Genomic DNA, 51,670 nt, shown 5'->3' on the forward strand with positions numbered 1-51,670 from the left:
TTAAATTTCATTACAGAAATAAATTATAGATTAGCTTTTGCATTCTCTGCTTCCTGCTCCATTTCTAAAATAGAATAAGCTTGAAAAAGTTTCTTCCAGATTTCCTTATTCTTCTGACCTTGTTCTGCGAGGTTTTCAAAAAGAGGGATAGAAGCCGATAAATATTGTTTGATCTTTTCTTGCAATTTCTTTTGGTGTTCTTCCGATACTAATGGTAGCAGCTTTTGATATTGCGATGCACTGTTGAAGTAAAAAGTAGCTGTGCGTTCTTGAATTTCCAGGTTGCCCGGATTCGCATCAGAAATCTTATTAAATTGTTCTTTAGCTTGGGAAAATAGGGTATCGACACTATCAAAGGCTGTTTCGTCAAGTGAATCACCCTGTTTTAGAGCGGCAGTAACAGAATCGACTTTTGATTTTCCCAAGAAATATAATTCGGTAGCCAATGATTGGGCGTAGACTATATTCTGTGGTTCATCTTTGATCAGCTGCTCCAGCAGTTCTACGGCTTTCTGATGTTCTCCTGCATTAATGTAAGCATTTGAAAGTCCGTGAAGTAAATTTAAATTTCTGCTTGAAAAGGACTCGGCTTGTTCATAAATCCTAATGGCTTTTTTGGGATTGTTATTTTCGAGATATAAAAAAGCCAGTTGTTCTAAAAGAAGGGTGGGAGCATTTTCAATTTTTTTCCGAGCAGTTTCTAAGGTTTTAATTGCTTCTTTTTGTTGTTGGTTTTTGTATAACGTGCGTGCTTTCATTGTGTAGGAGACAGCACTGTCAGGGATAACAACCGTTGCATTATTGAAATGAGCAATAGCTCTTTCGTAGTTGGGTTGTCCCGCATTTTTGTCCTGCAACAATTTAATGCCCTGATTATGTTCTAAACTCCAGGTCACGTTGAGTAAGTCGCTTACCTTATTCTCTGAGTCTGCAGTATTATCATATAGATTCTCGGCTCGGTCTAAAACCTGACGAGCAATTGTGTATGGGGATATGCGTTCAGAGGGGTCTTCTTTCTTTTGGGCAAGTTGTGTGAGGAGTTTACCCTTTTGAAAATATAAATCTGCTTGCTCGGGATTTGAGGAAATATCCTTATCCAGAGATTTGATCTGTTGTTGAATCTGCTGTTCAGAAAGGTTTGCAGCATTAGCGGATTCTTGGTTTGAGGGTTGTAATGTAGAGCAACTAATAAAGAACCCGAATGCAAGCACTAAGCTTGCAATTCGGGTGTAATAATGAATCATAAAGAAGTTTGTAGGTTGTTAAATTGTATGGTGTTTATTATTCCTTCATTCCAGCTTTCTCCATCGCTTCTTTTGCCTTTTCATCCATACCTAAGAAGGTGTAAATTTGGAATAGGCTTCTCCAGTAATTTTTGTTATCCGGGTCAAGTTCTACAGCTTTTTCGTAATACTTCATGGCTTGACGGATATTTTCTTTTCCAACTTTGTCAAGCCTTGCAGCCTCTTTGTTATCTGTTGTCCGGTTACGGCGGTCAAAATAGGTTTTCGCTTTATTTTGATAGATAACGCCCAGTGTTTCGTAAGCGGCAGGATCATTAGGACGGTATTCAAGAGCTACTTTTATTTCCTCTTCAGCTCTTTTAGTGAGCTCATTCATTTCTTTCATCAGCTTTTCATTTTCGCTGCTGAGAGATTCAATCTTACTTTTTATTTCTTCTTTATCAGATTGGTCTGCTTGGTTGAATTGTTTTTGCAGCTTCATAATTTCTTGCGAATTGGTATTCAGTGAGTCCCTTATCCGCAAAGCTTGTTGATAAAGTTTGGTACCCATTACTAAGCGGTACTGTGGGTTTTTGGGATCTTGCTCAACAAGTTTATTGAGAGTGGCAATGGCTTTTTCGTCTTCTCCAACTCTACCATAAGCATCGGCAAGTGCAGAAGCAATACGTTCACTACCGGGATATCGTTCTTGTCCTTCTTCAAAAACTTCTACTACCTTATCATGTTTGTCTAAATTGTAGTAGTAATTGCCTAAGTGGAGATAGTCAACGGTATCGATCTCTGACTCAGGAATCATATTCATGTACTTGTCTTTGGCAGAAACAGCTTCTTCAAATTCTTTATTTCTGGCAGAAATCTGAGCATAGACATTCCAGGAACTGGCACTGTCTGGTAAAACCTTGGTTGCATTTTTCAGGTGTTGCATAGAGAGTTTCATCGGATTATCGACCGTACTCATAACACTGTCATTGGTAGCAAGGTCAATCCCTCGTTGAAATTCGGTCTGCCATATGGCAACTTTAACGCCGGATATATTATTAATCTTACTGGGTACATTTTCAGATGTATCAGCAACGCTTTTCGCCGTTTCAAAAGCTTTATTCATTTGTTCATAATAATCCGCACGTTCTGTGGGATCATCTTGTGATCTGGCAAGCTCTCCCAAAGCAACAGCTTTGTAATAATATCCTAGCGGATCGCCCGGATATTGTTCGATAGATTTTTCAGCTGAAGCAATAGCAGCTTCAAAATCCTGATTTTTAAGATTATTTTGAGCTTCGTCGGCTAGCGGATTCGAACTTCCGCATCCTATCAAAATAACCGTAAGCAACGTTACAAGTAAATGTGGTAATTTTTTAATAAACATGGTTTCTGATTGCTATAAATTCAATGTTATTAGAATATTCATTTGTGATTGCAGAAAGTAATCATATATAGTCCTTTCTGCAATATTAATGCATAATTTTATTATATTGCACGCTTACAAATTACAGTCTATTAACCCAGGTATCAATTTATATGTTCGGCAGCAGTCATTTCGATAGTCACCATTACAACGGTTTCGAATATCTCAATATTTCAAAGGGAACAGAGGACTCCGCGAACCTGGTCTTTTTACACGGTATGTTTGGGGGATTAAGCAATTATGATGCTTTGGTTGAATATATAGATGACTATAATATTTACGTGCCCGCGATTCCTATCTATGAGTTTAAGGCCCGAAAGCTGACATTTACAAATATGGCCAAATGGCTGCATTCATTTATGGAGGCTTTAGAGATTAAAAATCCTATTTTACTGGGTAATTCTATGGGAGGTCATCTGGCCCTCGAGTATACGGTACAACACCCGGAGAATGTGGAGGCTCTAATTTTGACCGGAAGTTCCGGACTACAGGAAAGAGATTTTGGTTCTACCTTTCCTCGTCGCAACGATCGTGATTATGTGCGTAAACAGGCAGCTATTACATTTTATGATGATGATTTTGTGACTGAAGAGCTCATGGATGAAATTATGGAAGTGATAAATGACCGGTCGAATTTATTGAATGTATTAGCTATAGCCCGGGAAACACATGAATACAATATGAAAGATTATTTGCCTGATATTGATCAGGAGGTCTTGCTGATTTGGGGGAAACAAGATGAGATTACGCCTCCCGATGTTGCGGAGGAGTTTCATGAGGCTTTGCCAAACTCCCAACTCAAATGGATAGACCAGTGTGGTCATGCTCCCATGATGGAGCATCCCGAAAAATTCGCTTTATATTTAAATGAGTTTTTAACTGAGTTGAAAAATAAAAATGCAACGTCAATAAAATAGTATTTACACATTATGAAGAAAATCATTCATACTTCAAATGCTCCGGAAGCTATAGGCCCTTACAGTCAGGCTGTTGTTCATGATAACTTGGTATATTGTTCGGGACAAATAGGACTGGATCCCGATAGCATGGAGTTTGTCGGAGACGATGTTAGCTCTCAGTCAGAACAAGTCATGAAAAATTTACAAGCTGTTTTGGACGAAGCCGGTTCCGGTTTTGACAAGGTCATTAAATGCAGCATTTTTCTGGATGATATGGATAACTTTGGAACCGTTAATGAAATTTATGGCAATTACTTTGAGAGTGATCCACCTGCCCGAGAAACGGTTGCGGTTAAAACGTTACCTAAAAACTGCAAGGTTGAGATTGGCTGTATTGCACATCTTTGATTAACAGGATAGTTTTCTATAAAGCAGGAGGGAGAAGCTGTCAGACAGTTTCTCCCTTTTTTATTTATTTTCCATTTCAAAAATCCGCTCTGCTTTGTTTCCCATTTCATCATAGGCAATAACCTTAATTTTTACAGATTCAGAAGGCGTAAAATTAGGGTGATAATAGACAAAGCGATCATTCTCAGGTTCAAACTCAGCAATTCCCTGATTGCCATTAACGAATATTTTTGACCTGCCATAATTAATTCCGGAAAGTTTATCTACAGCATCTATATAGATAATCCATTTAGCATCTGGACGTTGCTGTATGCGTGGATTTTTTATTTCAGGAGCTGATAAATCTTTTTTCAAAGAAAAGTGACCCAAGGTTTCGGCCCTGCCGATGATATGTGACCTTGTAAAGGTTGTAGGTATTAATTCCCACTTGTCATCCTCCTGATCAAAACTGTAAAACGAGAGTTTAGATGTATCGATTAAAGCACTATCACGGGCGGTATAAAATGAGAATTCATTGTTAACGGGGTAGGCGTTAGGTATTACATCCACAGTTAGGGAATCTTTGGTAAAACTATTAACAGACATGCCCACCGAAACAGTATCGTAAAAAGTTTGCTTGGGAAATACTGCAAAGTGGTTTTGATCTGCAGTAGAAATAAAAGAGAGGGATTGAGGCGTAATTCGGTAGAGTTGCAGTGGCCCCGACTCCGGAGTATTAACAAAGAGAGATTTTTGTTCTTTTAGATCTACAACAATACCGTTGGCATGTTCAATAAGTTCTTCTTTATCAGCAATTACAAGAGTGGTGTGTTCATATTGGTTATAGGGGATCGTAACCCAATCCGAAAACCAGTGCCACTGTTCGGGGGATACAGCATTGAGCGATGAGTTACGATTCGTGAATGAACGATTCTGTTTTTGTTGTAGATCCTCTTGGACATTAAGAGTGAGTTTGGCGGTAGAAGTATTGTCGTAATAATCTTTTGCTGTGATGGTAACTTGATGCGTTCCCACTGGCAGATTTAGGACGCCATTTTGACTATTCGTCTCATAAAACGGTAGGGAGTTTCCATCGGCTATATATAGTCGCTGAAATCCTTTGTCCGTATTCTTTAAAATGGGATATACGCGATCAATGAACATCTGGTGGGTTTCATTGTACGAAAAACTGTCTACCTTGGAACTAAAAAAATGTTCGCCATTTACGTTAAGATTGAGATCATAAACGGCATAACTGTTATGAACATTATTGGATTGATCAAAGGCATTGAGACCTAAGCCAATGGGTCCTTGAGCTGTAATAGTACCAAAGCTGTATGATCCATTTTCAAGTTTTGACCTTTTGGTATAGATGGCATTTACTCCTTCTATGGTAGATTTGGGACTGAGTGGCTCTACAGAAAGGTCCCTGATTTGGGGAGGAATATTGTCTTTCACGGATAAGTTCGTCAGCAGGGGATTAAATGGCTTGTGTGTGGGCGTACGAAGCTCAAAATGAAGGTGGGGCGGGCCAATACCCGATGCGCCACTGTATCCAATAAGATCACCTTGTTTAATCGTAATATTTCGCCATCCCCAGAACTTTTCTATTTCAAATTGATAATCCTCGGCAAAACGAACAGAATCAGCTAGCTGCTGAAGCTTATTATTAAAAGAGAGGAGGTGGGCATATACAGAGTAGGAGCCATCATCGTGTTTTAAGTAGATGACTTTTCCGTAGCCTCTTGGTCCAATAGCAACGCGGTCAACAATGCCATCACGGGTAGCGTAAACTTCATATCCCTTTCGTCCCCAGGTTTTGATGTCCAAAGCAGCATGAAAGTGCGCCGCTCGTGTTTCCCCAAAAGTGGAAGATAGATACCTGCTGGCATCCGTTGGCCAGGCATAGTGGGCTTGGGTTGGATCAAAAGAATGCGACTCCTGGGCTGATAACGGGTGAGCAACAAGCCCAATAAAAAGAGTGATAACAAATAGAAGGCGAATATTCATCGGTTATTCTACGGTTACAGAAATTGTTGCCAGTCCATTACTTAAAGAAGCCTTAATGGTATCTCCCGTGGTTATAGCTGATACTCCTTTGGGCGTACCGGTTAAGATGATGTCGCCGGGTTGCAGGGTAAAAATAGTCGATAAATAGTGGATAAGATCAGCCACAGTGTGAATCATCAGCTTGGTACTGTCCGATTGCCGACCCTCGTTATTTACTGATATTTGTAAATGTAGATTCTGGGGATCTTCAATCAGATCCTTTTCGACGAACGTACTCAGTGGAGCAAAAGTATCAAATCCCTTGGCAACGGTCCACGGATGACCTTTTTCTTTGGCCTTTTGCTGAATGTCGCGAGCGGTTACATCAATCCCGATACCGTATCCCCCGACATATTCTAAAGCTTCTTCTTTTGGGATATCTTTGCCCGTTTTGTCAATTGCAACAGCTAGTTCCACCTCATGTTGTACATTCTCGCTTTGGTGAGGGATCTGAATTTTGTCACCATCAAAAATGATGCTGCCGGTTGGCTTTAAAAAGACAAGCGGCTGGCTTGGAACTTCGTTGTTGAGTTCTTTAGCGTGCTCAACATAGTTACGGCCGATGCAAAATAGGTTATGAAATTGTAGATGGGGCAGCCCCGGTATTTTTTTCTTTTCCATAGAGAGCAATATAAAAAAAGCCTTGGTCTCATGAGAAACCAAGGCTTAAAAATCTGGTAAAAAGTACTGTTATGAAACAGGCTCAACACTTACATATTTACGTCCACCGGAGCGAACGCGGAAGGTAACCTGTCCGTCAGCTTTGGCAAAGAGCGTGTCATCGCCGCCACGGCCTACATTATCGCCAGGGTGGAATTTAGTACCACGCTGTCGTACGATAATATGACCGGCTTTAACAACTTCTCCGCCGTATTTCTTAACTCCAAGTCGTTTCGAAATCGAATCACGACCGTTCTTTGTAGAACCTTGTCCTTTCTTATGCGCCATAACAATCTAAAATTTCTGAATTATCCTTCTTGCTTACTGTTCCATGCATCCAAAACGGTAACCCGCTCTTCATCATCGGGAACAAATCCTTTAAGATCTTCAAGATCAGTATTTCGGATATGACTGATAGCCTCTTTGGCCGTCATATCAGTAGATACTTGTTCTGTCTCCTCAGACTTAGAAGTATCTTTCGTTTTTTCAGCTTTTTTCTTGCTTCCACTGCCTGAAGTAGAAATACTGTTGATCTCGATTTGGGACATCGGCTGGCGGTGTCCGCGCTTAACTTGATATCCCTTGCGACGTTTCTTTTTGAAAACGATAACTTTGTCTGACTTAACATTGTCAAGCAAAGTTGCTTCAACAGCAGCACCTTCAACAACAGGTTGACCTACTGTTACATTACCGTCGTCATTTGTTAATAACACTTCATCAAAAGTAAGCTTTTGATCAGCTTCATCACTTTGCTTGTCAACAAACAGGACATCGCCTTCTGAAACGCGATATTGATGTCCACCTATCTTTACTACTGCGTACATCTAATTGTCTAATTTTGTGTTGTAAATTCTTTTGGCTACAGAATGCCAAATATAAGCTTTTCGACATTCAAAGCAAAGCTAAAAATCTTATGAATTATAGTTGTTAAAATTGTATTATTATCAATGAATTACATTCAATAAAGAAGAAACAGTTATGGAGAAGAATTTACCTGATTTGCACGAGCAAGCTTTTATGTTCAAAAATGAGAAACGCTTTCAACGGGACGGGGGACGAGCCTGGATCAAGGATTCACAACTTCATGAAGCTCGCAAAGACGGAAACGGCAAATTGAAAACCATCAGCAAAAAAAAGGAAACCGATCGCGTAGAAGAAGCCAAGGATCACAATCCCTCTCTCTAATCTTTTGCAACTCAATTATTTAACATGAAATATGTCCGACTTCGGTCTTGGATAGTATTGATAACTCTGGTGGTCGGTGTTATTATTCTATTTACTTATTCCCGCGGTGATTCGGGGCCTTATAAAAGTGCGAATCCCATTACAGACTCGTTGCTTACTGCAACCTACCCGGTTTTATACGAAGCCGTGACCCAGCGGGATATAGAATCCCTCGAGCCGTTTTTATCTCATGAACATCCCGAAGTACGAAAGCAAGCATGGCGGGCATTTGCCAATACTCCTATCGATTCGGTTGACCAATTTATTGATCTTGCTATTGAACAGAATTCCGAGGCCTCTTGGTTTGGGATAAGCAAGCATGCTATCACCGGAAATAAGCTTAGAGAGCTTGAACAAAACTGGATAGAGCATGCCGAATTACGTTCGGGGATTTCAAGGGTGCTTGGCCGGCAGGGAGATGAACAAACGCTTTCCTTTTTAGTCGATCAGCTGAATAAAAATTTAGCGGATAGTGAATATCATACGGCACTGGCGGTGGGACGGTTAATCCAGCAATTTGATGTAGCTCAGGATTCGCAAATTCGGATTATTCAAAAAGCATTTGATACCGAAAATTATGAAGCTACCCGTGCTTATTTGTATGGATGGTATCGCGGTGATGAATCCGAATTATCTGCTGTTGCACAAGATACGTTATTTAGTCGATGGCAACTGATGGGCACGGGAATAAGTCGGAATGTGGATCAGTATGTAAATAAAATTCTGCCCGAGCGTACAACGCATACCATGACTATTTTTTACAATGGTGAGCAGATGCTGGATCATGAAGTTCAGCTGGCATATGAGTTGGCCACCTCGATTGGCAAAGTATCGCTGAATGATCAGAATTCATTAGCAGCTAAAATTTTGTTGACAAATGAAAATGCGCATGTACAGGTTCGAACGCTGGAAAGTTTGCGCGGGAGAATTAATGAGGGTGATGATTTGTATCAATTCATCAATGAGGAGATGTTGACTGATGAACGTTTAGCCGATGCTGTTTGGCTGCAGGCATTGGCGACAATACAGGAGGTGGATAATCAAATTGTAAAGGAGCACCATGGCCGGCTTGAAACTATTTCCGAGAAAAACCCTTATTTGTGGCCCGAGGTGTTGGGAATTTATCAGCAGCATGAATCCACTGAAAATTACCTGCAGCGTATTGGAGATTTGGTCAGCCAAGGCGAGCAACTACCAGCAATGTATGCATTGCAAAGTCTGAGAAGTTTTGTGCAGGGTACTCAAGACAGTGGTGAAGAATACAGACAGCAAATTCGCACTATTGTTTTTGATGCACTGGATCTCGGGGATCGTGGTGTAAGCTATATGGCAGGCTCGTTATTGGAAAATGAATCACTTTTTGGACCCGAGGATTTTGATCGAATAAACGGGAGCCTGTCGACCTTTTCGCTGCCTGGTGATATCGAAGTGTATCAGATATTTGGCTCGGTATATAAAGAACGATTTGAGGAGCAGGCCGAGCCAGTAATTGACTCACTTGCTTCTAAAAATTATGTACCATTGAATCGCTCGCTGGCAGATGCCGGGTGGGAGGTCGAGGTGCCGGAAGAGTCAAAAACTGATTTTCGCTTGCCTGACTGGGATCGGCTTTGGGAGCTGGGGCCGAAGCCAACGTTGCTTATGCAAACGGAGAAAGGGAGAATTCATATTGAGATGAATACGCTCAGTGCTCCGGCTACGGTAGCAATGATTGATAGCCTGAACAGGGCGGGACACTATGATGACGTGCCGTTTCACCGAGTGGTTCCAAACTTTGTGATACAAGGTGGAGATATTGAACGGCAGGATGGTTTCGGCGGTCCTGATTTTGTGATTCCTACTGAGGCATCACAAAAGGGATTTGTACGGGGTTCGGTAGGGATTGCCAGTGCAGGACCTGATACCGAGGGCAGTCAATATTTTATGATGCACCAGTGGAAGCCCCATCTAAATGGTAATTATACGCTTTTTGGTAAGGTCACAGACGGAATGGATGTGGTGGATAAAATTGTGAAAGGGGATAAAGTACTATCGACTACCTGGTATTAGGGGCTGATTATCGAGTGTTTCCGGATCTTTGAATATTAGTCTGGTATGAAACTCCCCGTTTTCGCCCATCGGATCAATATTGTTAAGGCGCCGTAGTTGCATAACTAACTTTTGGTCGAACGATTCTCCTTTTTTTAGCAACGACTGGAATTCTTTTTTAACTGCGCTGATTTTTATTTCTACCGGCTTCAGAAGTAATATAGGAAGGAGGTCGTTTAGATCTTTTTGCCATATTGGAAAAATACAGGAATATCCCATTTCGCTAAACACTTTTTCGCGCCATTGGCGAATATCTTCCAGATACCAATCGCCAAATATGAGATTTTCAATAGGCTCCTCTAATTCATTAAGAGCATTTTCGATGCGTTCCAGATAAATTTCATTCGGGCAGTTGGAAGGTAGACCGACGGAGATTAAATCCAGGTCAAGATAATCTGCCTGTTCCTTTATTTCGGTTAGCGGGATGTTTTGATGGGGCACAACGTCGGTAGATTCATCATAGGTTGTAAGCAGTTTTAGTTCTGCTTCAGGGTGTGATTCCCTGAAAAAGTGCAGAGCCAAATAAGCATCTTTGCCGCCGCTCCAAAAAAGAATATTCATACTGTAATAATTTAAAAATCAGTGTTTGTAATTAAAGTAAGATCGATTCTGAATTCTGATTGCTGAATTCCTATATTAGGGCGCAAGTTCAGATGCTAAGATAAAAATATTCATTAACGTTTTAATTTAAGATAGGTTTTGATGAGCAGCGAGATTCAAAAAGTACATCTGCGAACCAAGGGGATACTTCCCGTTCAAAAATTACGTGTATTGGCAAATGCGGGCATAATTTCTCATGCTGATGGATATCCATTGCAGGATGATCAGTTTCAGCCCAACTCAATAGATTTGCGTTTGGGGGAAAAGGCCTACCGGGTTCGATGCAGTTTTTTGCCCGAAGATGAATCGGTAGATCAAAAGTTGGAGAAGCTTAGTCAGTACGATTTTTCGATAACCGATGGAGCTATTTTAGAACCCAATTGTGTATATATTATTCCGCTGCTCGAGGAGTTGCATTTACCGTCTCATATCTCGCCACAGAAAACACTGTTCAACGGTAACGAAAACGGTGTAGACTACCAGATTGTATCCGGAGAGCACCTTTCTGCCAAAGCTAATCCCAAGAGTACAACGGGGCGTCTTGATGTCTTTACGCGCGTAATTACGGATTATTCCCACCGATTCGAGGAAATCCGATCAGGCTATAAAGGGCAAATGTATCTGGAGGTTGTCCCCAAGTCATTTCCAATAAAAATTAAGACAGGGCAACGTCTAAATCAGCTGAGAATTCGTCATGGCTATACCGTGCTTTCGGATCAGGATATTTTGCGAACACACAGTTCCGATCCGCTCCTTTTTACCGAAGGCGGTGATCCTGTTAATGTGGATGAGTTAAAGGTCAATAATGGACTTTTTCTGAGTGTCAATTTGCATGCTTCGGAAGATCAGGTTGTAGGATACAAGGCTAAAAAGCACCGTGATTACATCGATCTCGATAATATTGATTATTACGAGGTTTCGGAGTTTTGGGAACCCATCTACCATCAACCGGATGATCATCTCATTTTAGAACCGGAAGCCTTTTATATCTTTGCTTCTAAAGAGCGATGTCGTATTCCGGAATATTTAGCTGCTGAAATGATTGCCTACGATACGGGATCGGGTGAGCTGCGAACGCATTATGCCGGTTTTTTTGACAGCGGCTTTGGCGGACGTGTGGAGGACAAAGGAGCCCGTGCTGTACTCGAAGTACGTTCGCACGATGTGCCATTTTTAATTGAAGATGGACAAACCTTTTGTAGTATGAAGTTTGAACCGAATACCGAAGTTCCTGAATTTGTGTACGGTGATGACAGTAAGAGCAATTACCAGGGGCAAGAACTTCGGTTAGGAAAACATTTTAAACAATAGGGGGTTAATAGCTGAATTATTATGGCTCCAAATAATGTAACAGAATGTATTTGTCACGATCGGGAGTTTATCGAGATAAAGCAGTATGCCAATCAAAATAATATTACCTCGCTCGATGAGCTTCAAAATCAGAATTATTGTAGCAATAGCTGTGGCCTTTGTGCTCCATATGTTGAAATTGTTTTGGAAACCGGTCAGACGGAATTTAAGCCTGGAGAACCGTTTCGAAAAAAGCGATAAGTGATGAATATTTTCTATGCACCGCCGTCACAGATAAATAATGGCTATGCTGAGCTTTTGGATCAGGAAGCGATTCACGCCTCAAAGGTGATGAGGGCCCGAGAAGGTGACAAGTTAACGATCGTAGATGGGGAGGGGGGCCACTACCGGGGAATCATTCGCCGGATTACAAAGAAATCAGTGCAAGTAGAAATTGAAGATGCGCAACATCATTCCCGCCCCAAACCACACCTTGTTTTAGGGATGGGAATTATAAAGAAAAGAGATCGCTTAGAATTTGCTGTTGAAAAAGCTATTGAATTAGGGGCAGCTCAAATATGTCTATTTAGAAGTGAGCATACCATCAAAGAAAATGTGCGCATGGACCGACTGGAGTCGCTGGCAATTTCGGCTATGAAGCAAAGTCTGCAGGCTCACCTGAGTACAATCGAGGTCTACCATTCGCTGGATGTGATGCTGGAATCGGTTTTTGCAGACAATATATTGGTTGCCCACGAAAAGGTGGATGAAGCTAAGGGAGATATTAACTACAAAAGCGTTCGTAATTCCGAGAGAACACTGTTATTGGTTGGACCGGAGGGAGGTTTTTCGGAATCTGAAATTCGTGATCTTACAGATAAAGGGGGAGAGTTAGTGTCACTTGGACCCAATAGATTGCGTGCAGAAACGGCTGCTATAGCTTTTATGAGTCAATTTTTGTAAATAGAAAAGCCCGACTCATAGAGCCGGGCTGATAAATTTTTGTTGAAAATTTAGTATCGATCAGTCGATGGCGTTGTATGCGTAGCTGCATACTCTTCCAACTTTGCTACCTCATCCCACATTTTCATTGCTTCGTCAATGGTTTCATCAAGCTTATTTCTAACGGGATAATATTTTTTGAGTCCCCAAACCTGCCGCGCCAACTCTGCTTTTATGAGTCCGCGAGGCATCCATTCGATTTCTTCTAAATGTCCTTCAGGAACAAATAAGGTGTCAGATTTGAAAGTCTGGTTTAGAAAGTGTATCTGTTACAACCATATTTTTTTCTTTAAGACGGCTGAAAACTTCATCCATCTGTTCTTCCGACCATTCGAAATCTTTATTGAACCGGTCAAAATTGTCTTCCCACTCTTGTCGGAATGAATCCCCATTTTCATCCAGGTAGTCGCGAACAAAATTAAAGCCAACCCGGTTACGAAGCATATAGTTAGCTACAATTTTGGATTGTGCTGTATCTGGTTGTACAACATGATCGGGTACAATTCCCCCGCCACCGTAAACGGTTCTTCCGGCATCTGTTGAATATTTTAGGGAATCTGGCACATGAGAAACGAATTCCATGGCATCACCTTTGGCATCTACACCCCGCTGATAAATTTCATAGGCGTATTCTTCACCGCCTTTTTTATTATAGGGTTTCTGTATTAATCGGCCGGAGGGAGTATAATACTTGGATATGGTAACACGGATTTTGCTGGAATCAACCAGTTCGTATTGTTGCTGAACCAGTCCTTTACCGAATGTACGTCGTCCTACAATCCAACCGCGATCGTGATCCTGAACAGCACCGCTTACAATTTCACTAGCAGAGGCTGATCCCTCATCAACAAGAATCATAAGCGGTTTATCTTTAAAGAAACCATCGCGGCGCGAGTAATAGGCCGAGGTAAACCGAGTGTGCCGACTTTTTGTAGAAACAATTTTTGTGCCCCTGGGAAAGAATTCCTCGGTAATGGCAACGGCCTGACTTAGATAGCCGCCGGGATTGCCTCTCAAGTCTAACAGCAGGCGTTCCATCCCTTTATCCTGGAGCTTTTTCATTGCGTCCATAAATTCTTGATGGGTCGTTTGGATAAACTTATCCATCTTGATATAGCCGGTTTTTTCATCCATCATATAGGCAGCGCCGATGGAGTAGAGGGGGATGTCATCGCGAACAATGGTAAACTCGATGGGATCTTTTACGTTTGGACGTTTAATAGTGACATCAACCTCAGAGCCTTTTGGACCTCGCAAGGTATTACGGACATCTTCATTCGTAAAACCAATGGCACTTTCCCCGTTAATTTTGATGATGCGATCTCCGGAACGAATGCCCAGCGCGTCACTGGGTCCGCCGGCAATAGCCGTAATAACGGTAATGGTATCTTGTATCACATTGAACTGAACACCAATACCCTGGAATTTGCCTGAAAACTCATCATCAATATCATCACTTAGTGATGGTTCAATATAAACCGAGTGTGGATCCAATCCCTTAAACATGGATTGCAAGGCATCTTCGGTCCTTGCAGTCATATCTTCATCGGGATAGTTATTGGTGATATACAGATATGCCTGCTCGAACTTGTCAACCGATTTGCCGAGGTTTTTGATTTCTAAATCTTCAAAAGTAGTATCGGCCGGGGTACCTTCAAGATTTGCCGTACTGTCTGATAAGTTTTTAACTAATCCTTTTACACTGTTTTTGTACAGTTCTGTTACATCAACTGGATCAACATAATTGTCGATTATTCGCCGTTGAGCCTGCACATATTTTTTGATGTTTTTCTGTAGGGTATCATCTCCGGGAACGACAGTTTCTACGCCGGCAAACCAGAAAGAGGATAAAACAAATAGTGTTACTATATTGGGGATGATAAACTTTTTCATGCTCATAGTGCAAAAGATATTGGTGATTGTATTGCAAAAATTACTTCCTGAAAAGTACTGTTAAAGAATGAACATATTAAATAGGCAAATGAGTATTAGCCATATAATTTGTAAGTAGCTGATTAATTTGATTTTTGTCAACGTACAATTACAGAATATATTGACTTAAATCTTTGTCCTTAACAAGATCATCCAGCTGTTTGTTCACATAGTCTTTGTCGATGGTGATATCGCCGGAGCTAATATCATCGGGAACAGCAAATAATAGTTCATCCAGCAGTGATGACAAAATAGTATGTAGCCTTCGGGCGCCGATATTTTCTACCCGATCGTTTACCTGCGCGGCAATAGAAGCAACTTCCTTGAGTGCGTCTTCGGTAAATTCAATATCTACGCCTTCAGATTTTAACATTGCTTGATACTGCTTGGTTAACGCATTTTTTGGCTGCGTTAGAATATCAAAGAAATCCTCTTCAGTAAGGGAGTTAAGCTCTACGCGGATAGGAAAACGTCCCTGCAGTTCGGGAATCAGATCCGAAGGTTTGGAGACGTGAAAGGCTCCCGAACCAATAAACAGCATGTGATCAGTTTTTACCATGCCATGTTTGGTCGATACATTACTGCCTTCGACAATGGGAAGCATATCACGTTGCACACCCTGCCGGCTTACATCAGGTCCACCACCGCCACCGCCTTTACTATTGTTGGATGATTCGGCCACCTTGTCGATTTCATCAATAAAGATAATACCCTGTTTCTGTACGCGTTCAAGTCCTTCTTGTACAGCTGATTCATGATCAATCAGCTTCTCCGCTTCTTCTTCCAAAAGAATTTCGCGGGCTTCTTCAATCGTAACTTTTCGTTTGGTTTTGTTTTGTCCACCCAGGTTGCCCAACATATCCTGCAGATTAATGCCCATTTCTTCCATACCACCCTGGGGACCAAAGACCTGCATCATTGGGGAACGACTCGATTTTTGAACTTCAATTTCTATTTCGCGCTCATCTAACTCTCCATTGCGGAGCTTCTCGCGAAACTTTTTACGCGTGCGTTCATTCAGTTCCTCATCAGAAGCACTTTGGGGATTAAAATCCTGATCAGTTGAATTGGCATCAAATCCCGGAGAGCTGTTATTTGCTCCTTGATTTTTCTTGACAGGAGGGATGAGGATATCCAATATTCGTTCTTCGACAACCTCCCGGGCTTCTTCTTCCACACGATCGCGCATTTCGGTTTTTACCATGTCGATGGCAATATCCGTAAGATCGCGAATCATTGACTCTACATCGCGTCCCACATAGCCAACCTCGGTAAATTTACTTGCCTCCACTTTGATAAAGGGAGCTTCTGCAAGCTTGGCCAGACGTCGAGCAATTTCTGTTTTACCAACGCCGGTGGGGCCAATCAATAGAATATTATTTGGCAGAATTTCATCTCTGATTTCTTCATCAGCATTCATACGTCGCCAGCGGTTTCGCAAGGCAATGGAAACCGATCGTTTGGCGTCGTCTTGACCAATAATATATTTGTTCAATTCCGCTACAACTTGTTGCGGGGTAAGATTTTTCTGTGTTACTGTCTTTTGTAAAGTACTCATCAATCTTCAATTTCTAATATACTCAGGTTATGATTTGTATAGATACAGATATCTGCTGCAATATCGAGTGCTTTTTCCACTATCTCACGGGCTGACAGATCGGGAGCATTCGCTTTTAATGCCCGTGCAGCAGCAAGCGCAAAGCTTCCGCCGCTGCCGATAGCTAAAATTTGATCATCGGGTTCAATAACGTCACCCTGACCCGAAATCAGCAGAGCCTGGTCTTTACTCATTACGACCAAAAGAGCTTCAAGTTTTCGTAAAAATTTATCCTGCCGCCATTCTTTAGCCATCTCAACGGCGGCGCGTTTTAAATTACCATTATACTGCTTTAGTTTTTCCTCGTATTTCTCAAAAAGCGTAAAGGCATCGGCTGTAGACCCGGCAAAGCCGGCAGCAATTTTGCCTTCATAAAGGTGCCGCACTTTGTTAACGGTAGCTTTCATCACGGTATTTTCCATGGTTGCCTGACCGTCGCCACCGAGGGCAGCCTCACCATTGTGGATAATGCCTAATACTGTTGTTGCTTTAATCTCAGGTAAACTCATTAAATGCTATTCTGTTTCAATTCTTTTGGGATTAAGATATATCGTTTAGGAGTCAGACTTATAGTACTTCGATTTAGAACTTCCTCCTGAGCGAGATGGACGCGGCTTACGCTTGTCTCGTTTCTGACGTCCACCAGATCCATTTTCTTTCTTATAATAATCCAGGTCGCCACGACCCGGGCGGTCATCCAGAGCATCCAATTCACTTGTTTCGTTAGCAATAAGCTCATCGATGTTGTTCTCCTGCATAACCACATCCGTAATGTCGATATCGGAACCGGCGATGGTTGCTTTATATTCGTTCAATGAAATAGAATCATCTGCGACGAGCGTAATTTTTAGCCAATAACGGATCATCCATTTTCGACGGATGCTAAGTAATCCTTTTTCCAGATATGCCTTTAGGTAAGGGTTGATATAAATATCAACGGCACGATAATCGGTAGTAGTACGGAACTTGCTTAGCCATGCGTCAAGATCGGCAATAATCGTATTTTTTGTGACTACGCTGCCCGATCCACCGCATGTAGGGCACACTTTTGATACGGAGTTAACCACACTTGGCCGGATTCGCTGGCGCGTAATTTGGACAAGCCCAAAGTCGCTCATACCAATAACATTGGTCTTGGCGGGATCTTTTTTGAATTCTTTTTTAAGCTCATCATAAATTTTCTTGCGATTTTTATCATTGCGCAGATCTATAAAGTCAACAACAATAATTCCACCAATATCTCGCAGGCGCAACTGCTTGGCAACTTCACGTGCTGCTTCAAGGTTTGTTTTTAGTGAGTTGTCTTCCTGTTTCTCCTTGGCAGCATAAGGGCCGGAGTTTACATCCACCACATACATGGCTTCAGTCTGTTCAAATATGAGGTATCCACCGGATGGCATGCGAACGCGTGGACTAAATATTGAATCCACGTCCTTTGCAACCTTCATGAAATCAAAGATGTGTTCACGTCCCTTATAAAGCTCTACGTTGGGAAGCATCTGCGGTGCAACCTGGCTGACATACGATTTAATTTTTTTGTGCATCTCGGGATCGTCAACCAGAACGCGGTCGTATTGTTTGGCGAAAAGATCACGAACCAAACTTTCGGTCATATCAAGATCCTTGTAAAGAAGCTCAGGAGGATCAGCTGTTTCAAGACGCTCCAGAATGCGCTCCCATTTCTTGAGCACATCACGCATATCATCCTCTATAGATTGCTCATCCTGTCCTTTGGCAACCGTACGAATAATAACTCCAAATCCATCGGGTACCATAGAGCCTACGATGCTCTTAAGGCGCCGACGCTCTTTATAGTTATTAATTTTACGGGATACGGCTACGTAATCTCCCATGGGAATAAGCACGAGAAAACGACCCGCTACAGTTATATCCGTTGAGATACGCGGACCTTTGGAGCCAATAGGTTCTTTGACAATTTGAACCAACAGCTTTTGACCGGGATTTAGAATTTTTCCCGCCCAGTTCTGCTTTTCATAGTTGGATATCTGATCAAAGTCCGTCTTTTTAAGCTCATCGCGCACATTCTTGTGAATGGCATCACGTCCGTTAAGCATCTGAACATATTCTTTCAGATGATCGCCGGCATCAGAAAAGTGCAGAAAAGCATCCTTTGGAGTACCCATGTCAATAAATGCTGCACGGATACCGCTCATCACCTTGTGGACTTTCGCCAGGTATATATTACCTACCGTACGCTGGTTTTCATCAGATTCTATAAAAAGTTGGGCAAGTTCGCCGTTTTCCAGCAAAGCTATCCGGGTCTGCTTTCCCGAAGCGTGAATAATGATTTGATTTTTCATTGAAATATTCTTCTTTCACGCAGTTGCTGTCCTCCGGACGTATAATCCTGATCAGTAAATCAAAAGTGTTCATAGTAACAACAGTCTTACAGTTCGTTCGTCTTAGCGGGATTTCAGCAACCGCTAAATTAAAATTCCTGTTAGGAGAAAAATTTGTTTGTGTAATAAGGTCGTATTCAGAGGAGGGTATATCTTGCAGAAGACTATCACAAGAAATTAGCGAGTTCATAAACTTCGCCGCATTCTTCAAAAAGAAGTTCAAATGCCTTCGAAAAGTGAATAAAATCTTAAATAGTGCTTGTGAATAAATAATATGCTGCAAAAGGTAAACCTAAATTTTTAATATCTCTGAATACTTGGTAAAAAAGTATCACATTAATATACAAGTAGTTTTGCTATTATGTAAACGGGAAATTTTGAAATGGAGTTCGCTAAGGATGGATTAATAAATTTTATATACGATAAGGGGCTCAGATGAAAGTGATTGGAATATTTTTAACATTTTTTATTCTACTGCGTAAGAGTTAACGCACTGTTTCTCTTTTAAAAAATACTTTTTAGGATGAATCCGATGCAAAAATTTCTTTCTGATATTGATATAACAAAGTTGCTACCCTTCCTAATATTGTTGTTCACTGTCTCTGTAATGCCGATGCAGGCACAAGACCAAGAGCCTATTAAGGTACTATTTTTGGGGACTACCCATCTTGATAATCCCGGGAGGGATGCGATAAATATGAAAGTTCCCGATGTATTGACGGATGAAAAGCAGGAAGAACTAAAGGAGATCCGCGATGCGTTGGCTGACTTCAATCCTAATAAGGTGGCCCTGGAAGTTCAAATGAAGCATCAGTCAGCTTTTGATTCACTCTACCAAGAGTTTCGAGCTGGTAAACTTGATACGTTTTCGACCGGTGATTTTGTATCGAAGCGTAGCGAGCAGTTTCAAATTGGATTTAAGCTGGCCAATAGGCTAAATCATGATCATTTATATGCCGTAGATCATTATATACCCATGAAGATGGGTAAAGTGATGGAGTTTGCAAAGGAGCATGAGCCCGAATTTTTAGAATATTTTGAGAGGTATCAAAACGGTCATCATATTTCAACTCAAGACAGCTTATTACAAAATGGTACCTTGCTTGAGTTGTATCAGTACATGAATACCGAAGAAAGTGTCAAGAAGTATCACGAACCGTATGTGCGGTCACTATCCTTGGCAGATGACAGCTCTTTTGTCGGGGCGGATGTGACGGCCGATTATCACCGGAGAAATTTGCGCATTTTTGCAAACCTGATGAAAATTGCCGAGCCGGGCGACCGTATTTTTATAATGTTTGGTGCCGGCCATTCGCCTTTTATACGTCCGCTTCTTAAAGATTCGCCACGCATCGAATTTGTTGATCCGATGGATTATCTAAAGTGAGTGAAGGATATTTTTTGCTGGAGTTTTACTCCTCTTGTTGAGTCCGTGTAATATTAGCCCCAACATTGGTAAGTTTCTCCTCCAGATCCTCGTAGCCGCGATCAAGATGATAAATTCGCAGCACATCCGTTTTTCCTTTGGCTACCATGCCGGCCAGAACTAAACTTACGCTGGCGCGCAGGTCGGTACTCATCACCGAAGCTCCTTTTAATTCAGTTTTACCACTAATGTGAGCTGTGTTTTTCTCTACATCAATATCGGCTCCCAATCGCACCAATTCGGGCACGTAGCTGAAGCGATCGTCATAAATCGTATCCGTTACTTTTGATTCTCCGTTTGCCTGTGTCATCATGGTGGCCCATTGCGCCTGCAGATCGGTAGGGAAGCCGGGATACACTTTTGTTTTTATTGAAGTTGGATTGATCTCTTTTGGTGCTTGAATGTGAATAGACTCACCGTTAATCGTCATTTCAGCGCCAATTTCACGGAAGGTCTCAGGAAAATGTCCGAGATCATCAACATCTACATTGGTAAGCGTAACGTTTGATTGCGGATGCATAGCTGCAGCAATCATAAAAGTGCCGGTTTCAATGCGGTCAGAAGCGTTACGGGCAGTAATCCCCTGAAGGCTGTCTACTTTTCGGATGGTTAAGGTGCGCGTGCCGATACCTTCAATATCGGCCCCCATTTCGGCCAGCTTTTTGCAGAGCAGCACTACATCCGGTTCTTTGGCGGCATTTTTGATCGTAAATTCTTTGGCTCGCAAGACGGATGCCAATACGAGGTTTACCGTTGCTCCAACGCTGCTGGGTTCGAGTCTGAAGGTACCCCCTTCCAGCTCCTCGGGAGCCTTTGCAATCACGTATCCTTGATCGAGCTGGATATCAGCGCCCATTTCACGCATGCCATCGAGGTGGAGGTCAACGGGACGCGGTCCCCACGCGCAGCCGCCGGGCAATGATACCTTGGCTTCGCCAAACTTGCCGAGCAGGGCACCCAGCATATAGAACGAAGCTCGCATTTTTCGAACGAGTTCATAGGGAGCTTCGTAGTGTGTTAAGTTTTTGGAATCAATAGTGAGTACGCCCTCATCCTCATCAAAATCCACACGACAACCGGTAACGCGAATCACATTATTAAAGGTATAGATGTCGCGAAGTTTTGGTACGTTTGTGATGGTCGTAGGCGAATCACCTAAAATAGCTGCCGCCATAAGGGGCAACGCTGCATTTTTTGATCCGCTGATTGGAATAGTGCCTTGGAGAGGGGTAGGTCCTTCAATTACAAATTTATCCACTTGCTTCTATTTCTAAGATTAGAGCGTCTTTTTCGAGTGAGTCTCCCTGTTCTACATCGATAGATGATATTATGCCTTTGATGGGAGCTTTGAGTTCATTTTCCATCTTCATGGCTTCCAGAATAGCAACTGGGTCGCCGAGTTCTACTTCATCGCCTTCTTCGACCAGTACTTCCAGAATTTTACCGGGCATGGGGGCGTAGAGTTCTCCTTCGCCAATTTCTCCGACCGTTTTGAATCCCATGCGATCCAGTAACAGATCCTGTTCATTGCGAACATCCACTGAGTGCCAGTTGCCATTGAGGGTAAACGTTACTGTATGCTTGTCATATGATACATTATCGATTTTGTAAAGTCTTGTTCCCATTCGGAGCAAATAACGCCCGTTTTCCTGGCGGTGAAACTCATAAGATTGTGATTCATCATCGAAAATAACCTCGTTGGCATCTTCAACAATTTCCAGTTCCGTAGTAGATTCATCAAATACAGCTTCAAATTTCATAATCAGTTCGATTTTATTTCTGCAAGTCCCTTGCTAGTTGCTTGAAAAGTAAAATCCTGCAGGTTATCAGTATCATAAAAACTTGTAAGGGCAATTTTGTTGCCGCTGCGTTCATAGGCCTCTACAAAACCAAAACTTAGCAGGTTAATCAGGTCATCGCGCAGTTCTCCCTGCAGCAATCCCGTTTCCTCCATAATAACCTGGAATTTTTCCGGAAAGATGAGTCGTTCGAGCACTCTTTTTTCGGTTTTGGTTATTTTATGCTTGCCCATAGTGTGTTTGCTTTTGAAAGAGCTTGAAAATAGGAGGGAGATTGCTCTTTAACAACTTACTCGGAGCCAATTTTTATATCCCCGTAAGTAATCACATTTAGATCGCCGTCGAGGATGCGAATTCTGTAGAGACCGTTGGCTTGACTTCCACCCGATTTACCAGAAATTTCTTGTCCATTTAGTTGGATTGTTACCAGAGATGGTGATGAGATATCATCGCGAACGGCTATTGGGGGTTTTCCTGCCTCCGAAACGAGCTCAAAGGAATACACTTCTAAACGGTCAAGGTTATCTATATTACTGAGGTAGATGTTGATCGTTAAATTCTGATTAAAATCCATTGGATTCGGATAGGGAGGCTGAAAACTTGAGATACCCGTACCTATATTTATTAATCCCCTGTACATGGGACTAATACGCCAGTCATCGGGGTCATTATTAGTAATTTCTCCTTGGGTTGGAGTAGCAGTAAAGTTACTTGGGGCAGAAAGTGATTGGTTTTCAAATTCCCGCTGATCATTACTTTTAGAACATCCTGCAACAATCAGGAATCCTGCTAAAAATAAAAGAGTTAAGTATTGTGAAAATTTGGTTGATAACATAAACGAAAATTCCTGTAAGATACTTCTAATAATATTTCAATTTCATCTATATAATAGGGAACTTTGGACGCTTATATAAAACAAATTTACGATTTTATTTTGAAAATATTGAAGCAGTCTGCTATTACTGGATTTGCTATTATCTGCTTAGTTGGTGGGTTGGCATTCCCATCGGACGTACAGGCACAAGATTCGCTACTGACATATGACCATCCCGACAGGCCGCCTACTATGGAAGAATTGGTGCAGTGGAAGGAGGTGTTCACCTACAAAGTAAAGTTCGGTTTTTTTAAGCTGGGTGAGGTGAAAACAACAATAATAAAGGATACTACTTATCATGGACAAAAAATCTGGTGGCTCCGAACAGTTATAACGTCAAATTCAGGGATCCCTTTTGTCGGGGAAGAGGAAAATCACTATAACACCTTTATGGTAGAAACCGACAGTACGCCATACACAAAGCTCTACTGGCGGGATGATGTGGATGAGAATGAGTTTGAGGCAGAAGTATATGAGTATGATTATGAAAACGAGAAAGTGTATGTCTTAGAGAATATGACCCCGGTTGACACTCTGGCGCTAACTGAGCCTTCAAGTTCGGGTCAGCTTATTTTCTATTATTCACGGCTCTTTGCAGGAACCGGTAAAAACTATCGCCTGCCGGTATATTTGGAGCGCGAAAAAGGGTACATAAATGCTATGAATAGCACCGAAACGGTAATGCGTAAATACGATGCTTTTGATAAGCCTGTTGAAACATATTTTAGTGAGGGAGATGCAGATATTGACGGCCCTTTTGGATTTCGAGGAAAATATAAGGCGTGGTATGTCGCTGATGATTTGCGAGTCCCCGCCGAAGCTCACGCCAAGGTTTGGCTGGGCAATGTTAAAGTGCAACTTATTGATTATAAAAAAGAACGCAGATAACTAATGAAGATACAGTTTAAGAAGTTAGCTCACGCTGAGGATTTACCTCTTCCTTCCTATGAATCAGAATTTGCGGCGGGGATGGATATTCGCGCCGCTCTTGAAAAACCGATTACCCTGCAGCCGGGTGAGCGGCAGTTGATCCCATCGGGATTGAAAATGGCTATGCCACAGGGATATGAAGCACAGATGCGTCCCCGAAGCGGATTGGCTTATCGTCACGGTATTACCATGTTAAATACACCCGGAACTATTGATGCAGACTATCGTGGTGAGTTGAAAATGCTGGCGGTAAATTTGGGAGATGAAGGAATTTACCATCAATCACGGAGACCGTATCGCCCAGATGGTGATTGCGCCCGTGATTCAGGCGGAGGTAGGTGAAGTCGAAATCCTTTCCAAAACCGAACGCGGCGATGGGGGCTTTGGTAGTACGGGGGTTAAATAGTTTTGAATTAATAGTTATTTGTTATTGGTAAGGTTGGTAATTTACGAATAACAGATAACCAATAGCTTGCTCGATAATTTATTGACCCACTTTTGATTTCTCCCTGTTCTGCAGGGAGAAAAACTCCTTGATTGAGTTAGATCAACTATTTTAAGTTTTTTTCTAATTTTTATTGAGAGGGCTTACAAATTTTAAAAATCAACCATAAGCCTGAAGATGAATCATCAGGCTGAATATATCTTTTGGAAGCTCACTTAAAGTGAGCTTTAAAATTATAGACCACAGATTTATCTGTGGCAAAAAGAATTTATGCTTGAAAAGATACGACCATACATAGATCTGGTTTCAAACAACCAAAACTATCGCCGGTTGTGGTTAAGCCAGATTGTATCCAACTTTGGGGATTGGTTTGGGATCTTAGCCGTTTATGCGCTTATCACCAAATATTCCGATTCGGAATTTTTATTGGGGCTTATTATCGTGGTAAAGATGATGAGCCTGGCCACCTTTTCTCCCTTTGCGGGATATATTACAGACCGTTTTGACCGGCGTCAATTGATGATTCTTTGTGATCTGCTGCGCGGTGTTATCGTTTTGGGATTATTGCTGGTGGTATCATACGAGACCCTCTGGCTAGCGTATGTGTTAACGGCCTTTCAGATGATGTTATCGGCTGTTTTTGAGCCTGCTAAAACCTCATCGATCCCAAATGTTACTACAGAAAAAGAGCTGGTGGATGCCAATGTATTATCAGCGGCGAGCTGGAGCATTATTTTTACAATTGGCATGGGGATTGGAGGGCTGGCAACCGCATGGCTGGGTACTGATCTTGTATTTATTATCAATGCGTGTAGTTATGTACTGTCAGCTTGGTTTATTTACCGGGCCATTATTCCGCAAAAGAAGATGGATGCGGCCGAGCGCAAGCGCACTCGCAATCCATTAACTGGAATAAAAGAGGGATTTCAGTACCTGTTACGCACGCACAAAGTATTACGTCCTACGCTGGCTAAGGGATGTTTTACCATGTTCCTGGGTGCGTTGACCTACATGCTTATTTTAGTTTCTGAGGATGTGTTGATGATGGGCAGTGTCGGACTTGGACTGCTTTATTCGGCCCGGGGTGTAGGAACCGGCATTGGTCCTGTGGTTGGGCGACGAATTTTTAATCAGGAAAGTAGTTGGGTGCGGGCGATGGGATTTTGTATGATTTTTGCCGGATTAATGTATTCAGTAGTTGGACTTACGACCAGCTTAGGCCTGATGTTGCTCTTTGTTTTTATCGCTCATGCTGCGTCCGGAGCTAACTGGGTGATGAGTACGGTGTTATTACAGCGTCGCACCCCCGATACTTTTAGAGGGCGTATCTTTAGCACCGAATGGTTGCTGTTTACGCTGGCGCAATCGGCATCAGTTCTAATGGCTTCGTGGATTCTCGAGAATGGTTGGCTTAGCATTCAGCAGGCGATGGTTGTATTTGCATTGGGGCTGTCGGTGATAGGAATGATCTGGCATTATACAATTACCCAGCAGGAACAATCATATCAAGAAAAGCACACCAAGAAATCTGTTGCGCAGGCACTGAAGTAGCTGAAAGGCTACTCAAAGTGTTTTTTCTCTTTTTCAAAATCCTCATCCGAAACAAGTCCCTGTTGCCACAGTCCCGTTAAATAATCCATGCGTTCCATCGTACCGGGACCGCGGTCGGGTTGTTCGGGCTTTGTATGTTCTTCCTTTTTTTGAAGTTCTTTTTGGATAGAGATCGCTTTTTCAAGGGTATCTTTTAAAGCGAACGGATCAGCTATGCCGCGAAGAGTCATTGAGGTAGCTGTAGTTTCAAGCTTGATATCTCCAATAGACGTTTTCTTTTGCAGCCAGCTTTGTTGTACAGATACACTTTCGATATTTACCAGGTCAATATTGCGCTGATATTTGTCATCTTGCGAAGAAATCTTCGTGTCGGTAAATGTATACTTGTATGTTTTCTGTCTCTTATAAACCCAATATAGCCCTATCAAACCAACTCCAAAAAGAGGAATGAATAATACCGAAAGGATATATCCGAGCAGGTGATTTCTCCAGCTGGGCTCTAGTGTAATGGATCTATTTGAAGTTTGATTAGCCATAGTAGTTGGACTTTATATCAGTTTATTTATCTGATGTAAACTTAGGTAAAATTCCGGAAAGACTAAGGCGAAAAGACTAATTTTTCCAATACAGATTTCGTATATTATCAGGCTTTCATAATCATCCGCCTCGTATCGAGGTAATTTTTTTGTTCATGAGATTAAAACCCTGGAAATATATTGTTGCTGTCTGGATGACGGCTGTTATCAGTGTCGGTTTTCTGATTCCCATTCCCGATATCCCTATTCTTAAAGAGTCGGCGCGTAACCTGTTTTTGCATGTACCCATGTGGCTTACCATGTCGGTCTGTTTTGCAGCGGGACTTTATTACAGTATTCGCTATTTGAACAACCCAATCATGAAGTTCGATCGCAAAGCCGAAACCGCAACGCAGATAGGGCTTATTTTTGGAATTTGTGGATTGTTAACCGGATCAATTTGGGCGCGTTTTACCTGGGGAACCTGGTGGACGTTTGCTGAACCTCGCATGAACCTTTCGGCGTTGGGAATGATGATTTATGTGGCCTATTTTGTGCTGCGAACTGCTTTTGATAATCCCGAGAAAAGAGCTAAGATTGCGGCTGTATTTAACGTATTTGCTGCTACCACCATCCCGTTTTTGCTGTATATCATTCCACGTCAGTTACCAAGCCTGCATCCGGGAGCGGATGGAAATCCCGCATTCAGTGAAATTACGGCCCCTGAACTGCGATATATTTTCTATCCTGCGGTAATTGGATTTATTGGACTCGCCATTTGGTTGAATGATATTGTGAATCGCTACAAAACTGTAAAGTATTTAACTGATCAACAACGAACATGAAATTTTTACCAGCTCAGGCACAAGAAGATACCGTTGCTGTCGTTGATACATTGACAGAAAGCTACTCCCAAAAGTGGGATGGTACGGCCGGACTGGATCAGGCAAGTCCGCTCATTCAAACGGCGGCCTCGTACGACCTCATATTTATTGTACTTGGGGTCAGCCTCATTATTTGGTTTGTGCTTCTGTTTTTTATCATCCGGGTAGATAAGAAAGTGAATAAACTGGAAAAAGAAATTGAAAAGTCTAACGTAGAAGGAACGTCATGAAGCCTAAGCTGATTATCGGAATAATTGCTATTGTCGGGTTTACATCACTGCTGATGTATAACTTTGGGAACAGCATCAGTACGTACGTAAATTTTGAACAGGCTGCTGGAATGGAAGGCGCCCATGTGGTAGGTAAGTGGGATGATTCTAAAGATTATGGATTTTCTATGGAAACCAAGCAGTTTTCCTTTTATATGGAAGATGAGGACGGCAATGTTCGCCGGGTTGTTTATCCCAAGCCCAAGCCCAATAATTTCGAAGAGGCTGATCAGCTGGTTGTAATCGGTGAGATGCAAAACGGCGTTTTTTATGCCAATGATATGTTGATGAAATGCCCTTCTAAATATAATAATACCGATGAGGCCGAATTTGAAAGAGCAACAGCCTCAAAATAGTTAACACTTCATGATTGGATTTTTAGGAGACCTTTTTGTTAATGCCGCATTGGTAAGTGCGATACTGGCGGCTATTGGATACTTTATATATGCCCGGAACGATACCTATAAGCACTTTAAAATATCGAATTGGCTGTTCGGCTTACAGGGATTTTTTCTGCTGATTGCATCTGGACTGCTACTCTATATCATTCTTACGCACCAGTTCAATTTCTATTATGTCTATAATTATACCAGCAGTGATCTACAGCTCAAATACCTGATATCAGCCTTTTGGGGCGGACAGGAGGGTAGTTTTATGCTATGGATTTTGTTCTCCATCATGATTGGGCTGGGATTGATGAAATGGACTGACGAACCATACCGCGGGCCGGTACTGTTTTTCCTGACGCTAACACAGATTTTCTTATTGTCAATGGTCTCAGGAATTTCTATCGGTGACTTCCAGCTGGGAGCTTCACCATTCCGCTCGCTGGCTGAAGCCATGCCCAACGCTCCGTTTTTGCAATCCAATCCCGATTTTGTACCGCAGGATGGGAAAGGGTTGAACGATCTGCTTAAAAGTCCCTGGATGATGATTCACCCGCCTATCTTATTTACTGGTTTTGCCATGATGACGGTGCCGTACTGTTTTGCGATGGCCGCCCTCTGGAAGCGTAAATATAATGAGTGGGTAGGTCCCGCGCTGCCGTGGACCCTGGGTGCTAATGTAGCCCTTTTAACAGCCATTTTTCTGGGCGGATACTGGGCATATGTCACCCTTTCATTTGGCGGATATTGGGCTTGGGATCCTGTTGAAAATGCCTCTTTTGTACCATGGCTGCTGGGGACTGCAGGCATCCATACCATGATTATCCAGCGTAAAAGCTCGACCTCGCAAAAGGCCTCTATCATTTTTGCGATTTTGGCTTATGTAGCTATTGTTTATGAGACCTTTTTGACGCGTTCCGGTATTCTGGCTGATTCTTCCGTGCACAGTTTTGTTGATTTAGGGCTTTATAATCAGCTCGTTGTATTTATGGGAGCTGTTACGATCATTGGATTGGGCCTGTTTTTCTATCGATATAAAGAGCTGCCATCCCAGGAAAATGAGTCAAAATTGCTGAGCCGCGAGTTTATGACCTTTGCGGGGGCGATGATGTTATTCTTGATTGGTCTGGTGATAATTCTTGGAACGAGTTCACCGATTATCGGGCGCTTGTTTGTAGAAAATCCTACGCCACCTGAAGTCAGCTTTTATAACGAATGGACGATGCCGCTGGCTATTATTGCTGCTATCATGACGGTATTGGGGCAGTTTTTATTCTGGAAACGCCAAGACGCAGAGTCGCTGGCCGCTGACTTGTTGTGGCCGGTTGCAATAAGCTGTGTTGCAACACTGGCTACCATCATTATAGGAGATGTTCGTGATATCTATTATATGGTTTATCTCTTGGCAGCTTGGTTTGCTGTGATTGGGAATTCGGTGATTATATATCGACTGGTCCGTCAAAAGCCGTTACTTATTGGTGGAACACTAAGTCATGTTGGGTTTGGAGTTCTTTTGCTTGGAATATTGGCATCATCAGCCTATAACGAAATGCTTTTAGATGATTCCGTTAAAAAATATAACGCCGCCATTGAGCGTGGCGAAGTAACTGATGAGCAGGGCTTCCAAAAAACACAGAAGGTGAACTTTTTGGAATTAAAACTTAATAAGCCCAAGGTTGTTGATGATCGCTATAAAGTCACCTATGAAGGATATACCCTTAAGAATCAGGAGCGCCCAGGCCAGCAGGAGTATCGTATAAAATTTGAGCCGGCTGATGGGGAAGGAGAGCAATTTGTATTGAACCCACAGGTGTATCCGATGTTGTCATCTTCTTCGCAATCTGATATCCAATGGTCAGTTGATCCGGATGTACGGACTGGTTTAATGAGTGATATCTATTTGTATGTAGCGGGAAGTTCGTTTGTAGAGCGAAGAAATGAAGAGGCCAAAGAAGCTGCAGAGAAGCGAAGGGGCAATGCTTCAACAAAAGAGGATTCTGTCCAGGTGCAGGAAGTAAGTATTGCACGCGGCGAAACTATAAAAGTGGGAGAATTTGATCTTAGTTTTGACGATTATGTTGAAGTGGAAAATCAACAGTTGAAAGACAGCACGATAGTAGCTATCCGGGCCAACCTTGAACTAACACAACGGGGAAGTGATTCTTCGGTACCGCTTCGACCATTGTTTTCTATCTATGTGCAGGATGGAGAAAACTGGACTTACGCTCCGCCTATTTCCATACCCGGTTATGAGGATGCAAGCATTCAGTTTACAAGCGTGGATCCCTCAAATGGTGGTATTGATCTTAAAATACGCGGTATCGATACGCAAGTTGAAGAGCAATGGGTGCTGCTTGTTGCTGAGGAAAAACCGTTTATTTCTGTAGTGTGGCTGGGTACCTTTTTGCTGATGGCTGGATTTAGCATATCTATTTTCCGACATTGGGATAGAGAACGAAAATAATCCCCCTGATTATGCGCCAGTATATACCGGTTTTGTTGCTACTAATAGCATTTGTTACGGCAAGTGCTGACCGGTCTTTGGCGCAACAACCTGATCCCAAAATAGCATTCCTAAAATCGCTGGCCGTACCCGGTTGGGGACACCATCATATAGATAAGGATAATTGGCAGCGTGGGCAGTATCACCTTGCCGCCGATGCTGTTTTGATTTTAAGTTTCGCTGGCTTTTCGATCCACTCGAACAATCTGCAGCAGAATTGGTTTGCCTACGGGCGTCAGCATGCCGGTGTTCCGATTGAGGGACGAAGCCGGCAGTTTCAGTTGGCTGTTGGGGATTATAACAGCCTGGAAGCCTATAATGATTTTCAGGCTCGCAGCCGAAATTGGGATCAGCTTTTTGACGATGTGCCTCAAAATCGCTGGCAGTGGTCGGACCGGGCTGAGCGACAGAAATATCGCGATTTGCGCAGTCGTTTTGAGCGCATAGATCAGCAATTGCCTGCACTACTGGGATTGATGGTTGTGAATAGGGTTATTAGCGGTATCAGTGCCTATAATCGTGCCAAGAAAAAGCAGAAATCAAACGTGAGTAGTTCGCTGTTTTTGTCCCCTTATCAATATGCTGATGGACTGGTTGCCAATCTAAGGATAACATTTTAGCCATGCCCCAATATAAGATTTCGATAGAATTTGAGGGCACCCGTTACAGCGGGTGGCAAAAGCAGCCGAATAGCAATACGGTGGAAGAAGAGATCGAGTCTGCGCTATCCCAAATTTTACCTCAGCCCATTGATGTGATCGGCCAGGGACGAACCGACAGTGGAGTACATGCCGAGGAGCAGGTTGCTCATTTTGATTATCCCGATGAACTTGATTCTGACAGAATATTGTATGCCCTCTTGGGCGTGCTGCCGCACGATATAGCCGTTTGGGATATAAAGCAGGTTTCGGATGATTTTCATGCCCGGTTTGATGCTACGGCGCGTCGGTACCGGTATCAAATAATACGCCGGCCGGCTCCGCTGCTAAGGTCTGTATCGGAGATGGTGCTCGATGATCTGGATTTGGATGCGATGCATTACTGCGCACAAAAAGTTGAAGGCACACATAACTTTGACAGTTTTACAAAGCCAGATAACGAAAATCCGGATTCGGTTTGTGAAGTCATGCATTCGTCTTTTACTGAAGATCAGTATCTGCTATGTTATCATATCGAAGCCAACCGTTTTGTCCGACATATGGTACGCAGGTTGGTAGGCACGATGATAGAGGTAGGGAAGGGCAAACGAACAGTCCAGGAATTTGAGGATATGATTGAAAATCCCAAGTAAGCAGAAGAACGGTCACGGCGCCGCTTCACAGGGACTTATTTTGGAAAAAGTTAAGTATGAAAAAAGCTAAAAAAAATTCTTGACTTGAGTTGCCTTAATCTATTATATTTGTGCTCTCTTTGAAACGGTTGAAAGATCTTTTAAAAGAGATATATTCCTCGGTAGCTCAGCGGCAGAGCAATCGGCTGTTAACCGATGGGTCGTAGGTTCGAATCCTACCCGGGGAGCCATCACATAATGAAGTGCGAACAGATAGGTCATTTTGCTTATCTGTATCGCACTTTATTATTTCTTGCCATTCTGCTTCAAGCCATTCATCACATATATATGAGATGATTATTTCTCCCTCATCTTTATTTCCTCTACCATTACTTACAACATTTGATTCTACCTCCCGAATCAGAGTTTGGACTAATTCTTTTTGCTCATCTAAATCTCTATTGTCTAATTCTTTATTGAATTCTTTAATAATCTCGATATGTGAGGATGTATCAATAATTCGGGAATTCTTTATTTGATCTAACTCTTCTTTAATTCTTCTTATTTCAGAGTCAAGGTTATCACGCTGTGTTTTTAGTTCTGTTAGTTTTTCATCCCACAGTTCTTTGGTGGTCATATCGTTTAGAATAGTTTCTTGGATCTTATTAATATTTGATACGACCTTTTTCTTATTATTGCGAACACCATGAAGTTCTGATTCTAGATCTCCAATTTTGTCTTCAGAATTGAACTCCACTCTCTCTTTAAAAGCTTCTAATAGTTTGGGCTGTTCGAGAAAAGCTTTTAGTGTGCTAAGTACAAAATCATCAACAGTTTGATGAGGTAATAATTTTGGGTTATGGTTTTTGGACTTACCCTGTTTATTCTTTTTTACACATCTGTAATAATGGTTAGTGCGGCCATCTCTTTTTACATAATAAGGTGTCATTGAATAATCGCAAAGTCCGCAACTTATTATACCTTCAAGTAAGTTAGGGGAGTTACCTTTTGTGTATTTTTTAGATTGATTATCATTTGCAGAACGAATTTCTTTAGCTTTCTTGAATTTTTCTTTTTCAACTATTGAGTCAAATTGGGTTTCAAAATATTTTCCTTCATATTCTAACTCCCCGATATAAAGTCGCCTATCAAGAATACGATATAGGGCATCATTTGTAAATTTACTACCGCCCCGGATAGTGCCTTTTTTTGTACGCCATTGTTTATTTCTATAGCCTTGGTTATTTAATTTTTCCCTAATCTCTGGTACAGATTTGTGTTTTAAATATAGATCAAAAATGTAATTTACAGTTTCTGCTTCTTCTTCATTTACTAGGAGCTTATTTTCTTTTCTGTCATATCCTAACGGAATATAACCTCCCGTCCAGTGTCCATTTTTGATTGCGGTAGCTCTCTGCTCTTTTGTTCTTTTCGAATTCATATCACTTTCGAATTGAGCAAAAACCATGAGTATATTTCTCATGGTCCGTCCCATTAAGGTAGTCGTATCAATAGGTTCAGTAACGAAAGAAATATCAACATCCCATTTATTTAGATCTTCAATTAAATTGTGGAAATCTTTGACACTGCGACTTATCCGATCTAAACGTGTGGTTACAATTAATTCGAATTTACCTGCTTCGGCATCTTCAAGTAAGCGCTGAAGCTCAGGTCGATCTAAATCACGCCCTGATTTAGTGTCTGAATACACGTCATAAATCTCATATCCTTTTTCAGATAGCCATCCCTTGCATAATTGTTTTTGAGTGTCATGTGAGCTTTGATCATTTTTTGTGACTGTTTGATCGAAGGTTGAGACTCTGCAATAAATAGCCGCTTTTTTTAAGACCTTTAGGTCTTCTTCTGAAAAAATTGGAGTTTTGCTATCTCAAATCGTTAGAGATGAGATAGATAATAATCCTAATATTCTAAAACTGGTGCTTTTACTTAGTGATATCAACTTAATAAAATTGATATGGACTAAAAATCGGGGTTCTTATTTGTTTAATAAATTCAGTGATAATTGAGGTATAATTGGATAATTAATTAACTGAGAAATGAAAAGATATAGACCTTAATGATTTACTTCTTTTACTTTTTTGGAAAAAGTGTTGAAATATCGAGTTTTTCAAATTACGGATTTTTGTCAATATCAAGGGGGAGAAAAAAATATACATAATGCATTTTAAGCCTTCTACCTTAGCTTGTAAGAGCCTTCAAAGATATAAGGCATATGTGTTACCTATTACATTTCGACCAAATAATAGAAAAGTTCCTTATCTTGATATAAAGGGCTTTTTTTATGCTTTATACCATTTCTTTTAAAGAGCCCAAATGCATGGAAATGCACAGAAATGCAGAAAAGTTGTACAATAATATCCTTTTTTATTAATCAATGATAATTTGCCATCCCCCTTTCATTATTTTTGATTGAGTTTTTAATAGTAGTTCTAAGACGGTTAAATGGAAAAGGAAGGGTAGATGATGTGTTAGCGGTCTAGAAAAGCTATGCGAGCTAATCTGATACAATAGGTGTAGTTTCGATTACCATCGTCTCCAATAAAGAAAAGGATGAAATGAAAGATAAGGCAGAGGAATAGAATAGTGTTTTATAGGGTAAGGATTACGTGTAAGAGTACTTAAATATACAAGGGACATTATTATCCCCTACTAAGTGTTGGGCTATACAAAAATTCTAAAAATCTTTAACCAATTCTCTACATGCTTTTTCAATTACTTCATAATTAGAAGAATCAGTTTGATCTTTTAATTCTCTTGCTAGCTTTTTTGATTAACTGAGACATGCCAACATCCAAGTTCTGAAAATTGTCACTCTCTTCAATTTTGGATAGGACTTCCTTCACTATATCAATCTTGGTCTGTTCTACCTCATCCATGATACTTGAACATTTTTAAATGTTATCGATGTATACTCAGTGAGACAACTTGGGGTAGTTTGAGAGTCAAATGTAATGTTAATTTTTGGTGATTTAAATATTAATTTCTACTGTAATAAACTGCATCATGAGGGTAATCAAGTGCAATTTCATTCATCTTATTCCAAAGTACTCGTAACATAACTTCAATACCTGTTTCCTTTCTCAATTCAGCACCACTTAATCCAGCATTTCCAGTAATATGAATCATGGTTGAATCTAGATGATCTTACAGATGCATTAAGATCAGAAAAACCACCAATTCCACCAGTATCATCAAAACTTTTCCTACCTGTTTTTAACACCTTTAACTTGTCACTGGTGTTTTCAATGCCAAAGCCATAATCGGGTAGATGTCGAGCAAAACCTTCATAAGCTTCATGTGGAGTTTGATGAGCTTTTAATAGAATGGTATCTGCTTTTTTCATCATTTGAGTTGAATAGGCTCAGCTGAGGAGAAGCTGTCGTTGCACAAGAACTAAATAACACTGTACATGGTAAAAGTATATCTAAGGTGAATTTAACTATAATATGTTAGTTTCTTTTGAAGTCAGACGGTTTTGTGTGGGTACGATGTAACCACATTTTCATCTGATTCCAAGCTTCCATATATAGACTTTACCACTCATTCCCCTATTTTGTGGTTCAAATTCTCCTAATGTTGGATTACTCGGCATTACCATTTTCTTGCTGTCACAGTTGATGAATCAGTGTCCATGATTGAAACATTTAATGCGTAACTGAACGACAAATCTTACCTTCCCTCATTGAGGTTTTCATCACGTGTAATGTTTCATCTGTATTTTTCAAAACCGAATCCTTTATTTGAAAGATGCTGGAGCAAAACTTGTATATGCTTTCAGTATGGGGTTTGATACTACTTCCATCGGAGGTATGTATCCGCTTAGATCCATCACCATTGAGAAGATGGTTCAGATGCAGGAAGTGATGAAGCGCAACTAATCAGAATGATGGAAAAATCGCCAGAAATAGTAGTTTAATATTGTACATGTCTTGATGATTCATTGAAAAATTCAGGTGATAACTAAAGTAACTATAAAAAATATAGTATACTTTAATAAACTAACTTGATGCATCCTATTTATTTAGTTAAGGCATCGGATCAGTATTCTTTCTTAAGTGTTAACCTCTAGATTTAGTTATTAAGAGCTTTAAATTAAAAGAAACAGGTTAATTGTGTAGAAAGCTGTCAAGATTACAAGTTGCTGACAAGTGGGACTCTCTCTGAAACAGACTCTGGCTTTTTGTCTTGAATAAAAATCAGAACAAGTCAGAAGAGTTAATGTTCGAGCAAAAAGCAGATATTGAATGGTACGGTGGCAGAGGGTTCTGCTGGGGTGCTTGCTACAGGTGGAGTTATATGGTGGTTTGCTAGAGACTATGTATCAAAAACAGAGTTTATTATGGATCTATGATTTTAGTCGATGATTCCAGTTGTGATACCTGAATACTCAATACTTATTGATTATCATTTTCACTGTAGGGATGTATTATTTAGGGACAGATTGCAAAAGGAATCTTTGCAATGACGTACAAGGGATTATAGAAGAGATACTTTCGGGGAATAGTTTTGGACTTGGGACTATAATGCAAGAAAGAATGTTGTCAATCAATCAGATACTACCTATTTGTCCCAATTGTAATTATAGAGTTTGGATGTTTGAAAATAGAGAAGGGAATTCACACAACATTTATGTGTCCTAATTATGATTGCGAAAATTCTTTATTCAATAATACCGATGCTGATACTGAGGTTTTGGGTCAGAAGAAACATAGTCAAGAGAAGGAGTCAGGAAATGAACTGTCAGAGAAAGGAAGATAAGGAACTTAGGGATAGGGGGCTGAAATATTAATCATCATCAAATGGGGAGAGAGAAGTGAAAGATATCCTCCTGATTTGGATCTAACTCAATGTCATTCTGTTTACCATTGAGCGTGTCAAAGAATCGATCTTGCTGACTTTTTTGGGATACAGGAGAGGTTTGCTAACGCTTCCTCTTGCAGCCTTGCTAGCTAGCGAGTTGAGATGATGGGTTAGCTTCTCATAGTTAATGCTTTTGCGGGGCTTATTATCCTTCACGTAAACCCTGAGCTTTTGGTGAAACTTGTCTAGGAAATCATCAGCATCTCGAGGATTGATATATATTTTCTTTATGTCTTTCCGAATGTTTTTAAACATGATTAGAGGTCTTCAATTCTTGCTGGTGGTGAAAGCTTAAAGTCTAAAGTCTCCCCAAACTTTGTAAACGCATCTTGGTTTCAAATGCTACATCTTCACTGACAATAATGCCATCTCATGGATGTTGACAAAATATTCATCACGTTCCAAGCCGATATTTTGATAGTTGGTCAATCATCAATTCGCTTTTTTACCATTATCATTGTAAGAACATACCAGCAGTTTTTGTCAGCCTTCTTCTTGAAATTCATCAGATAATCGGAAACATTCAGGGAAATAGCGTTCTGAGTTGGTTCTGTACTCCAAATGGTTGATACATGGTGTCATGTTTTAAAATTGTACATTGGCTGGGAACCAATACTTATAGTCTGATTTATCATTCAGTAATATTCGTATTCACAGAACTCATACATTACGTCATAGTATGTCGTACCCGACTGAGCAATAAGAATAAATGTTAAAAATTGTCTGTACTCTGTATCATTGAATAGTTCGATCAATAAATCCTAGATCCGTTGATATACGTTAGTCGTATTTTTCTCACTTCAGCTGATCAATAACTTCGGCGAAGTCAACTGGATCTTCATATGGATATGTAATAAAGTTCGATATAATGTTTTTAATATCATTCTTATTACTTGATGGTTGCAGATCCAGATAAGAAACCAAGGGAATTCACCGCTTTAATTTGGTCATCGGTTAGATCTGAAATCTTCGAATCATCAAGCATCCAAATAGGTGGGAGTGGCAGTTGGACAGTTCAACCAGTTTGCATCTTCATCAGGATCATCAACGTATAAATACTTTCGAAGTGAACCGTCAAGGATAGAGTTTTCACTGCAATGTATTCTTTTCATTTATATGGAGCCTGAAATCCATTTTTTTCGCTCCTAATATATTTTTAAGGTTATTGTATCAAATTCTTCTGGAACGCTATCAGAATCAATTTTGAAGTTCTTCAGCATCTCTTCAATACCTTCTTACTGTCTCAGATGGTTTGTAATTGTACGTGTTTTGCTCAATGAACTTCTTGTCTTTATGGTCTAACGTATGAAATCTTACAAACGATCAGTTATGTCAAGTCTAAACTTTTCCCACGTGTGGTTTTGAAAATATAATCTTGGATGAAGTCTATATTGATGGCATCGTGTTTTATCAGTGTGATCAGCATTTGGGGAGATATATTTTCTTCATCATTTCGTTGAGCGAGTATTGTATTTATACAAAAATTTAAGAATGAAAGTCCTGTAATATTTGGATAGATAATCTTTCTCTGTCGAAATGAACTTTCTTCATGCCAATTCACAACTGAGTCAGTTCTAATAAAATCAGCGAAGGTTGAATTGTAATCTGTATCAAATGAAACATGTTGCTCATAATGTTTATCTAAAAACAGGTGGATTCTATCAACATGCATTCTAACAAATTTGTCAACAGCTTTTTGCTCATCATCAATTTTTCCAGCTTTTCCGTTAGATCCTGATCACTTGAATCCTTCAAAAATTGGAATGTAGTTCTCTTGACAGTATTCATGGAATAGTTGTTCAAATATCTGATGGATTTAATTCGTAATATGTCCAACCTCTGACCCCATTTGATGTTGTAAGTCTTCTGGTTAAGATTAGCGGTGGTTTTAAAAGCACGGAAGAAACAGATAGATTTATCCCAAATGTTATCAAAAACCGTCTCGACAAACTCCCAAGTGGGAATATTATCTCATTTTTCTCTGATGAAAACGACGATTTCTCTCCACTACACCGTTAGTGGGGAGAGGGGGATGAATATGTTTATTTATGCTTATTTATGAATACGTAAGTATTGGGAGCTATTTATCATTATTATATAGATATATAAGGGTTTGCCATCATTGGTTATACACAACCTTCATCATTAATTATACCCATATGATGAAAGTTCAAGAATCAATATTGTAAAGATTAGTAAAGATTAGAAATTAGAAATCTCCATATTTGAAAAGCCATAATCCAAAATTGCATTTCTCAGTAACTACATTATCTTACCAAACTGGAAGGGGACAGATTGAAAGGTTGATGATCAGTGGTTCAAGCCCTTCGCTAAATAACGATATAAGACCCGTTATCACCTCTTATAGAGCTTTAAAAGCAGTTTAATATGTAATGCCATGCCTAACCTAATTTCGACCTCCTCACAAGTTAAAATATTACATATTTATATATATTATTAATATCCAAATTTCGAGTAATATAATGTTATCTTGGTGTATATTTTTAAAGAAAAGAAATAATTGGTATATTATAAGTCAGCCATCTAGCCAACCTATCCCATCATATTAATTGCGTATGAGATTTCGCTACTCAAACTTGTCATCGCAATCTTGCCGGATGAAATAGCGTTTGCACTATGATATCCATAACAGGAAAACCAGATATGTGGTATTCCCTGACAAGAGAGGCAAAGCGATTGGCCATTACGAAAAAAGGAGACCATTGAGATCTGTCCCGATTGTAAGAATCTTTCGCACCCACCATTCCGAACATGGAATCGCAAAAAAAATATTAATAACGGTGACTCAGCAGAAAGGTTTCTTGACCGATTACGTGCTTATGTTCACATGCTTGATGAATCAAGAAGGGTGGCAGTAGGGATGCATCATACGTCTTATTAATCAATCAGGATCGCTCCCAAACTGGTTAGAAAATGATCAACCAAAAATCGAACACAAAATTGAAGAAAAAAGTGAGTTGATTCTCAGTTACAGGTCACAAGATCATCGGGAGTCTCGGAATGTCTCTTATCATGATATATCTTCAATGTATGAAGCAGTAATTGCTGAATTCTATCTAACCCTTCCACGAAGAACGAACTGATTACTTATTAGAAATATTATCTATGCCAAAAAACCTACAATATCATCCGAAGATGCATTCCAAGCCCTTGGAAATATGATTGTGTTTTACCAAATGCTGGATCGAGATGATCAAGATCTAATTGGCATGTTGGATATACTTAATTCACATGATCCCTGTATTTCTTTCTTCTTGGAGTCAAATCATCACCAAGTGTTAATGACTCAAGAAGCCCCAGAGAATGCTCTGAACGTCCGATATGAGCTTGATGAAGAGCTTCAAGAGGGGAGAGTAACCTTCCATACCATCGAGCTATTTATGGTTACTATAAAGGATAACATGGTCAATGAGGTGTTAAAGAAGCCCCAACGCCTGAACTAATAAACTCAATAAGTCATCAATAAAAGAGAGGGGAAGACAATGGGTAAATTCATTCTGTCAATATTATATATTTCTTTTATCGGTAGCATTCTTTCCTTGGTCGCTTATCATTGTTGCAATAACGGCTACTTTCTTTAAATGAATTATATAAGGGGTCTGTTTTACATTTTATTCTTCCCAGAATAGCGCTGGAAAAGATGGACTAAAAAGAGTAGGGGTATAGCGCAGGTATGGTAATTTCGACTACGGACATTGGAACTGGTTGTCATTAATAGGTTGTAAGATTCAGGATATATTATATAAGTGAAAAAACAGTCTAATAGAACTGTTTACTCACCAATTTTTTAATTTAAAAGGGATGGTTAGATATCTTCTAGTTCTGATTCATATTTCATAAACTCTTCACCTTTTTCAACCTTTCTATTTTTCTCAATGTCTTCAAGAAGTGCATTGGAAATTTCCAAAACCCCAGTGGAAAAGTTCTCTATGATATATTTGATTCCATCTTCAAAAGATGTATCTACTTTGGGGAACAGTTCTTGAAATTTTGCTGGTGTACTAAAAGAAAAGCTTGCTCCTTCATTAGGATTGAAGGACGATCCCTGTTTAACCGATGAAGCCTTATTATGGATTATGTCATTCCTTAATTTGCTAAGGTGAAAAATAAAGTTGTTATCATTTTGAATGATGGCTTCACTGGAAGCGGATGATTGAATAATTGAAGGATCGTATTTCAACCTAGAATTTTCATCAGGACGAATTAATTTTACAAATTCAGTCCAATTTACTTTCCAAATAATATCACTTAGGTGCTTGAATTCTGAATTTTTAATAGAGAGTGGATTATATCCTTGGGCTTTACTTCTGATCTCTTCTCCATAAAATAAATAGGTGATAAAAACAGCATAATAATCATCAAAGGACATTAAATTGAAGATCAAATCATCAAATAGATAATTCAACTTCCTGCTTGGATTTAATTTAAGATCCATAGCTTTACTGTAACCATCTTTTTGGTCAAGATAATCTGAAAGCCATTCCTTGTAATCGATTATTTGTTCCAGATGAAAATTTATAGCTCCATTTCGGTACTTTAGACTATCTCTCAAGATATTGGTATCAGCACAATTGCAGTCAACTATTTTCCTTGAATAGTCAAAACTTATAGTGATTAGCTTATTTTCAATATTGAATAAATTATTTTTTAGCTCTTGCATCATTTCTAAACTTAAAAACCCTTAACGATCTTCTTTGAAAGGTGTGCACGAGGATGAATATTAATTAATTAAATAGTGAACGAAGAGCTAAAAATCCAATATTGGTAAGACTTAGTGAGGTATGATCCAATAATGTAGGAGTTAGGTTGCTAATACTGGTTTTGATGATTTTTTAAAACTTCAACTACTTCTAAGGCTTCTTCTTCAATCCCAATATCTTTGTATTCTTCATGTATTTTTAAAAAAGCATCTACTGAATCTATCTCTTTCCTTTCTGTCAGAATTTATTACTTTCATAGCAAATCATTTTCAGGAAGTAATAAAGCAGACTTTGTATGACTATCTCGGATTATGTGAGCAATGTAGATGAGCGTTATCAAACAGGGATTTCAAGAGAACATAGCTACAGAGCCGATCTTCAAAATTTGTTGGATGAATTGTTAGAAGATGTTTTGGTGACCAATGAGCCAGCCAGAATTGAGTGTGGTGCTCCCGATTATATTATTACCAAGAAGAGCATCCCCGTAGGGTACATTGAAGCAAAAGACATAGGGGAACCATTAAAAGGAAGAAACATAAAGAGCAGTTTGAGCGGTACAAGGAATCTCTTCCCAATTTAATTATTACGATTATTGGACTTTCACTTGTATCGTGAAGGTGAGTTTGTCACTTCAATTAATATTGCAGAAATCGATGGTGATTCAATTGATCCCAAACCTGATAATTTCAAGCAGTTTAAAGATGTAATTACAGACTTTGCTACTCATACTTCCCAAACAATTACATCATCTGCTAAGCTGTCTAAAATGATGGCAGGGAAGGCTCGATTGCTGTCAAATATAATCGAAAAAGCCCTTAAAAAAGATAAGCAGGAAGACAATGGATCTTCTGCTGATAGTAGCTTACGTGACCAATTAGAAGCATTTCAAAATGTTTTAATACATGATATAGATGCTAAAGAGTTCGCTGATATCTATGCCCAGACAATTGCTTATGGGATGTTTGCGGCTCGTCTTCACGGATCCAACTTTAAATTCTTTTTCTCGACAAGAAGCCGCTCAACTAATACCCAAAACGAATCCATTTCTACGAAAATTATTCCAGTATATAGCTGGGTATGATCTGGATGAAAGAATTGATTTGGTGGTGGATGCTTTGGCAGATATATTTAGAGCAACAGATGTGTCTGCTCTTCTGAAGGACTTTGGAAAAAAGACCCAGCAAAACGATCCCATTATTCATTTTTATGAAACCTTTTTGGCTGAATTTGATCCAAGCTTACGAAAAAGTCGAGGAGTATGGTACACTCCTGAACCAGTCGTCAATTTTATAGTAAGGGCAGTAGATGATATTCTGAAAGATGAGTTTGATTTGTCTGATGGGTTAGCTGATACATCAAAGACAACGGTGAAAGTGAATACCGATGTACAAGACAAACGATCTTCAACAGGATATCGGCAGGAAGAAAAAGAGGTGCATAAGGTTCAGATATTAGATCCAGCCGCTGGTACAGGGACATTTTTAGCAGAGGTTATTAACCAAATATATGAAAAGTTTGAGGGACAAGAAGGGATATGGGCAAGTTACGTTGAAAACCATTTAATTCCTCGCTTGAATGGGTTTGAGTTATTAATGGCTAGTTACGCTATGGCTCATCTTAAATTAGATATGCTTCTACGTGAAACGGGATATTTGCGAGAAGGTGAAGAACGGTTCAAAATATATTTGACAAATTCTTTAGAAGAGCATCATCCTGATACAGGGACATTATTTGCTAGTTGGCTGAGTGAGGAAGCTAATCAAGCTAATAGGGTTAAGACGTGATACTCCAGTAATGGCAATTCTAGGCAATCCACCTTATGCAGGTGAAAGTTCTAACAAGGGTGACTGGATAATGGATTTAATGGATGATTATAAAAAGGAACCAGGTGAAAAGGAAAAATTAAGAGAAAGAATCCTAAGTGGATTAATGATGATTATGCAAAGTTTGTAAGGTTTGGTCAGCATTTTATTGAGAACAAGTGGTAGAAGAAGTTAGTCGCATATATTAATCCGCATGGATATTTAGATAATCCAACTTTCAGGAGTTATGCGATGGAGTTTACTTGATACATTCCAGATAAGATATTCGCAATAAATATACAGTGGTAATTCTAAAAAGAATGAAACAGCTCCCGATGGTTCAAAAGATGAAAACGTCTTCGATATTCAACAAGGTGTGTCTATAAATATCTTTATAAAGAAAGCTGAATCTACATCTGATTTAGCAGAAGTATATCACTATGACAAATATGGTTTAGAGAGGAGAAGTATGAATTCCCTATCTAATAACAACTTAGAAAGTATTCCATTTAATGTATTACCAAAGGTTGAACCTATGTACTTCTATTGTACAAAAGGATTTTAAGGCAGAAGAACAATACAACAAGTACTTTAGCTTGGATGATTTGTTTGAGGTAAATAGTGTCGGGATTATTACTCAGAGAGATAATTTTGTTATTGACTATGATGTTAAAAAACTAGAAAAGAGGATTTAAAGATTTTTTTGTTCTCTCCCCCGATGAGCTAAAGTCAAAGTATGGTGTTAACGAAAATAAAAGATGGAAAATAAGAGGAAGTCCGACAAAAGGTTGATGAGTTTTCAACTATTAAAATTGACAACATGGATTATCGACCATTTGACACTCATTTATTCACTATGACGAAAAGTTTATCAAAGAGACAGAAAGGACGTAATGTCCATATGCTTATCTGGTGAAAGATCTAGGTTTTGTATTTTCTCGACAATCAACTGAAGATTATTGGAGTAATATTCAGTTAACCGATCATATAGTAGATAATAGGTATCATTTTAGTTAGCAAAAGGTATACCCCAACAAGCTCCTCTTTTATCTCTACTAGCGAGAAAGTAATCAACAGTCTATTGATGGAAATCTTGATCGTAAACCTAATCTTTGATGCTGAAATAGTTAAAGAAATTAGCATAATATTAGGTTTAACGTTCTCTTGCGGAAAAAGAAGATACCAAAGGTGTTTTTGCACCAATTGATTTGCTTGATTATATCTACGCTGTACTTCATTCTCCAACTTATAGAGAGAAATATAAAGAGTTTTTAAAAATTGATTTTCCTCGTGTACCATATCCAAAAGATCAAGATACTTTTTGGAAGTTAGTGGAATTAGGTGGTGAATTACGGAAAGTACACCTTTTGGAACATCCTATCGTAGATGATTTTATCACGACATATCCAATAGAAGGGGATAATGAAGATAACCAAACGACTTACCAAAACAGATCCTGGATTTATTCCACATACAGAGGAAGATGATGAGCCCATGGTAAGCAGTGAAGATTCAAGATATCCGAATGAAGAGTTAGGAAAAATTCAGATTAACAACGAGCAGTATTTTGGAAGGGTACCAAAAAGGCTTGGGATTTTCCTATTGGGGGTTATGAGCCAGCCGAAAAATGGTTAAAAGATCGGAGAGATCGAACATTAAGTTTCGAGAGAATCCAGCATTATCAGAAGATTATTGTAGCATTAATGGAAACAGATCGAATAATGCAAGAGATTGATAAGATTGATATTGAAGATGAGATTGTTTCTAAATAAAAAAGATAGTAGAAATAGATTTTAAGATTTATGCCATCAGAAATTAAAACTATGGAGTGTATCTGGGTTGAGCTAACAAGAATCTCGCAACAAAAGCTCGATCTTGAAGAGCGGTTAGAAGATTGGCTAGAAGATGATATTGGTATATTATCAAATGACTTATTGGTAATTGGCAGACAGGTTGCTACTGATTTTGGACATTCTATAGATATATTATGCATTAATCCAGAGGGAGATCTTGTCGTAGTTGAGTTAAAAAGAGATAAAACACCTCGTGATGTAACTGCACAAGCCTTAGATTATGGATCTTGGATAGAGGATTTATCCAATGAACGAGTTACATATATAGCAAATAACTATCTTGATGATTCTTTAGCAACAGCGTTTAAAAACAAATTTGGTACTCACATCACCTGAAATTTTAAACGAGTCACATAGTTTATTGGTCGTTGGATCTCAAATCGACAGTCAATCCGAACGTATAATAAAGTACTTGTCTGCGATTCCTACGGGTAAGTATAAATGCTGTGACGTTCCAATATTTCAAAGATAAAAATGGAAGAGAATATTTAGGAAGGGTATTTCTTATAGAACCTGAAGAAGTTGAGTACAAGAGTAAGACCAAGGGTTCTTCAAAGCGAAAGCCAAATCTTACCTATGAGGAGCTTGAACAATCGGCTGAAGAAAATGGATGTTTAGATATTTATGAAACTCTTTTCAAGGCATTGGAAGATCCTTTTTATAAACAAACTACGAGAAGCTCTGTTTCTTTTAAGGCTGAAATAGATGGTGGTAATAAATCTGTATTTAATTTAATTCCTACAGAAAGCTCTTCCGAGAAAGGACTTAAATTTCAGATTTATAAATATCGTATATCTCAACTGCTGGATATTACCCAAGAAGAACTTCGAGAGTCATTACCCTCAAATATAGAGGATTGGATATATTATGATTCAGCTCCTGAAGAGTATGAAGGATATGAAGGGTACTTTGAGAATAGTGAGCAGGTAGAAACATTTCTAAATAAGGTCAAAAAAGAAATATGAACCGTTTTCTTTTTCTATTGAAGCGTATATTCAATCCCAAAGTCCAACGTTTTTAAATTGTAATGTTTCCTGCCCACATTTTGGGCATTTAAATTTCATATCTTCAATAATCACGTCTTCATTATCGAAAGAACTGGTTCAAAAGGTTCCAGCTCTTTCTTACATCTTGGAAGCATTTTAATTCCTGATTGTTAACATCAATCTTGCTAAGTCTGTTACATCTATAACAGGGACTGGAACGATATTACAATTTAGGAAATCGCATCCTGCACCAACAGAGATTTCATTTATAATTATGGTCACATGAGTGACAAATTGGTTGATATATGTAGCCCATCGATCTACTAGGTAACGCTGATTATTTTAAATATAACTACCAATGAATTAATGTTAAATTGGCAACTAACGAAAAGAACTTAAAACCAAGAGGGGCAGAAAATTGGCGAGGTGTGTCTGCTTAATGCGCTGGTTAGGTGGCTGATTGATAAGTTAATGAAGAACTCGTTACTTAAAATGAAGTTTAATTAATCAAAATTCATGCAATATTTTACTTTTCGTATTACTTCTTTTTGTCTCTACAAATGCCTTTGCACAAAAGACTATAACTGCGAGCAGTTTACCAAAAAATGGTGAAATTGAAGGATCCTGGATACCGATGAGTGCTGCTCAAACGAATTATGTAGTAATGCAATTATGGAAATTGGATGATAACTATTTCATGATTTATGGAGATTACAATAAAGATTATAAGATAACTCGAATGCATTTAGTAAAAATTCATACTTCTGATAAGGGTGAATTTATAACCAGCAAAGAGTTTAATAGAGCAAGGTGTAAAATCAAAATATTTTAAAAGAAGGGAAGAAAACTTTCAATGTTCGTAAATGGTTAAAGAAATGAAGATGATAACTTTCAAGGAATTTTATCCTGATAGTTCTACAAAGAAAGTAACAGTAGACAATTAATTATAAACTGCTACTTACTCTTTGAATAAAAAATTCAAAAAATGCCATTGGGAAGGGGGGGCTATTCAGGTTGCAAAGTTATTTTTATCTGGTACATCGAATAACCAACTTTCTTCTGCTGGTTGTAATTGTCCATACCATTCGGGTTTAAATAATTGAGGTGCAGGATTAATTGAAACTTCTCTCCCTGGATTTATTTTTAAACTTATAATGGTACGTTGAGCTGCCGAGCAAGACCTGAGGTGGCAAGTAGAGCATTCTTAAGTGTTGCATCCGAAAAATAGTTATTCCGTTCGTGCTTAACTTTATTATAGCTACTCCACCAACTTGGATTTTCGTTCAGCTTGTTCCATTTTCCCAAGGTGAAAATGATAGGCTATATCTTGGAATATTGATTTTAGTGGAAAAAGACTTCAGGAAACCTTGATATAATTATATCTCTGATATATCATTGATATTTTGAGGTTCTTTTGAGTGATCAATTTTTACAAATCATTTTCGCAACCACATACAAATTCAGACGCGCTCGCAAGTAAAACTGCGAGCAAACTCTATAGAATCAGAGTCAAAACTTTGAGCCTCGAGTTCTACGAATCTTGAACTCCTAACTACATCTTCTTCTATTGCAAGGAAGTATTCCCAATGTGAATGAGCCATAAATATTTAAATATGTTTTAAGCCACCTAACGACATTACGCATAACCTGCGCACGGATTACTGTTGAATTAGCAACTAACGAAGAGAGAGCCTTAAAACCAAGAGGGGCAAAGAATTGGCGAGGTGCGTCCGAGTTAAAGCGCTGGTTTAGGCTTACTTTTAACCTTAGAATTGGTCGCGCGTAGTAAACCGTGTATCTATTTCAAATCGCTTGGCAATTAGGTTGCAAGGTATCAAAAACTTCACCGTCATTTTTCCCTTCTTGGGAAAGCTGAGTAAGCTATTCTATTCAAATCCTGACTAACTAATTTTACATTATCTTTTGTTGGCAGGTTTAAAAAAAATCGGAAAGACCAATATCCTAAGATAGAGTTAAATGATGACTTTAATTTTGAAGCTAATTCATAAAACTTCCTCGAATCTTCTGGCATCGATTTTGGGCTATAAACTTTTGCTTGATTTGCTCAGAAGTTGAAATGATATTTCTTCTCGGCACTTTTTGAATCTAGCGTATGGTTCTATTACAACTTTCAATCTTAGTTGAGAACAAACAAAAATAAGTACTGCTATAATTAATTCTATCATCATTTTAAGCCGTATTTATTGTAGGAAATTATATATTTATGCCTACTAGTATTAAGTGCTAAAATTGCTTTCCCATTTCCCATCTTTGCAGCCGTTTTTTCCCAAAAGGAAATTGCTTCTTTTTCATGTCCAAGATCCATGCATGCTTGACCAGCGTAGGTGAGATGACTGAGGATCACTTTTGACAGCTATTGCATCTTTGAAATATTTCAATGCCTTTTCTTTTATTACCTAATTTCGCATATGCTACCCCTAAATGGTGATTAAGTGACCAAATTGTACTTTTGCTACCCATCATTTTTTCATTGTCAGGAACTTCCTCCACAAATACATAAGAGCATATTCGATGTAATTTTCGGATTCCCGGCAATCATGTAATTAAAAGCAATTTTTGCTAGTCAGAGCATTTTTAGCAGGTTCTAATTCATAGACCTTTTTGATAAATTTTATTAGCCTCTAATAATTTATTCGCTTCTTCTAATTTTACCGCCTTTTTATATTGAGATTCAGATTTCATATGTATCGTAGCTTTGGTTCTATATTTCTTTTCCAACCTAGTGAATATTATTTTTTTGATCAGAAAGATTATCTTTCGATTCTACGATGCAAATATTTTTTGGAACGGCAAATTTTCTGATGCCTGAATTAGAGCCTAACGACATGGCGCATAAGGTGCGTGCAATACGACGCTGAATTTGCTTTAGAAATGTTACTACGGAAACAGATCAGATCGCAACAGGCAACCAACGGCGAGGCACGTCCACTTTAATGCGCACGGGTTAGCGGACTACTTAACTATTTATTAATTCGAAGACATTTTTCTATAATCGCTTCGGAATTAAATATTTCGAATAATGTAATACCTAGAGGGAAAACTGCTGCAATACTTCTAGATTGGTTCGGAAAGAACATAACAGGAAAGTTTATTTTATCTTCTCTAAGGAGTTTAAGAACGACTGATCTATGAGCAGGTTGAAGTGTTTCATCTACTTTAAAAGAAAACAAGATAATTTCACCTTCTTCATAATTTTTTGTTAAATCCTGTGCTAGTGAACTATTTATTGGAAGATTCGAGATATCTAACTATCGAATCATACTTTTTTGCTCTTCAATGTATCGTCGATGACTACTATTAATTCAGATCTCTTTTTTTGTTTTTTTATTTCAACTAGTCCACCAGCAAAATCTACTTTCCTGTTACCACATAGATTTTCAAACATTTCATCTAATAAAGTGGATACTTTTTTATTGAATATTGGTTCTGGTAGATTTTTTTCAAAAATATCATCCATTTTCACAGCCAATTGTAGATGGTCTACTTCAATTTCACGTTGCTTTTTAATTGGACATTGAGAATGCTTGCATTCGAGACCAATACAGAATAATACTAGAAGACAAACGAGAATTTTTTGTAATTCGTACCAATTAAATTTATTTGTAACCGATGGATGATTGTAGTACCGCTAACGACATGGCGCATAAGGTGCGCACGAAAATAGGTTGAGATGATAAATAACGAACGAAGAGCTAAAAAGCCAAAAGCTGGCAAGACCAGGCGAGGTGCGTCCCCTTATTAATGCGCGGGTTAGGCGTATTTATTTTACATCTGTAAATCTTGTTGTGAAGTTTTTAAAAGCAAGTAACATTCCTTTAAATATGAAATAACCGCAGATAAATAATAGGATTAAGTTTAAACTAATTGTAATTATTTGACCTTGCACAGATTTGTCTCTATTAAATCAATCAGTGAAATTGCTAAAACAGAATAAAGGGAAGTTATTAATGCCCAAATGAAAGCATGCTTGCTTGTCCAAATCATATCTTTAATTTGTTTTTCCGTTTCTATAAAATTGTCACAAACATATTGCAAACCTGTTGGGTTATCTTCCTTTGAAATACCTTTTTCTTTTTCACGTTTTGCAAGGCGTTTTACAATTCGCTTGATACCTCCAATGTCGTTTCGATCTACTGCATCTCTTAGTCGATTTGTATACAAGGGCTTAAGATTATAGGCTTCTCTTTTTGTTCTGTTCTTCTTAAGATTGCATTTCCATCACCAACTAAAAAATCTCTAAGTGCATTAATTCTAAAGTGAACTAATACAGCTATTAATGCTACTAATGCGGCTAAAACCTGAGCAAGAGTGCTGAAAAAGTAATAAAGAGTTGCTTCTGAAAATAAAATCAAGATGTCTAAAGATGAATTAGTTTTAATACGCCTAACGACATTGCGCATAACCTGCGCACATATTAATGTTGAATTACGGCGGACTTAACAAAGAAGCAGCCTTAAAACAGAGGATGGCAAAGAATTGGCGAGGTGCGTCCGCGTTAATGCGCGGGTTAGGTACACATTAATACGTAGTCAAATTAAGTTAAATTAAATCGACTGTATTTCTTCGTCACTTTATCTATTTGTTCAATAAATGAAAGGATTTCTTCAATATACTTCTCTCCTTTTCTTTGAAATTCTTGACATTATTTCTCTTCCGATCGAACTCCATATCATCATTTATTCGGCAGATCGTTTTGATTTTTCGAGCAAGATTTGGTTCATACCCACAAAAATAACTTTGGGTTTTTTGTTCACTACTTCTCCATCGAATGGTTTTAAATCTTTGTCACTTCTTAACAGGAGGAAAAGACTAAATGTTAAGGTTCTATCATATTTGTAAGCTCTTTTTTTAGAAATACGTTGAAATTCTTGTACTTCATTATGAAGAGTTCGTAGAAGTGGGTACAGTTCAAATATTTAGTTAAAGAAACGAAATGAATCTCTGAAAGAAAGTTTATAAAAATGATCTCTATCAGCAAGTAAAACAGTATTGTCTTTTAACATACCCTTAAGGAGCTTTTTATACATACTCTTTTTATTATCTTCACTGAGATTTTCTATGTAGCTTGCGGCAAAATATTCCTGCAGTGATCTATGGGGGAATGTCTGGTCGAACTCCGTCTTTATTTAAAATTGAAATAGCTATCTGTAAATCTTTGATAAACTTGTCATTATCAAAGTCCATTTTGGTTTTTTTGGACTTTATGATATACGAGCTTTTCGGTTAAATATTTTGAAGAAAAGAGATATGTTTCTTCAAAAAATGATATAAAAAGAGAATAGTCTTAAAATTTTAACTATTTGGTTTTTAGTTTCGAATCTGAAAGACGTTCTCTTGAGTATGCAAGCTTCAGACATACTATCATGTACTGAAAACAATGTGTCAAAAACCTGCCTGTAAAAATCACTTCTTTTGGGCGGGATATCAGAATATGTTTGAAAAGTCAAAATAAACATTGACAATAGAAGGGGATTACTCAAAAAAGATCTGTTAGACCTTATTTTCTGGTGAATTAACTGCTTTAATAATTTTATCAGTTATTTCCTTTTCAGATTCAGGAATTTGCTTTTTTATGAATGCAGCTATTTCATCCTCATTCAACTTACAAACTTGGAAATTTTCAAAGTTTGGAAGTTAAATCTAAACTAGTATATGGTCTCGATGTAATTAAATAAGAGTTTTCATTAAAACGATTTACAAAATCGTCAATGTCTTTAAGAATTTTTGATCTTAAATTTGAATTAACCTCGTCAAAACCGGCTCAAAAAAGAATACAAAGTTTCCTTTTTGTAATAACTTTACAATGATTTTTTCTGT

General features: G+C 39.2%; 50 protein-coding genes, 1 tRNA gene and 3 pseudogenes (1 of these 54 running past the window's edge). 27 read left to right on the forward strand and 27 right to left on the reverse strand.

Going from position 1 to position 51,670, the window contains the following annotated elements; all coding sequences use genetic code 11:
- The 3 genes in view from U5J89_RS15575 to U5J89_RS15585 are tightly spaced (at most 37 nt apart) and all read right to left on the reverse strand, a layout consistent with a single transcriptional unit that may run on beyond the window.
- Positions 1-11 carry the start of a cystathionine gamma-synthase gene (locus U5J89_RS15575; protein WP_322576577.1) on the reverse strand. It extends 1,129 nt beyond the left edge of the window, so 11 of the gene's 1,140 nt are visible here — the first part of the coding sequence; the start codon lies at positions 9-11; its stop codon lies off the left edge, out of view.
- Positions 12-23: 12 nt separating this feature from the next.
- Positions 24-1,244 carry a tetratricopeptide repeat protein gene (locus tag U5J89_RS15580; RefSeq protein WP_322576578.1) on the reverse strand — a complete coding sequence of 407 codons (1,221 nt, stop codon included), beginning with the start codon at positions 1,242-1,244 and terminating at the stop codon, positions 24-26.
- Between the two features lie 37 nt (positions 1,245-1,281).
- On the reverse strand, positions 1,282-2,610 hold the full coding sequence (locus U5J89_RS15585) for a tetratricopeptide repeat protein (protein ID WP_322576579.1): 1,329 nt from the start codon (positions 2,608-2,610) through the stop codon (positions 1,282-1,284).
- 152 nt (positions 2,611-2,762) lie between these two features.
- On the opposite strand from U5J89_RS15585, the gene U5J89_RS15590 reads away from it, so the two are divergent.
- Together U5J89_RS15590 and U5J89_RS15595 are read left to right on the forward strand one after the other, a co-directional pair.
- Positions 2,763-3,566: an alpha/beta hydrolase gene (locus tag U5J89_RS15590; protein WP_322576580.1), complete on the forward strand. Its 804-nt coding sequence runs from the start codon at positions 2,763-2,765 to the stop codon at positions 3,564-3,566.
- A gap of 12 nt (positions 3,567-3,578) precedes the next feature.
- Entirely contained in the window at positions 3,579-3,956 is a 378-nt protein-coding gene (locus U5J89_RS15595) for a RidA family protein (protein WP_322576581.1), read from the forward strand.
- 60 nt (positions 3,957-4,016) lie between these two features.
- Here the strand turns inward: U5J89_RS15595 and U5J89_RS15600 are convergent, their stop codons facing one another.
- From U5J89_RS15600 to rplU, 4 genes are all read right to left on the reverse strand, one after another.
- Positions 4,017-5,945: a M23 family metallopeptidase gene (locus tag U5J89_RS15600; protein ID WP_322576582.1), complete on the reverse strand. Its 1,929-nt coding sequence runs from the start codon at positions 5,943-5,945 to the stop codon at positions 4,017-4,019.
- 3 nt (positions 5,946-5,948) lie between these two features.
- Positions 5,949-6,605: a fumarylacetoacetate hydrolase family protein gene (locus tag U5J89_RS15605; RefSeq protein WP_322576583.1), complete on the reverse strand. Its 657-nt coding sequence runs from the start codon at positions 6,603-6,605 to the stop codon at positions 5,949-5,951.
- Between the two features lie 69 nt (positions 6,606-6,674).
- The gene (gene rpmA / locus U5J89_RS15610) at positions 6,675-6,932 is read right to left on the reverse strand and encodes a 50S ribosomal protein L27 (RefSeq protein ID WP_095605091.1); all 258 of its coding nucleotides are present in this window, start codon (positions 6,930-6,932) and stop codon (positions 6,675-6,677) included.
- Positions 6,933-6,952: 20 nt separating this feature from the next.
- Positions 6,953-7,468: a 50S ribosomal protein L21 gene (gene rplU / locus U5J89_RS15615; RefSeq protein ID WP_322576584.1), complete on the reverse strand. Its 516-nt coding sequence runs from the start codon at positions 7,466-7,468 to the stop codon at positions 6,953-6,955.
- Between the two features lie 154 nt (positions 7,469-7,622).
- Here rplU and U5J89_RS15620 point away from each other — a divergent pair, with 154 nt between their 5' ends.
- Positions 7,623-7,829 (forward strand): hypothetical protein, encoded by a 207-nt coding sequence (locus U5J89_RS15620; RefSeq protein ID WP_322576585.1) that lies wholly within the window; start codon positions 7,623-7,625, stop codon positions 7,827-7,829.
- A gap of 24 nt (positions 7,830-7,853) precedes the next feature.
- On the forward strand, positions 7,854-9,917 hold the full coding sequence (locus U5J89_RS15625; protein WP_322576586.1) for a peptidylprolyl isomerase: 2,064 nt from the start codon (positions 7,854-7,856) through the stop codon (positions 9,915-9,917).
- On the opposite strand, the gene U5J89_RS15630 is transcribed toward U5J89_RS15625, so the two are convergent.
- The gene (locus U5J89_RS15630) at positions 9,897-10,517 is read right to left on the reverse strand and encodes a hypothetical protein (RefSeq protein WP_322576587.1); all 621 of its coding nucleotides are present in this window, start codon (positions 10,515-10,517) and stop codon (positions 9,897-9,899) included. The two genes, U5J89_RS15625 and U5J89_RS15630, sit on opposite strands and share 21 nt — an antisense overlap.
- 141 nt (positions 10,518-10,658) lie before the next feature.
- On the opposite strand from U5J89_RS15630, the gene U5J89_RS15635 reads away from it, so the two are divergent.
- From U5J89_RS15635 to U5J89_RS15645, 3 genes are read left to right on the forward strand one after another with little or no spacing between them, the layout of a single operon-like run.
- On the forward strand, positions 10,659-11,867 hold the full coding sequence (locus U5J89_RS15635; protein ID WP_322576588.1) for a 2'-deoxycytidine 5'-triphosphate deaminase: 1,209 nt from the start codon (positions 10,659-10,661) through the stop codon (positions 11,865-11,867).
- A 21-nt stretch (positions 11,868-11,888) separates the two neighbouring features.
- On the forward strand, positions 11,889-12,107 hold the full coding sequence (locus U5J89_RS15640; protein ID WP_322576589.1) for a hypothetical protein: 219 nt from the start codon (positions 11,889-11,891) through the stop codon (positions 12,105-12,107).
- A gap of 3 nt (positions 12,108-12,110) precedes the next feature.
- Positions 12,111-12,809: an RsmE family RNA methyltransferase gene (locus tag U5J89_RS15645; protein ID WP_322576590.1), complete on the forward strand. Its 699-nt coding sequence runs from the start codon at positions 12,111-12,113 to the stop codon at positions 12,807-12,809.
- Positions 12,810-12,859: 50 nt separating this feature from the next.
- Here U5J89_RS15645 and U5J89_RS15650 read toward each other — a convergent pair whose 3' ends face one another.
- The 5 genes from U5J89_RS15650 to U5J89_RS15670 form a co-directional block, all read right to left on the reverse strand.
- Positions 12,860-13,039, reverse strand: coding sequence for a hypothetical protein (locus tag U5J89_RS15650; RefSeq protein WP_322576591.1), 180 nt, complete (start codon positions 13,037-13,039; stop codon positions 12,860-12,862).
- Between the two features lie 43 nt (positions 13,040-13,082).
- The gene (locus tag U5J89_RS15655; protein WP_322576592.1) at positions 13,083-14,741 is read right to left on the reverse strand and encodes a S41 family peptidase; all 1,659 of its coding nucleotides are present in this window, start codon (positions 14,739-14,741) and stop codon (positions 13,083-13,085) included.
- A gap of 148 nt (positions 14,742-14,889) precedes the next feature.
- Positions 14,890-16,338 (reverse strand): ATP-dependent protease ATPase subunit HslU, encoded by a 1,449-nt coding sequence (gene hslU, locus U5J89_RS15660; protein WP_322576593.1) that lies wholly within the window; start codon positions 16,336-16,338, stop codon positions 14,890-14,892.
- Complete coding sequence (hslV, locus tag U5J89_RS15665) at positions 16,338-16,886, reverse strand: ATP-dependent protease subunit HslV (RefSeq protein WP_322576594.1); 549 nt, start codon at positions 16,884-16,886, stop codon at positions 16,338-16,340. The genes hslU and hslV overlap by 1 nt, the downstream gene beginning before the upstream one ends.
- A gap of 45 nt (positions 16,887-16,931) precedes the next feature.
- Positions 16,932-18,698: an Rne/Rng family ribonuclease gene (locus U5J89_RS15670; RefSeq protein WP_322576595.1), complete on the reverse strand. Its 1,767-nt coding sequence runs from the start codon at positions 18,696-18,698 to the stop codon at positions 16,932-16,934.
- A gap of 562 nt (positions 18,699-19,260) precedes the next feature.
- Here U5J89_RS15670 and U5J89_RS15675 point away from each other — a divergent pair.
- A complete protein-coding gene (locus tag U5J89_RS15675) occupies positions 19,261-20,124 on the forward strand; it encodes a DUF5694 domain-containing protein (protein WP_322576596.1) in 864 nt (287 codons plus the stop codon).
- 25 nt (positions 20,125-20,149) lie between these two features.
- Here U5J89_RS15675 and murA read toward each other — a convergent pair whose 3' ends face one another.
- The 4 genes from murA to U5J89_RS15695 are packed head-to-tail and all read right to left on the reverse strand — an operon-like array spanning position 20,150 to position 22,797.
- Positions 20,150-21,421 carry a UDP-N-acetylglucosamine 1-carboxyvinyltransferase gene (gene murA, locus U5J89_RS15680; protein WP_322576597.1) on the reverse strand — a complete coding sequence of 424 codons (1,272 nt, stop codon included), beginning with the start codon at positions 21,419-21,421 and terminating at the stop codon, positions 20,150-20,152.
- Entirely contained in the window at positions 21,414-21,923 is a 510-nt protein-coding gene (locus U5J89_RS15685) for an acetyl-CoA carboxylase biotin carboxyl carrier protein subunit (RefSeq protein ID WP_322576598.1), read from the reverse strand. Before U5J89_RS15685 ends, murA begins: the two co-directional genes overlap by 8 nt.
- A 2-nt stretch (positions 21,924-21,925) precedes the next feature.
- On the reverse strand, positions 21,926-22,195 hold the full coding sequence (locus tag U5J89_RS15690; protein WP_322576599.1) for a hypothetical protein: 270 nt from the start codon (positions 22,193-22,195) through the stop codon (positions 21,926-21,928).
- A 56-nt stretch (positions 22,196-22,251) separates the two neighbouring features.
- Complete coding sequence (locus tag U5J89_RS15695) at positions 22,252-22,797, reverse strand: hypothetical protein (RefSeq protein ID WP_322576600.1); 546 nt, start codon at positions 22,795-22,797, stop codon at positions 22,252-22,254.
- A 99-nt stretch (positions 22,798-22,896) separates the two neighbouring features.
- Here U5J89_RS15695 and U5J89_RS15700 point away from each other — a divergent pair, with 99 nt between their 5' ends.
- From U5J89_RS15700 to U5J89_RS15715, 3 genes and pseudogenes are all read left to right on the forward strand, one after another.
- Entirely contained in the window at positions 22,897-23,724 is an 828-nt protein-coding gene (locus U5J89_RS15700) for a DUF3108 domain-containing protein (RefSeq protein ID WP_322576601.1), read from the forward strand.
- 3 nt (positions 23,725-23,727) lie between these two features.
- Positions 23,728-24,172 (forward strand): annotated as a pseudogene (dut, locus tag U5J89_RS15705) (dUTP diphosphatase).
- Positions 24,173-24,481: 309 nt separating this feature from the next.
- Positions 24,482-25,762, forward strand: a complete 1,281-nt coding sequence (locus tag U5J89_RS15715) for an MFS transporter (protein ID WP_322576604.1) — start codon at positions 24,482-24,484, stop codon at positions 25,760-25,762.
- 8 nt (positions 25,763-25,770) lie between these two features.
- On the opposite strand, the gene U5J89_RS15720 is transcribed toward U5J89_RS15715, so the two are convergent.
- Positions 25,771-26,298 (reverse strand): PH domain-containing protein, encoded by a 528-nt coding sequence (locus tag U5J89_RS15720; protein WP_322576605.1) that lies wholly within the window; start codon positions 26,296-26,298, stop codon positions 25,771-25,773.
- A gap of 155 nt (positions 26,299-26,453) precedes the next feature.
- Here U5J89_RS15720 and ccsA point away from each other — a divergent pair, with 155 nt between their 5' ends.
- The 7 genes from ccsA to U5J89_RS15755 all read left to right on the forward strand — a co-directional run bounded on the left by ccsA (position 26,454) and on the right by U5J89_RS15755 (position 31,840).
- Complete coding sequence (gene ccsA / locus U5J89_RS15725) at positions 26,454-27,122, forward strand: cytochrome c biogenesis protein CcsA (protein ID WP_322576606.1); 669 nt, start codon at positions 26,454-26,456, stop codon at positions 27,120-27,122.
- The gene (locus tag U5J89_RS15730) at positions 27,119-27,391 is read left to right on the forward strand and encodes a CcmD family protein (protein ID WP_322576607.1); all 273 of its coding nucleotides are present in this window, start codon (positions 27,119-27,121) and stop codon (positions 27,389-27,391) included. Before ccsA ends, U5J89_RS15730 begins: the two co-directional genes overlap by 4 nt.
- Positions 27,388-27,786, forward strand: a complete 399-nt coding sequence (locus U5J89_RS15735; protein ID WP_322576608.1) for a cytochrome c maturation protein CcmE — start codon at positions 27,388-27,390, stop codon at positions 27,784-27,786. Before U5J89_RS15730 ends, U5J89_RS15735 begins: the two co-directional genes overlap by 4 nt.
- Positions 27,787-27,796: 10 nt before the next feature.
- A complete protein-coding gene (locus U5J89_RS15740) occupies positions 27,797-30,280 on the forward strand; it encodes a heme lyase CcmF/NrfE family subunit (protein ID WP_322576609.1) in 2,484 nt (827 codons plus the stop codon).
- A gap of 11 nt (positions 30,281-30,291) precedes the next feature.
- Positions 30,292-30,939 (forward strand): hypothetical protein, encoded by a 648-nt coding sequence (locus tag U5J89_RS15745; protein ID WP_322576610.1) that lies wholly within the window; start codon positions 30,292-30,294, stop codon positions 30,937-30,939.
- A 2-nt stretch (positions 30,940-30,941) separates the two neighbouring features.
- The gene (truA, locus tag U5J89_RS15750; RefSeq protein ID WP_322576611.1) at positions 30,942-31,610 is read left to right on the forward strand and encodes a tRNA pseudouridine(38-40) synthase TruA; all 669 of its coding nucleotides are present in this window, start codon (positions 30,942-30,944) and stop codon (positions 31,608-31,610) included.
- A 155-nt stretch (positions 31,611-31,765) separates the two neighbouring features.
- Positions 31,766-31,840: transfer RNA gene (locus U5J89_RS15755), tRNA-Asn, on the forward strand.
- A 566-nt stretch (positions 31,841-32,406) separates the two neighbouring features.
- On the opposite strand, the pseudogene U5J89_RS16145 reads toward U5J89_RS15755, so the two are convergent.
- Together U5J89_RS16145 and U5J89_RS15760 are read right to left on the reverse strand one after the other, a co-directional pair.
- A pseudogene (locus tag U5J89_RS16145) lies at positions 32,407-33,462 on the reverse strand (recombinase family protein); the annotation flags it as partial.
- Positions 33,463-34,695: 1,233 nt separating this feature from the next.
- Positions 34,696-34,956, reverse strand: coding sequence for a hypothetical protein (locus U5J89_RS15760; protein WP_322576612.1), 261 nt, complete (start codon positions 34,954-34,956; stop codon positions 34,696-34,698).
- 394 nt (positions 34,957-35,350) lie between these two features.
- Between U5J89_RS15760 and U5J89_RS15765 the strand changes: the two genes are divergently transcribed.
- Positions 35,351-35,488, forward strand: a complete 138-nt coding sequence (locus U5J89_RS15765) for a hypothetical protein (RefSeq protein ID WP_322576613.1) — start codon at positions 35,351-35,353, stop codon at positions 35,486-35,488.
- A 1,959-nt stretch (positions 35,489-37,447) separates the two neighbouring features.
- On the opposite strand, the gene U5J89_RS15770 is transcribed toward U5J89_RS15765, so the two are convergent.
- The gene (locus U5J89_RS15770) at positions 37,448-37,582 is read right to left on the reverse strand and encodes a hypothetical protein (RefSeq protein ID WP_322576614.1); all 135 of its coding nucleotides are present in this window, start codon (positions 37,580-37,582) and stop codon (positions 37,448-37,450) included.
- 215 nt (positions 37,583-37,797) lie between these two features.
- Entirely contained in the window at positions 37,798-38,142 is a 345-nt protein-coding gene (locus U5J89_RS15775) for a hypothetical protein (protein ID WP_322576615.1), read from the reverse strand.
- Positions 38,143-39,649: 1,507 nt separating this feature from the next.
- Here U5J89_RS15775 and U5J89_RS15780 point away from each other — a divergent pair.
- A complete protein-coding gene (locus U5J89_RS15780) occupies positions 39,650-39,934 on the forward strand; it encodes a hypothetical protein (protein ID WP_322576616.1) in 285 nt (94 codons plus the stop codon).
- 362 nt (positions 39,935-40,296) lie between these two features.
- Here U5J89_RS15780 and U5J89_RS15785 read toward each other — a convergent pair whose 3' ends face one another.
- Positions 40,297-41,154 carry a hypothetical protein gene (locus U5J89_RS15785; protein WP_322576617.1) on the reverse strand — a complete coding sequence of 286 codons (858 nt, stop codon included), beginning with the start codon at positions 41,152-41,154 and terminating at the stop codon, positions 40,297-40,299.
- A 332-nt stretch (positions 41,155-41,486) separates the two neighbouring features.
- Between U5J89_RS15785 and U5J89_RS15790 the strand changes: the two genes are divergently transcribed.
- The 7 genes and pseudogenes from U5J89_RS15790 to U5J89_RS15820 all read left to right on the forward strand — a co-directional run bounded on the left by U5J89_RS15790 (position 41,487) and on the right by U5J89_RS15820 (position 45,811).
- Positions 41,487-41,771 (forward strand): hypothetical protein, encoded by a 285-nt coding sequence (locus tag U5J89_RS15790; protein ID WP_322576618.1) that lies wholly within the window; start codon positions 41,487-41,489, stop codon positions 41,769-41,771.
- A 24-nt stretch (positions 41,772-41,795) separates the two neighbouring features.
- Positions 41,796-42,272, forward strand: coding sequence for a hypothetical protein (locus U5J89_RS15795; RefSeq protein ID WP_322576619.1), 477 nt, complete (start codon positions 41,796-41,798; stop codon positions 42,270-42,272).
- Between the two features lie 22 nt (positions 42,273-42,294).
- Complete coding sequence (locus U5J89_RS15800) at positions 42,295-42,975, forward strand: N-6 DNA methylase (protein ID WP_322576628.1); 681 nt, start codon at positions 42,295-42,297, stop codon at positions 42,973-42,975.
- Between the two features lie 10 nt (positions 42,976-42,985).
- Entirely contained in the window at positions 42,986-43,144 is a 159-nt protein-coding gene (locus U5J89_RS15805; RefSeq protein WP_322576620.1) for a hypothetical protein, read from the forward strand.
- A 1,057-nt stretch (positions 43,145-44,201) separates the two neighbouring features.
- Positions 44,202-44,765 (forward strand): annotated as a pseudogene (locus U5J89_RS16150) (type ISP restriction/modification enzyme).
- 30 nt (positions 44,766-44,795) lie between these two features.
- Positions 44,796-45,182 carry a hypothetical protein gene (locus U5J89_RS15815; protein WP_322576622.1) on the forward strand — a complete coding sequence of 129 codons (387 nt, stop codon included), beginning with the start codon at positions 44,796-44,798 and terminating at the stop codon, positions 45,180-45,182.
- Between the two features lie 110 nt (positions 45,183-45,292).
- Positions 45,293-45,811 carry a hypothetical protein gene (locus tag U5J89_RS15820; protein ID WP_322576623.1) on the forward strand — a complete coding sequence of 173 codons (519 nt, stop codon included), beginning with the start codon at positions 45,293-45,295 and terminating at the stop codon, positions 45,809-45,811.
- A gap of 1,481 nt (positions 45,812-47,292) precedes the next feature.
- Here U5J89_RS15820 and U5J89_RS15825 read toward each other — a convergent pair.
- The 4 genes from U5J89_RS15825 to U5J89_RS15840 form a co-directional block, all read right to left on the reverse strand.
- Positions 47,293-47,433: a hypothetical protein gene (locus tag U5J89_RS15825; RefSeq protein ID WP_322576624.1), complete on the reverse strand. Its 141-nt coding sequence runs from the start codon at positions 47,431-47,433 to the stop codon at positions 47,293-47,295.
- A 1,676-nt stretch (positions 47,434-49,109) separates the two neighbouring features.
- Positions 49,110-49,310 carry a hypothetical protein gene (locus U5J89_RS15830; protein ID WP_322576625.1) on the reverse strand — a complete coding sequence of 67 codons (201 nt, stop codon included), beginning with the start codon at positions 49,308-49,310 and terminating at the stop codon, positions 49,110-49,112.
- Between the two features lie 413 nt (positions 49,311-49,723).
- Positions 49,724-50,014 (reverse strand): hypothetical protein, encoded by a 291-nt coding sequence (locus U5J89_RS15835; protein ID WP_322576626.1) that lies wholly within the window; start codon positions 50,012-50,014, stop codon positions 49,724-49,726.
- Positions 49,996-50,253, reverse strand: coding sequence for a hypothetical protein (locus tag U5J89_RS15840; protein WP_322576627.1), 258 nt, complete (start codon positions 50,251-50,253; stop codon positions 49,996-49,998). The genes U5J89_RS15835 and U5J89_RS15840 overlap by 19 nt, the downstream gene beginning before the upstream one ends.
- Positions 50,254-51,670 lie beyond the last annotated feature (1,417 nt).

The sequence above is a fragment of the Fodinibius sp. genome, from assembly GCF_034521915.1.
In the GTDB taxonomy this organism is placed as follows: Bacteria; Bacteroidota; Rhodothermia; order Balneolales; family Balneolaceae; genus Fodinibius.

Coding starts and splice junctions, on each gene's coding strand:
- U5J89_RS15785 (WP_322576617.1), bottom strand. CDS start 41,154: ATGATGCAAGAGCTAAAAAATAATTTATTCAATATTGAAAATAAGCTA.
- U5J89_RS15815 (WP_322576622.1), top strand. CDS start 44,796: ATGCCATCAGAAATTAAAACTATGGAGTGTATCTGGGTTGAGCTAACA.
- U5J89_RS15655 (WP_322576592.1), bottom strand. CDS start 14,741: ATGAAAAAGTTTATCATCCCCAATATAGTAACACTATTTGTTTTATCC.
- U5J89_RS15780 (WP_322576616.1), top strand. CDS start 39,650: ATGATTGTGTTTTACCAAATGCTGGATCGAGATGATCAAGATCTAATT.
- U5J89_RS15585 (WP_322576579.1), bottom strand. CDS start 2,610: ATGTTTATTAAAAAATTACCACATTTACTTGTAACGTTGCTTACGGTT.
- U5J89_RS15600 (WP_322576582.1), bottom strand. CDS start 5,945: ATGAATATTCGCCTTCTATTTGTTATCACTCTTTTTATTGGGCTTGTT.
- U5J89_RS15830 (WP_322576625.1), bottom strand. CDS start 49,310: ATGGATGATATTTTTGAAAAAAATCTACCAGAACCAATATTCAATAAA.
- U5J89_RS15645 (WP_322576590.1), top strand. CDS start 12,111: ATGAATATTTTCTATGCACCGCCGTCACAGATAAATAATGGCTATGCT.
- U5J89_RS15675 (WP_322576596.1), top strand. CDS start 19,261: ATGAATCCGATGCAAAAATTTCTTTCTGATATTGATATAACAAAGTTG.
- U5J89_RS15735 (WP_322576608.1), top strand. CDS start 27,388: ATGAAGCCTAAGCTGATTATCGGAATAATTGCTATTGTCGGGTTTACA.
- hslV (WP_322576594.1), bottom strand. CDS start 16,886: ATGAGTTTACCTGAGATTAAAGCAACAACAGTATTAGGCATTATCCAC.
- rplU (WP_322576584.1), bottom strand. CDS start 7,468: ATGTACGCAGTAGTAAAGATAGGTGGACATCAATATCGCGTTTCAGAA.
- U5J89_RS15590 (WP_322576580.1), top strand. CDS start 2,763: ATGTTCGGCAGCAGTCATTTCGATAGTCACCATTACAACGGTTTCGAA.
- U5J89_RS15790 (WP_322576618.1), top strand. CDS start 41,487: ATGACTATCTCGGATTATGTGAGCAATGTAGATGAGCGTTATCAAACA.
- U5J89_RS15825 (WP_322576624.1), bottom strand. CDS start 47,433: ATGGCTCATTCACATTGGGAATACTTCCTTGCAATAGAAGAAGATGTA.
- U5J89_RS15640 (WP_322576589.1), top strand. CDS start 11,889: ATGGCTCCAAATAATGTAACAGAATGTATTTGTCACGATCGGGAGTTT.
- U5J89_RS15685 (WP_322576598.1), bottom strand. CDS start 21,923: ATGAAATTTGAAGCTGTATTTGATGAATCTACTACGGAACTGGAAATT.
- U5J89_RS15595 (WP_322576581.1), top strand. CDS start 3,579: ATGAAGAAAATCATTCATACTTCAAATGCTCCGGAAGCTATAGGCCCT.
- U5J89_RS15720 (WP_322576605.1), bottom strand. CDS start 26,298: ATGGCTAATCAAACTTCAAATAGATCCATTACACTAGAGCCCAGCTGG.
- U5J89_RS15580 (WP_322576578.1), bottom strand. CDS start 1,244: ATGATTCATTATTACACCCGAATTGCAAGCTTAGTGCTTGCATTCGGG.
- U5J89_RS15625 (WP_322576586.1), top strand. CDS start 7,854: ATGAAATATGTCCGACTTCGGTCTTGGATAGTATTGATAACTCTGGTG.
- U5J89_RS15760 (WP_322576612.1), bottom strand. CDS start 34,956: ATGATGAAAAAAGCAGATACCATTCTATTAAAAGCTCATCAAACTCCA.
- U5J89_RS15775 (WP_322576615.1), bottom strand. CDS start 38,142: ATGCATGTTGATAGAATCCACCTGTTTTTAGATAAACATTATGAGCAA.
- U5J89_RS15715 (WP_322576604.1), top strand. CDS start 24,482: ATGCTTGAAAAGATACGACCATACATAGATCTGGTTTCAAACAACCAA.
- U5J89_RS15695 (WP_322576600.1), bottom strand. CDS start 22,797: ATGTTATCAACCAAATTTTCACAATACTTAACTCTTTTATTTTTAGCA.
- U5J89_RS15840 (WP_322576627.1), bottom strand. CDS start 50,253: ATGCGCAATGTCGTTAGGCGTATTAAAACTAATTCATCTTTAGACATC.
- truA (WP_322576611.1), top strand. CDS start 30,942: ATGCCCCAATATAAGATTTCGATAGAATTTGAGGGCACCCGTTACAGC.
- U5J89_RS15745 (WP_322576610.1), top strand. CDS start 30,292: ATGCGCCAGTATATACCGGTTTTGTTGCTACTAATAGCATTTGTTACG.
- U5J89_RS15740 (WP_322576609.1), top strand. CDS start 27,797: ATGATTGGATTTTTAGGAGACCTTTTTGTTAATGCCGCATTGGTAAGT.
- U5J89_RS15635 (WP_322576588.1), top strand. CDS start 10,659: ATGAGCAGCGAGATTCAAAAAGTACATCTGCGAACCAAGGGGATACTT.
- hslU (WP_322576593.1), bottom strand. CDS start 16,338: ATGAGTACTTTACAAAAGACAGTAACACAGAAAAATCTTACCCCGCAA.
- U5J89_RS15690 (WP_322576599.1), bottom strand. CDS start 22,195: ATGGGCAAGCATAAAATAACCAAAACCGAAAAAAGAGTGCTCGAACGA.
- U5J89_RS15650 (WP_322576591.1), bottom strand. CDS start 13,039: ATGCCTCGCGGACTCATAAAAGCAGAGTTGGCGCGGCAGGTTTGGGGA.
- U5J89_RS15805 (WP_322576620.1), top strand. CDS start 42,986: ATGGCAATTCTAGGCAATCCACCTTATGCAGGTGAAAGTTCTAACAAG.
- U5J89_RS15770 (WP_322576614.1), bottom strand. CDS start 37,582: ATGAAAAGAATACATTGCAGTGAAAACTCTATCCTTGACGGTTCACTT.
- U5J89_RS15620 (WP_322576585.1), top strand. CDS start 7,623: ATGGAGAAGAATTTACCTGATTTGCACGAGCAAGCTTTTATGTTCAAA.
- ccsA (WP_322576606.1), top strand. CDS start 26,454: ATGAGATTAAAACCCTGGAAATATATTGTTGCTGTCTGGATGACGGCT.
- U5J89_RS15670 (WP_322576595.1), bottom strand. CDS start 18,698: ATGAAAAATCAAATCATTATTCACGCTTCGGGAAAGCAGACCCGGATA.
- U5J89_RS15630 (WP_322576587.1), bottom strand. CDS start 10,517: ATGAATATTCTTTTTTGGAGCGGCGGCAAAGATGCTTATTTGGCTCTG.
- rpmA (WP_095605091.1), bottom strand. CDS start 6,932: ATGGCGCATAAGAAAGGACAAGGTTCTACAAAGAACGGTCGTGATTCG.
- U5J89_RS15605 (WP_322576583.1), bottom strand. CDS start 6,605: ATGGAAAAGAAAAAAATACCGGGGCTGCCCCATCTACAATTTCATAAC.
- U5J89_RS15730 (WP_322576607.1), top strand. CDS start 27,119: ATGAAATTTTTACCAGCTCAGGCACAAGAAGATACCGTTGCTGTCGTT.